Origin of the sequence: Mucilaginibacter litoreus, from assembly GCF_042676805.1 — a bacterium.
Classification (GTDB): Bacteria; Bacteroidota; Bacteroidia; order Sphingobacteriales; family Sphingobacteriaceae; genus Mucilaginibacter; species Mucilaginibacter litoreus.
In genome coordinates, this window is the sequence record NZ_JBHTHZ010000012.1 from 57,672 (window position 1) to 115,342 (window position 57,671).

46 protein-coding genes and 1 pseudogene (2 of these 47 cut by a window edge) are annotated in these 57,671 nt (G+C 43.3%); 15 read left to right on the forward strand and 32 right to left on the reverse strand.

Features of this window, described 5'->3' with window-relative positions; all coding sequences use genetic code 11:
- From ACFQZX_RS13015 to ACFQZX_RS13025, 3 genes are all read right to left on the reverse strand, one after another.
- Positions 1–1,961: the 5' portion of a carboxypeptidase regulatory-like domain-containing protein gene (locus tag ACFQZX_RS13015; RefSeq protein WP_377115990.1), read on the reverse strand. It extends 706 nt beyond the left edge of the window; the window shows 1,961 of its 2,667 coding nt (coding positions 1–1,961); the start codon lies at positions 1,959–1,961; the stop codon falls past the left edge of the window.
- 58 nt (positions 1,962–2,019) lie between these two features.
- Complete coding sequence (dcd, locus tag ACFQZX_RS13020) at positions 2,020–2,556, reverse strand: dCTP deaminase (protein WP_377115992.1); 537 nt, start codon at positions 2,554–2,556, stop codon at positions 2,020–2,022.
- Positions 2,557–2,679: 123 nt separating this feature from the next.
- On the reverse strand, positions 2,680–2,808 hold the full coding sequence (locus ACFQZX_RS13025) for a hypothetical protein (RefSeq protein WP_377115994.1): 129 nt from the start codon (positions 2,806–2,808) through the stop codon (positions 2,680–2,682).
- A 131-nt stretch (positions 2,809–2,939) separates the two neighbouring features.
- On the opposite strand from ACFQZX_RS13025, the gene ACFQZX_RS13030 reads away from it, so the two are divergent.
- The 3 genes from ACFQZX_RS13030 to ACFQZX_RS13040 are packed head-to-tail and all read left to right on the forward strand — an operon-like array spanning position 2,940 to position 5,044.
- Positions 2,940–3,578, forward strand: coding sequence for a 4'-phosphopantetheinyl transferase family protein (locus ACFQZX_RS13030; protein ID WP_377115996.1), 639 nt, complete (start codon positions 2,940–2,942; stop codon positions 3,576–3,578).
- Between the two features lie 6 nt (positions 3,579–3,584).
- Positions 3,585–4,319, forward strand: a complete 735-nt coding sequence (gene lipB, locus ACFQZX_RS13035; protein WP_377115998.1) for a lipoyl(octanoyl) transferase LipB — start codon at positions 3,585–3,587, stop codon at positions 4,317–4,319.
- The gene (locus ACFQZX_RS13040; RefSeq protein WP_377116000.1) at positions 4,316–5,044 is read left to right on the forward strand and encodes an SGNH/GDSL hydrolase family protein; all 729 of its coding nucleotides are present in this window, start codon (positions 4,316–4,318) and stop codon (positions 5,042–5,044) included. Before lipB ends, ACFQZX_RS13040 begins: the two co-directional genes overlap by 4 nt.
- A 20-nt stretch (positions 5,045–5,064) precedes the next feature.
- Here the strand turns inward: ACFQZX_RS13040 and ACFQZX_RS13045 are convergent, their stop codons facing one another.
- A complete protein-coding gene (locus ACFQZX_RS13045; protein WP_377116002.1) occupies positions 5,065–6,495 on the reverse strand; it encodes an L-serine ammonia-lyase in 1,431 nt (476 codons plus the stop codon).
- Positions 6,496–6,594: 99 nt separating this feature from the next.
- On the opposite strand from ACFQZX_RS13045, the gene ACFQZX_RS13050 reads away from it, so the two are divergent.
- Together ACFQZX_RS13050 and ACFQZX_RS13055 are read left to right on the forward strand one after the other, a co-directional pair.
- Entirely contained in the window at positions 6,595–7,059 is a 465-nt protein-coding gene (locus tag ACFQZX_RS13050; RefSeq protein WP_377116004.1) for a DUF5684 domain-containing protein, read from the forward strand.
- Positions 7,059–7,397, forward strand: coding sequence for a DUF2752 domain-containing protein (locus ACFQZX_RS13055; protein WP_377116006.1), 339 nt, complete (start codon positions 7,059–7,061; stop codon positions 7,395–7,397). Before ACFQZX_RS13050 ends, ACFQZX_RS13055 begins: the two co-directional genes overlap by 1 nt.
- Here ACFQZX_RS13055 and ACFQZX_RS13060 read toward each other — a convergent pair.
- Complete coding sequence (locus ACFQZX_RS13060) at positions 7,394–8,125, reverse strand: RDD family protein (protein ID WP_377116008.1); 732 nt, start codon at positions 8,123–8,125, stop codon at positions 7,394–7,396. The two genes, ACFQZX_RS13055 and ACFQZX_RS13060, sit on opposite strands and share 4 nt — an antisense overlap.
- A gap of 93 nt (positions 8,126–8,218) precedes the next feature.
- On the opposite strand from ACFQZX_RS13060, the gene ACFQZX_RS13065 reads away from it, so the two are divergent.
- From ACFQZX_RS13065 to ACFQZX_RS13090, 6 genes are read left to right on the forward strand one after another with little or no spacing between them, the layout of a single operon-like run.
- Positions 8,219–9,178, forward strand: a complete 960-nt coding sequence (locus ACFQZX_RS13065; RefSeq protein ID WP_377116010.1) for a stage II sporulation protein M — start codon at positions 8,219–8,221, stop codon at positions 9,176–9,178.
- On the forward strand, positions 9,162–10,064 hold the full coding sequence (locus ACFQZX_RS13070) for a hypothetical protein (RefSeq protein ID WP_377116012.1): 903 nt from the start codon (positions 9,162–9,164) through the stop codon (positions 10,062–10,064). The genes ACFQZX_RS13065 and ACFQZX_RS13070 overlap by 17 nt, the downstream gene beginning before the upstream one ends.
- Positions 10,064–10,804, forward strand: a complete 741-nt coding sequence (locus ACFQZX_RS13075) for a DUF4129 domain-containing protein (protein ID WP_377116014.1) — start codon at positions 10,064–10,066, stop codon at positions 10,802–10,804. Before ACFQZX_RS13070 ends, ACFQZX_RS13075 begins: the two co-directional genes overlap by 1 nt.
- The gene (locus ACFQZX_RS13080; protein ID WP_377116016.1) at positions 10,801–11,985 is read left to right on the forward strand and encodes a DUF4350 domain-containing protein; all 1,185 of its coding nucleotides are present in this window, start codon (positions 10,801–10,803) and stop codon (positions 11,983–11,985) included. The genes ACFQZX_RS13075 and ACFQZX_RS13080 overlap by 4 nt, the downstream gene beginning before the upstream one ends.
- Complete coding sequence (locus ACFQZX_RS13085) at positions 11,975–12,952, forward strand: AAA family ATPase (protein ID WP_377116018.1); 978 nt, start codon at positions 11,975–11,977, stop codon at positions 12,950–12,952. The genes ACFQZX_RS13080 and ACFQZX_RS13085 overlap by 11 nt, the downstream gene beginning before the upstream one ends.
- A 9-nt stretch (positions 12,953–12,961) precedes the next feature.
- Positions 12,962–14,308, forward strand: a complete 1,347-nt coding sequence (locus ACFQZX_RS13090) for a DUF58 domain-containing protein (protein ID WP_377116020.1) — start codon at positions 12,962–12,964, stop codon at positions 14,306–14,308.
- 2 nt (positions 14,309–14,310) lie between these two features.
- Here ACFQZX_RS13090 and ACFQZX_RS13095 read toward each other — a convergent pair whose 3' ends face one another.
- The 9 genes and pseudogenes from ACFQZX_RS13095 to miaB form a co-directional block, all read right to left on the reverse strand.
- Positions 14,311–14,961, reverse strand: a complete 651-nt coding sequence (locus tag ACFQZX_RS13095) for a mechanosensitive ion channel family protein (protein WP_377116022.1) — start codon at positions 14,959–14,961, stop codon at positions 14,311–14,313.
- Positions 14,962–15,431: 470 nt separating this feature from the next.
- Entirely contained in the window at positions 15,432–17,066 is a 1,635-nt protein-coding gene (groL, locus tag ACFQZX_RS13100) for a chaperonin GroEL (RefSeq protein WP_377116024.1), read from the reverse strand.
- Positions 17,067–17,197: 131 nt separating this feature from the next.
- Positions 17,198–17,494 (reverse strand): co-chaperone GroES, encoded by a 297-nt coding sequence (gene groES, locus ACFQZX_RS13105; protein WP_377116026.1) that lies wholly within the window; start codon positions 17,492–17,494, stop codon positions 17,198–17,200.
- Between the two features lie 248 nt (positions 17,495–17,742).
- Complete coding sequence (secG, locus tag ACFQZX_RS13110) at positions 17,743–18,105, reverse strand: preprotein translocase subunit SecG (protein WP_377116028.1); 363 nt, start codon at positions 18,103–18,105, stop codon at positions 17,743–17,745.
- A gap of 12 nt (positions 18,106–18,117) precedes the next feature.
- On the reverse strand, positions 18,118–19,926 hold the full coding sequence (locus ACFQZX_RS13115; protein ID WP_377116030.1) for a hypothetical protein: 1,809 nt from the start codon (positions 19,924–19,926) through the stop codon (positions 18,118–18,120).
- 18 nt (positions 19,927–19,944) lie between these two features.
- Positions 19,945–20,472 (reverse strand): LptE family protein, encoded by a 528-nt coding sequence (locus tag ACFQZX_RS13120; RefSeq protein ID WP_377116032.1) that lies wholly within the window; start codon positions 20,470–20,472, stop codon positions 19,945–19,947.
- 9 nt (positions 20,473–20,481) lie between these two features.
- Positions 20,482–21,729: a sigma-54 interaction domain-containing protein gene (locus ACFQZX_RS13125; protein WP_377116034.1), complete on the reverse strand. Its 1,248-nt coding sequence runs from the start codon at positions 21,727–21,729 to the stop codon at positions 20,482–20,484.
- A 26-nt stretch (positions 21,730–21,755) separates the two neighbouring features.
- Positions 21,756–22,130, reverse strand: a pseudogene (locus ACFQZX_RS13130) (four helix bundle protein).
- A gap of 35 nt (positions 22,131–22,165) precedes the next feature.
- Entirely contained in the window at positions 22,166–23,575 is a 1,410-nt protein-coding gene (miaB, locus tag ACFQZX_RS13135; RefSeq protein ID WP_449288930.1) for a tRNA (N6-isopentenyl adenosine(37)-C2)-methylthiotransferase MiaB, read from the reverse strand.
- Between the two features lie 132 nt (positions 23,576–23,707).
- Between miaB and ACFQZX_RS13140 the strand changes: the two genes are divergently transcribed.
- On the forward strand, positions 23,708–25,513 hold the full coding sequence (locus tag ACFQZX_RS13140) for a hypothetical protein (RefSeq protein ID WP_377116036.1): 1,806 nt from the start codon (positions 23,708–23,710) through the stop codon (positions 25,511–25,513).
- A 249-nt stretch (positions 25,514–25,762) separates the two neighbouring features.
- Here ACFQZX_RS13140 and sov read toward each other — a convergent pair whose 3' ends face one another.
- From sov to ACFQZX_RS13210, 14 genes are all read right to left on the reverse strand, one after another.
- The gene (sov, locus tag ACFQZX_RS13145) at positions 25,763–32,764 is read right to left on the reverse strand and encodes a T9SS outer membrane translocon Sov/SprA (RefSeq protein WP_449288931.1); all 7,002 of its coding nucleotides are present in this window, start codon (positions 32,762–32,764) and stop codon (positions 25,763–25,765) included.
- Positions 32,765–32,976: 212 nt separating this feature from the next.
- The gene (gene ruvA, locus ACFQZX_RS13150; RefSeq protein ID WP_377116040.1) at positions 32,977–33,561 is read right to left on the reverse strand and encodes a Holliday junction branch migration protein RuvA; all 585 of its coding nucleotides are present in this window, start codon (positions 33,559–33,561) and stop codon (positions 32,977–32,979) included.
- A gap of 20 nt (positions 33,562–33,581) precedes the next feature.
- On the reverse strand, positions 33,582–35,870 hold the full coding sequence (locus tag ACFQZX_RS13155; protein WP_377116042.1) for an NADP-dependent malic enzyme: 2,289 nt from the start codon (positions 35,868–35,870) through the stop codon (positions 33,582–33,584).
- A 108-nt stretch (positions 35,871–35,978) separates the two neighbouring features.
- Positions 35,979–37,226: a lytic transglycosylase domain-containing protein gene (locus ACFQZX_RS13160; protein ID WP_377116044.1), complete on the reverse strand. Its 1,248-nt coding sequence runs from the start codon at positions 37,224–37,226 to the stop codon at positions 35,979–35,981.
- A gap of 43 nt (positions 37,227–37,269) precedes the next feature.
- A complete protein-coding gene (gatA, locus tag ACFQZX_RS13165) occupies positions 37,270–38,697 on the reverse strand; it encodes an Asp-tRNA(Asn)/Glu-tRNA(Gln) amidotransferase subunit GatA (RefSeq protein WP_377116046.1) in 1,428 nt (475 codons plus the stop codon).
- A 96-nt stretch (positions 38,698–38,793) separates the two neighbouring features.
- Positions 38,794–38,988 (reverse strand): twin-arginine translocase TatA/TatE family subunit, encoded by a 195-nt coding sequence (tatA, locus tag ACFQZX_RS13170; RefSeq protein WP_377116048.1) that lies wholly within the window; start codon positions 38,986–38,988, stop codon positions 38,794–38,796.
- 42 nt (positions 38,989–39,030) lie between these two features.
- Complete coding sequence (tatA, locus tag ACFQZX_RS13175) at positions 39,031–39,516, reverse strand: twin-arginine translocase TatA/TatE family subunit (RefSeq protein ID WP_377116050.1); 486 nt, start codon at positions 39,514–39,516, stop codon at positions 39,031–39,033.
- 55 nt (positions 39,517–39,571) lie between these two features.
- On the reverse strand, positions 39,572–40,864 hold the full coding sequence (locus ACFQZX_RS13180) for a murein hydrolase activator EnvC family protein (RefSeq protein WP_377116052.1): 1,293 nt from the start codon (positions 40,862–40,864) through the stop codon (positions 39,572–39,574).
- A 16-nt stretch (positions 40,865–40,880) separates the two neighbouring features.
- Positions 40,881–41,678 (reverse strand): DUF4292 domain-containing protein, encoded by a 798-nt coding sequence (locus ACFQZX_RS13185; RefSeq protein WP_377116054.1) that lies wholly within the window; start codon positions 41,676–41,678, stop codon positions 40,881–40,883.
- A complete protein-coding gene (locus ACFQZX_RS13190; RefSeq protein ID WP_377116056.1) occupies positions 41,656–43,395 on the reverse strand; it encodes a tetratricopeptide repeat protein in 1,740 nt (579 codons plus the stop codon). Before ACFQZX_RS13190 ends, ACFQZX_RS13185 begins: the two co-directional genes overlap by 23 nt.
- A 2-nt stretch (positions 43,396–43,397) precedes the next feature.
- On the reverse strand, positions 43,398–43,832 hold the full coding sequence (gene dut / locus ACFQZX_RS13195) for a dUTP diphosphatase (RefSeq protein WP_377116058.1): 435 nt from the start codon (positions 43,830–43,832) through the stop codon (positions 43,398–43,400).
- Positions 43,829–45,331, reverse strand: a complete 1,503-nt coding sequence (locus ACFQZX_RS13200) for a lipopolysaccharide biosynthesis protein (RefSeq protein WP_377116060.1) — start codon at positions 45,329–45,331, stop codon at positions 43,829–43,831. The genes dut and ACFQZX_RS13200 overlap by 4 nt, the downstream gene beginning before the upstream one ends.
- Positions 45,332–45,359: 28 nt before the next feature.
- Positions 45,360–45,632 carry an acylphosphatase gene (locus ACFQZX_RS13205; protein ID WP_377116062.1) on the reverse strand — a complete coding sequence of 91 codons (273 nt, stop codon included), beginning with the start codon at positions 45,630–45,632 and terminating at the stop codon, positions 45,360–45,362.
- An 85-nt stretch (positions 45,633–45,717) separates the two neighbouring features.
- Complete coding sequence (locus ACFQZX_RS13210; protein ID WP_377116063.1) at positions 45,718–46,890, reverse strand: amidohydrolase family protein; 1,173 nt, start codon at positions 46,888–46,890, stop codon at positions 45,718–45,720.
- A gap of 141 nt (positions 46,891–47,031) precedes the next feature.
- Between ACFQZX_RS13210 and rlmN the strand changes: the two genes are divergently transcribed.
- Positions 47,032–48,102 (forward strand): 23S rRNA (adenine(2503)-C(2))-methyltransferase RlmN, encoded by a 1,071-nt coding sequence (gene rlmN / locus ACFQZX_RS13215; protein WP_377116065.1) that lies wholly within the window; start codon positions 47,032–47,034, stop codon positions 48,100–48,102.
- 51 nt (positions 48,103–48,153) lie between these two features.
- Entirely contained in the window at positions 48,154–48,852 is a 699-nt protein-coding gene (locus ACFQZX_RS13220; RefSeq protein WP_377116067.1) for a ComF family protein, read from the forward strand.
- A gap of 69 nt (positions 48,853–48,921) precedes the next feature.
- Here ACFQZX_RS13220 and ACFQZX_RS13225 read toward each other — a convergent pair whose 3' ends face one another.
- The 3 genes from ACFQZX_RS13225 to ACFQZX_RS13235 form a co-directional block, all read right to left on the reverse strand.
- Positions 48,922–52,050 carry a PAS domain S-box protein gene (locus tag ACFQZX_RS13225; RefSeq protein ID WP_377116069.1) on the reverse strand — a complete coding sequence of 1,043 codons (3,129 nt, stop codon included), beginning with the start codon at positions 52,048–52,050 and terminating at the stop codon, positions 48,922–48,924.
- Positions 52,051–52,058: 8 nt separating this feature from the next.
- Complete coding sequence (gene glyA, locus ACFQZX_RS13230; protein WP_377116071.1) at positions 52,059–53,339, reverse strand: serine hydroxymethyltransferase; 1,281 nt, start codon at positions 53,337–53,339, stop codon at positions 52,059–52,061.
- 108 nt (positions 53,340–53,447) lie between these two features.
- Entirely contained in the window at positions 53,448–54,194 is a 747-nt protein-coding gene (locus ACFQZX_RS13235) for a segregation and condensation protein A (RefSeq protein ID WP_377116073.1), read from the reverse strand.
- Between the two features lie 127 nt (positions 54,195–54,321).
- Here ACFQZX_RS13235 and dxs point away from each other — a divergent pair, with 127 nt between their 5' ends.
- Positions 54,322–56,253, forward strand: coding sequence for a 1-deoxy-D-xylulose-5-phosphate synthase (gene dxs, locus ACFQZX_RS13240; protein WP_377116077.1), 1,932 nt, complete (start codon positions 54,322–54,324; stop codon positions 56,251–56,253).
- Between the two features lie 496 nt (positions 56,254–56,749).
- Here the strand turns inward: dxs and ACFQZX_RS13245 are convergent, their stop codons facing one another.
- Positions 56,750–57,671, reverse strand: the 3' portion of a protein-coding gene (locus ACFQZX_RS13245) for a M28 family metallopeptidase (RefSeq protein ID WP_377116079.1). 650 nt of this gene lie beyond the right edge of the window; the window shows 922 of its 1,572 coding nt (coding positions 651–1,572); its start codon lies off the right edge, out of view — the gene reads right to left on this strand; its stop codon occupies positions 56,750–56,752.

The following is a 57,671-nucleotide window of genomic DNA, read 5'->3' on the forward strand; positions in this document are numbered from 1 at the left end:
AGTTGACGGCTGTTTTGTGCATACGTTGCTATTTCAGCAACAGGATTTACTTTAAAATCAACAATATTTTTAGCGTTTACAGTTAAAGGTGGTGGAATTGAATCCATCCTGATCACCACATTTTTCTTGTTTTTGGCTGTACGTGCCTGTATTAAAAACTTTATGCTATCCGGGTAAATAATGTCATGGAAAGCAAAGCGGCCGTTGGCATCGGTAACAGTATCTAACTTTAAAAGGCCGTCGTCAAAATTAATCAGTTCAACCTTGCCTCCTTTAACGGGCTGCCCGGACGGTGTAGTGACCGTCCCGGATATGGTAAACGTTTTTTCTTCCGGATATTGGTTTGATTGCACGTTTTCGCGGCTAATTGTTTTCCAGTCAAACCGACGGTACCCTTGAGTCATCAATAATATATCCAAATCTTCCCTTTTTTTATCAGTTGGGTTATTAAAGTAATAGGCAGGTTGTTCTATGTAACCTTTTATATCCGATGTTAGCAAAAGGCTTGCAAATATGTTATTTTCATTATTTTCATTTACCGGCACTTTGGTCTCGTCAATAACAGATACAGAAAAATTGCCTCTATTTTCAGTGCTGATACCAAGCTTTACAGCTTCTCTTGGGTTATAAGATTGCTTATCGGGCTTCACTTCTAATTTTAACGCTTTAGACTGCGCAAATGCCAGCCTTTCGTTAAGTGGTTCTCCGGATGCTGAAAATAAAGTAAACTGTATTATCCCATCAAGAAACTTATTTACAGGCACATTAGCAGTAAAGGCTGATTCCCCTCCGGTAACTTTAGTTGAATAATACACTTTGCCATTACTTTGCGCTATTAAGCTCAGCTGCTCTGTGATTACCTTATTTGCAGATATCCTAATCTTAAAGGTAGCCGGGTTCGCAGAAGAAACACTCATTACATAACCGCTTTCTGAAACTGTCGGCAGTGCTATGGTATTTACAGAACCGTCGGCATAAGTTATTTTGGCTTTATAAGCATTACCGCCCTGAGGAGTAAAATTAAAAACACCCATGCCTAAATGAGCGGTGTTAAGTACTGCTACTTCTTTGCCTTTGTTATCAATAACATTGCCCTTAATATCAGTACCAAGCCCATTTGTTCCAATTGCTTTAAAGGCTACCCTTGTGGGTATGCCACTTACCATATTGCCTCCTTCAGGAAAAAACTGCACATCGGCATTTCCGGCCATTACCCGTATGGGAATGCTTTTGTAAACTGTGCCTTGCCCGGTGCCGGAGATACTTGTTGAAATCCTTCCCAGCTTTAGCAGTGCTTCGTTATCTGCCGGGAAACTTACCCGCAGATTGCCTTCCGCATCTGTAAAGCCTGTACCTTTTCCAATCGACTTATTATTAAGTAATACGTTGTAAGTAACCTGTTTATTTGCGTACGCAGCACCATTAACATCTGTATAGTTTATAGTGGCTGTTATTTGCCTGCCCGGAGCGTTATAGTTAAATGTTGTTTTTGTAAATACCTTGTTGGTGATGATATTGCCTATTGTTATCGCTTTATCAAAAAAGTAATCGCTGCCTGTATTACGCATATATTGCGTGTAAGCACGAATACGATAATTACCCTCATGAATGGTATCGGGCAGAGGAAAATCTCCGTAACCAAGCCCGTTGTGCAATTGCACCTTAATGGATTGTTTTATCGAGTCCAGTTCGTCAATAAGTTCAACATTAAGTATACCGCTGTCCGGCTGCAGCTTGTGCTGTGCGCCTTTTATTACATAGGCCTTAAACCATATATCATCACCTGCAGTGTAGTAAGGCTTATCTAAATGCAGGTATGCTTTTTCAACAGGGTTAATTGCTGCCCATCTTTCAAGTTGCCGTGTTATTTTTGTAATGATATCATCGTCGGCATTAAAGCTGTAAACGCTAACCGCACTAATCACAAATAACAAACTCCAAACAATACGTTTATATGCCATAACAAGTTAGATCTTATTATAAGCAACGCTGTTTTAGGGAGTTAAGTTTGCAGTAAACCTAAAACTTATTCTTCCACATCATACTTTCCACCGGCCGTGTTGTAGGATTATTGTATTTAGCGTTGCTTTTAGAGTTATACATTGTTTCTATATCGCCCTCAACCACAAAATATATCAGTTGGCCAATAGGCATACCTGCATAAATTTTAACAGGTTGAGCGCAGGATATTTCTAACGTCCAGGTGTTGCAAAAGCCTACATCCCCTTTACCAGCCGTTGCATGGATATCTATTCCCAAACGCCCTGTACTTGATTTTCCCTCCAGGAAAGGTACATGCTTATGAGTTTCTGTATACTCCATGGTTACCCCCAGGTATAGGGTATTAGGCTGCAGGATAAAACCCTCTTTGGGTATCTCAAATCCAATTATTTCGTTATGCAGTTTGGCATCCAGCACACGGTCTTTATAAGTAGCCAGGTGTTTGCCAAGATGCACGTCGTAAGAGTTTGTACCCAGGTACTCCCGCTTAAAAGGTTCAATAATTATGGTGCCTTTTTCTATTTCCTCAAGTATGCGTTTGTCTGATAAGATCATATAAATAATGCTGCATTAAAAGTACCATAAATGCCCTTATCTGCCAAGTTATTTTAACCCGCGCAAGTAAACAAAAAGCCGGTGCAGGGCACGCGGCTTTGGGCTACCGGTGGTAGCCTTCACTCACAAATATTGATAATTACCCCTGACGATGGTTTGTGGAGCGTTAGTATTGGCAACGCGTAGTTTAACGCAACCCTCTGTAATGGCCACTGCCGCCAGTATAACAGCTGATATGTAGATCTTTTTCATTGATATTAAGTTTAGGTGTTAATCTTCTTATTTGACGTAGGTTAGCTCCGTTTAGTTACACATCAAAAACATTATACTTAATTTTAAATTTAGCTGATACAAATTGTAAAGCTTTTTCGCAATTTTACCCAATGGCAATAGCGTACCGACAACAGATTGATGATGACACAGAGTTTGCACTGTGGCGTATCAAGGAAAGCGCTGAAGAGCTGTATAAACAATTACAGCTAAATGAAGAAGAAAAAGCCTATACCAAAAAACTGATCAAAAGCAAACGCTACCTGCACTGGCTGGGTACCCGTGTTTTATTGCGTAAAATGCTGCGTACCGAAGAATACATTGACTGCAAGGTTGATGCACATGGCAAACCTTACCTGGTTAGCCTGCCTTACCATATATCACTCAGCCATTCTTTTGACTATGCTGCTGTCATGATAAGCAAAACCAGCCCTGTTGGGATAGATATTGAGCTTATCAAAGAAAAAGTAGAACGTATTGCCGGTAAATTTCTGCGGCCGGAGGAGTTGTCATTTATAGCACCTGAGCATAAAATACAGCAGCTTTATGTGTGCTGGTGCGCTAAAGAGGCCGTTTATAAATGCTATGGCCAAAAGGAAGTTTCATTTTCAGATAATATAACGTTACATCCCTTTACCTTTCAGCATCATGATACTTTGATGGCCCTGTTGCATAAAGATGAGGTAAATATTAATTACGAGGTAAGCTATATGCAGTATGAAGATTACATGATTGGATACGTGAAGGGATAACAACTGATGAAAAATAAAAAAGTGATTTTTGAGGACTGGGGTTTAACCGATTACCGCCAGGCCTGGGACAGGCAGGAAGAGATATTCGGTGCCACAGTGCAACTTAAAACCGAGCTGCGTAACCGCTCATTAGCTATTGCAGCCGGTGATGGTACCGCTCAAGAGGATATTTTAACCCCTAACTATCTTATTTTTTGCGAGCACCCACATGTTTACACGCTTGGCAAAAGCGGCAACGCTGAACACTTATTGCTGGATGAGCAGGGCCTGAAAGAAAAAAATGCCGTGTATTATCCAATTAACCGCGGAGGGGACATTACTTACCATGGGCCGGGGCAAATAGTGAGTTACCCGATACTTGATCTTGATAACTTCTTTACAGATATACACCTTTACCTCCGTACGCTGGAAGAAGCTGTTATGCTTACTATGGCCGAATATGGCCTGAAAGGTGAGCGTTACCCCGGTTATACCGGTGTTTGGCTGGATGCAGATAACGAACAGGCACGAAAGATTTGTGCCATGGGTGTAAGGTGCAGCCGCTGGGTAACCATGCATGGCCTGGCGTTCAATGTTAATACCAATCTGGATTATTTTAAAAACATTGTACCCTGCGGCATCGATGATAAGGCCGTAACATCTATGCAACAGGAACTTAGGAATGAAGTTGATATTAATGAAGTAAAGCAAATCCTAAAGCATCATATTTCCGTACTTTTTGGTATGGAGATGATAGGATGAAGAAACTGCTTTTGATTTTAACCATTTTAATAACAAGTGCTTGCAGCAAGCAAGCCACCATACCGGCACAGCCGCCTACAGTTACAACACCGCAACCCGATAACATGCCCGCGTCCCATTCCTTTACTTACCTGGCTCTTGGCGACTCCTACACCATTGGCGAGGCTGTGCCTCAGGCACAGTCATTTCCGTACCAGTTAACGCAGCGATTAAAAAACACTAATAACCCTGATATTATTGCTGTTACGGGCTGGACTACCGGCGAACTTAAACAGGGCATTGCACAAAGGGCGTTAAGCAACCATAATTATGATATTGTAACCCTGCTTATTGGTGTAAACAACCAATACCGCGGCTATAACAAAGAAGCGTACCGCACAGAATTTACAGAATTACTTAACACCGCGATCGCCTATGCAAATGGTAACAAAAAACATGTATTTGTCCTTTCTATCCCCGACTGGGGTGTTACTCCCTTTGGTAAAAACTCCGGCGACCCGGCTAAAATAGCTGCAGATATTGATACATTTAACGCCATTAACAAGCAAGAGACCGATATGCTTGGCGTGGCTTATGTAGACATTACACCAATTTCCCGGCAGGCTGCTTATGACACAGACCTGGTCGCTTCAGACGGCCTGCATCCATCCGGAAAGATGTATAGTTTATGGGTAAATGAGCTGCTGTCTTTAGTTACTGCTCAAGTGAAACACGGCTCTGATTAAATTGCATACATTTTGAAACTTTAACATTCCGGCAAGCTTATCGGTATGTTAATAGCAAGGCCGCCATCAGCGGTTTCTTTGTATTTGGAATTCATGTCCTGCGCGGTTTGCCACATGGTTTTTACCACAGCATCCAGGCTTACCTTGGCTTTATCAGGATTGCTTTGTAAAGCGAGTTGGCTTGCCGTAATAGCTTTTATAGCGCCCATGGTATTACGCTCTATACAAGGCACTTGCACCAAGCCACCAATCGGGTCGCACGTCATTCCCAGGTGGTGCTCCATGGCAATCTCGGCAGCCATTAGTACCTGTCGCTGGCTTCCGCCAAGACATTCTGTTAACGCAGCAGCAGCCATAGCTGATGATACGCCGATCTCTGCCTGGCATCCGCCCATAGCAGCCGATATGGTTGCGCCTTTCTTGAATATGCTACCGATCTCTGATGCTACAAATAAAAACTGAATGATCTTTTGCTCACTATAGCCGTCGCAAAAGGATATGAAGTACTGCAGGACTGCTGGTATAACGCCTGCCGCACCATTGGTAGGTGCAGTCACTACGCGGCCAAACGAGGCATTTTCTTCATTTACCGCGAGTGCAAAACAGCTTACCCAATCTAATATATTCTGAAAGCTGGTACCTGTTTGGCGCATAGCCCGTACCCAGCCATTGTAGTCGTTATAAGGAATGTTTTTGATAAGCCTCTTGTTAAGTACCGAAGCCCTGCGGGCCACATTTAAACCACCCGGTAAATAACCGGAAACATGGCAGCCCCGGTACATACACTCGCGCATTACATCAAATATGTCCAGCACGCCTTTACGGGTTTCCTGCTCGCTGCGCCAAGCCAGTTCGTTCTCCATCACCACCTCAGATATCTTCAAGCCGGTTTTTATGCACCAGTGCAGCAGGTCGCCTGCTGTATCAATAGGAAATGGCAGGTCAACTTCAAGCCTTTGCTGGCCCTGTGCACCCTCTTTTATCACAAAGCCACCACCTATGGAATAATAAGTTGCGGATATTGCTGTTTCATTACTCAAAAATGCCTGAAACGTTACCGCATTAGGGTGAAAGGGCAAACTCTCACTAAATAAAAAAAGGAGATCATCTTCTGCAACAAAGCTTATTTCCTTTTCACCGCCTAAAACTAATTGATGTGAGTTGATGATACCTGCAATTTTGCTATCGATCTTATCAACCTCAAAAGTAACAGGGTCATCACCGCTAAGGCCCAGCAGAATGGCAATATCCGTACCGTGGCCTTTACCGGTTTTTGCCAGCGAACCGTAAAGCAATATCTTAACCTGTACTACCAGTGACATCACCTCCTTTTGCTGCAACAGGCTCACAAACTGTTGTGCAGCCCTCCACGGGCCAAGCGTATGTGAGCTGGACGGACCTATGCCTATCTTAAACATATCAAAAACAGAAATTTGCTCTCGTTGCTGCATGGCCACAAAACTAACAGTATTACAATAACTTTTTTTAACAAGTATTCGTAAATTTTAAAACCTTTATTAACTTAAACAACAATTTAAACCCAATACACAATGGAAAATTATGATCCTCAATCGGCCGGACTTTTTGCGGCATTGTTCACTGTTTTTTTGATCCCGGGCTTGGTTATATGGCTTATCAGCATTATCGGGATGTGGAAAGTTTACGAGAAAGCGGGCAAGCCGGGATGGGCTTCAATTATTCCTATTTATAACGTGATAGTTATGCTTGAAATTATAGGCAAACCGGTTTGGTGGCTGTTGTTGTTGCTGGTTCCATGTGTTAACATCATATTCGGCATTTGGATAATTAACCTGCTTAGTAAAAGCTTTGGCCAAAGCGAAGGATTTACGGTTGGCCTGCTTTTACTACCCATGATATTTTATCCTGTTTTAGGGTTTGGCAATTACAGGTACGTTGGCCCGGCAGGAGCTGGTTTTGCCGGTTACAAGCCTTATGACCCGGGTTTAGATTACAAAGATCCATTTAACCCCACACCACCGCCGCCACAGGTTTAATGTTATTTAATTTAACAATACACTGCAGCCTGCTGGTAAACGGCTGGCTGCAGTATCATTTACTTCCCTGCCCTTTCAAATATCTTACCGGCATAGACTGCCCGGGCTGTGGTTTTCAGCGATCAATACTTTTACTTATAAAAGGAAACCTTAACGATAGCCTTTTAATGTATCCGCCGGCCATACCTATTTTATTAACTGCGCTGTGGTGGCTGGCTGATAGCCTTTTGAGGCTGGACAACCCTAAAGCTTACATTAAAAAGTCTCTGTTTATAATAACCGGCAGCTTTATAACAATCAGCTATGCTATAAAGCTTGTACATTTATATCAGCACTAAAAAGATTCGGTTTGAGAAACCTGGTGTGTATAATCCTTTAACAGTGTTTGTAAAAACTGCATATCGTTCATATTGGCAGGCAATGTTACCTTTAAATGCTCTTTTAGCTTTGCAGCCATATTGTAAACGAGTACGCTGTTTCCCGTTTTTACATAAGCATTTATTACTTCGTTTATCAGCTCAACATCCTGGTCGGTCAATTGTAAAGCCTCGGCAAATACAGGCTGATAGTCACTATCCGCCGGATGAAATGCTACCTTGCTTACATCTGTACGCGGCACCGTGCGAATGAGTACAGTACCGGCAACCAAATCGCCAATGCGCTGTGTGCGCTCGCTTATAGCAGCAACAACCAGGGCAACGGTACCACCGCTTATCCCAAAGTCAATTATCCTGAATATCCACCTCAATAAATACTGGCTTATGCGCGGGCGGTTGCCATCTGCGCTCATTACCCGTATCTTCATTACCTTTTTACCAACCGATTGCCCGTTCATGGCAATCTCGCAAATCAGGTCATAAAAAACATATAAAGCAAAGTATATGATAACAACTATACCGGTTGTTATATCCTCAAGCTTTAAGCTAACGCCAAGAATAATTGAAGCAAGATAGATAAATAGAAAAATACCGTAATCAATCAGGCTGGCAACAATGCGCTCACCCAAACCGGCCAGTTCATAATCAATATCAATGTTTTGTGCAGTAGTTATCCTTATTGTGTTCATAATAAATACAGACTCTTAATTTGCATGTTTTTAATTGAATTATAAAACTTTTGTAGTTATTTTAACGCCACTATTTAAACCCCGTCAATCACAATGCGCGAGCCTCTTTTTGTAAAACAAAATGCCAAAAAATGGGCTCAGTTTGAGCAGGCAACCAAACATACGCCTGATGAGCTTGCCGAAAGCTTTATCCAGATAACTGATGACCTGGCATACGCAAAAACCTTTTATCCTAAATCAAAAACTACCGCTTATTTAAACGGTCTGGCATCTAAGTTTCATCAATCCATTTATAAAAACAAAGGCGAAAGCAGTAACCGCTTTATCACATTCTGGAAATTTGAGCTGCCATTGCTTTTTAAAACTTATCAAAAGCAATTGCTGTATGCCTTTGCTTTCTTCATCGTTTTTTGCCTTATAGGTGCGCTTTCCGCTAAATATGACGACAGCTTTGTACGCCTGATAATGGGTGATGATTATATAGACATGACCAACGAGAATATCGCAAAGGGCGATCCGTTCGGCGTTTACAAGCAGGGATCAGAAACGTTGATGTTTTTGGGCATTGCTGCTAACAATATCTTTGTATCGCTGATAACTTTTGTGAGCGGCATTATATTCTCGGTTGGCACTATTTACTTCCTGTTCAGGAATGGGCTGATGCTGGGTTCATTTCAGTATTACTTTTTTAGTAAGGGGCTGGGCATGCAATCGGTATTAGTGATATGGATACATGGCACACTGGAGATATCGGCCATTGTGATAGCAGGCGCTGCCGGATTGGTTTTAGGTAACAGCTTTTTATTCCCTAAAACTTTCAAGCGGATGGTATCACTAAAAAAAGGTGCTGCCGATGGTATGAAGATCGCCATTGGGCTGATCCCCATATTTATAGTAGCCGCTTTTTTTGAAGGGTTTGTAACCCGCCATACCGAAATGCCTGTTTGGCTAAGCGTGGGTATTCTTGCAGCTTCTTTAATATTCCTTATCTGGTACGTTATACTTTACCCTAATAAAATTTATAAGCAAACCCAATATGCAACCCAAAGTTGAATTAGCAAAATCCCGCGATTTTGGTGAAATAATTAACGATACATTTAACTTCATCAAACAGAACATGAAGCAACTGGTCAAAAATCAGTTTATATTTTGTGGTTTGTTTTTTCTGGCAGGCTCTCTGCTTTTTGTGCTGCAGCAATACAGGGCTAAAAACCTGATCACCAGTATGGGTGAAATGGGTCCGCAAACCTATGAATCTATCAATACCTTCCGTTTACTTGGTGTAAGCTATTTTATAGGTATTGCTTTGGTGTTTATCGGGGGTTGCATTTCTGTTATTACCGTATTGAGCTACATGGCTATATACAAGCAAAAAGGAAATATTGTGCCAGAAACAAGCGAAGTTTGGGGATACATCAAGTATTACTTTTTGCGCAGCCTTTTGGTTGTTTTTGTGGTGGCTATACTATTTGGGTTAGGCCTTGTATTATGTTTAATTCCGGGCATTTACCTCTTCCCGATAATGGGCTTGATTTGCCCTGTGATGATTTTTGAAAACGGCAGTTTCGAATATTCCTTCAGCCGTGCTTTCCAATTGATCAAAGATAACTGGTGGGTAACCGCTGCGACAGTATTGGTATCGTGGATCATTTATTATTTTATGGCCATGATCGTAACCATACCTATATCCATTGTAGGTATAGGCAGCAGTTTGTTAAGCCCGGTAAAGTCATTTACGGTAATGCCGTTATGGGCATCAGTTGTTTCTGTATTTATTCAGCAGATCACTATGTTGTTTAGTATCATTCCAGTTATTACCATCGCCTTATGCTATTTTAACCTGTCCGAAAGTAAAGAAGGCACCAGTTTGCTCGATCGTATAAACAAGCTGGGCAACAATAACACCCCCCAAACCGATTTGCCAACCGAAGAATATTGATGTCGCGCCTACTATTTATAGTTGTTTTTTTGTTTACATGCTGCATCTGCTTTGCCGCGCCCGATACTTTGGTTAAAAAGAAACCTGCTATTTTACGCCAGGACAGCAGCCTTGTAAATGTAAGGCATTTTGACACTACGGCCCTTGCCCAATATAAAAAGCTGCCTGAGTTTACTTACAACGACAGCTATGAGGGGCCTTCGTTATGGACACGTTTCTGGCGCTGGTTCTGGAGCCTGTTTGATTTTAAAAAGCTTAACGCATCGCGTCATCCAACCTTCTGGACGTGGTTCTTCATTATTTTAAAATATGCTATAATTACAGGCGGAGCAGCAGCGCTTGTATTTCTCATACTGAAACTTGCCGGTTTAGATGTAAATGTTTTCAGGCGCAAGCCTAAAGCATCGCTTGAGTACAGCGAACAGGCAGAAAACATTCATGAAATTGATTTTGAAAACGATATCAGCAATGCGGTATCAACCGGCAATTACCGCTTAGCGGTGAGGCTGCTTTATTTAAAAAGCCTGAAGCAACTAAGCGATAACGGGCTTATTAACTGGCAGATCAATAAGACAAATACTCACTACGTAAATGAACTAACCGACCCCGCTTTACGCGATACATTTAAAACACTTACTTACCAGTTTGAGTACATTTGGTACGGCGATTTTAATATCAATAAAGATATTTATAACCGGATCAGTAACTTATTTAATAGTTTTAAGGGGGGCCGGGCATGAAGGACTTTAAACTTTACTTTGCCGGCCTTTTTGCCTTATTGCTTATTTATCTGGTAGCGGAGTATAATAAGCCTGCTCCCATAAACTGGACGGTAAGCCTGCGGTATGATGATAAGATACCGTTTGGGAGTTTTATACTGTATAACCGGCTTAATGATATTTATCCCGGTGCTGCTGTTATACGCACCAACCAGTCGGCGTATGAAGCCTTTACAGATAGTACACGGTCTCCCGGTAGTTATATGATGATAGCCAAAACCGTTGATCTGAACAAGAATGACGTAAAAGCGCTGATCAAATACATTTCATCCGGCAACTCGGTGTTTATAGCCGCGCTTAACTGGAAAGGTTACCTACCCGACTCCCTTAAACTTGAAACCGGTTTAGAGTTTGACAAAAAAAACACCGCCCTTAACTTTGTCAATCCCGCCCTTAAAAACAGTCCGGATTTCAATACTGATAAATACACGGGCATGCAGTATTTTAAAGAATTTGATACTGTAAGGGCAACCGTTATCAGCAAAAACCAATATGGGCATGCCAACTATATCAGTTTCAATTTTGGTAAAGGCAAATTACTGCTGATGGCCAACCCACAGTTGCTAAGCAATTATAGCCTTTTAAAACAAGGCGGAGCAGGTTATGCAGAAAGAGTTTTATCGTACCTGCCTGTATCAAAAACATTATTTTGGGACCAGTATCAAAATGGCGATATAGCCGTAGATATATCCCCCATGCGGGTATTTTTCAGTCATGAACCTTTGCAATGGGCTTATTACATCAGCCTGGCGTCGCTGGTATTATTTGTATTATATGAAATTAAACGCCGGCAAAGGGTGATCCCGATTATTGAGCCGTTAAAAAACACAACTGTTAATTTTGCAAGTGTTGTTAGCCGTGTTTACTACGAACAGCGCGACAACAAGGATCTGGCTGCAAAAAAAATCCTTTACTTTTCAGAACACCTGCGCCGCTATTTCAACCTAAAAGTAACCAGTTTTGACAACGAGTTTACCCTAAGCTTCATCCGTAAAACAGGCATTGAAGATGCTTTTGGTCACGAGCTTATTAATCATATTAATTACCTGTCCCGGCAATCGCGGGTTAACGACCATGAGCTTATTGTTTTAAATAAACTGATAGAAAAATTTTATATCCAAACCGGATCGTATGGAAAATGACAACTTTGAACAAAGAACAGATCTGAGCCAGCTTAGCGCTGCTGTTGAACAAATAAAGGCCACGCTTTCAACTATTATAGTGGGCCAGCATGAGGTAATAGAACTGGTTATAGCCGGCATACTGGCCGATGGGCATATCCTTATTGAAGGGGTGCCGGGCGTGGCTAAAACACTTACTGCCAAACTGGTTGCAAAATCTGTAGATGCCAAGTATTCGCGTATACAATTTACACCGGATTTGATGCCGTCTGATGTGTTAGGCACTTCTGTATTTAATCCTAAAACCGGCGAATTTGAGTTTAAAAAAGGACCTGTTTTCGGCAACATCATTCTTATTGACGAGATAAACCGCGCACCGGCCAAAACCCAGTCGGCACTGTTTGAGGTAATGGAAGAAAGGCAGATAACTGTTGACGGCCAACAATACAAGATGGAGGAACCTTTTATAGTGCTGGCTACCCAGAATCCGGTTGAGCAGGAAGGTACATACAGGTTACCAGAGGCACAGTTAGACCGCTTTTTGCTCAAGATAGAGATCAAATACCCATCGCTTGAAGAAGAGGTTGCCATTGTTACCCGACAGCATCAGCAAAAAACTACAGAACAGATCAATCATATCACCTCAGTGCTTTCGTCTGCAGATATTATCATTATACGCAATCAGGTAAGGCAGCTACATGTTGATGATAAGATACTGGCCTTTGCCGCCCGCATTATACATGAAACCCGTAATAATAAATCCATTTACCTGGGTGGTTCGCCACGAGCCTCGCTGGCCGTTGTAAACGCGGCCAAAGCCATAGCAGCCATTAATGGCCGCGACTTTGTAACGCCTGATGATGTGATTAAAGTTGCTGCGCCGGTATTAAGGCATCGTATTATGCTGACACCCGATAAGGAAATGGAAGGTGTAATTCCGGAAGAAGTAATAGCTCAGATCATCCAAAAGATAGAGATACCAAGATAATAAACGCAGGTGAAGAAACTTATTCAATTATTCTACACCAATTTATTTTTAACGGGCAGGTTGTTTACAGCCTTGTCGGTATGTGTCTTGCTTTTTCTGCTCGCGTTCTTTTTTCCCTGGTTTGCTCTTATTCCTAAGCTGGTATTCTGGCTGCTGATGCTGCTTATTATAATTGATATTATAATGCTTTACCGTACACCCAATGCTGTTTTCGCTAAAAGGCATGCACCGGAACGGTTAAGCAACAGTGACGATAATGAACTGGGCATATACATAGAAAACAGGTATCCTTTAAATATTAAAGCAGGCATTATTGACGAAATACCGCATCAGTTTCAGCGGCGTGATGTATTGTTTGAAACCACCCTTAAAACCGGGGAACACAAACTGATTAACTACAACCTGCGCCCTGTAAAACGGGGTGAGTATGAATTTGGAAGTATACGGGTATTTATCCAATCGGCTTTAGGGTTGGTAAGCAGGCGGTTTAACTTTGAGCAGGCGGAAACACTGCCTGTTTATCCCTCGTTTTTGCAAATGCGTAAATATGAGTTAATGGCCATATCTAACCGCTTAAATGAGATAGGGGTAAAAAAAGTAAGGCGCCTTGGCCAAAGCCTGGAGTTTGAGCAGATAAAGCCTTATGTTCCCGGCGACGATGTACGCACCGTTAACTGGAAGGCCACCGCCAGGCATGGCAGCCTGATGACCAATTTTTATACCGACGAAAAATCGCAGCCAGTTTATTGCGTGATTGATAAATCGAGGGCGATGAAAATGCCTTTTGAAGGCCTTAGCCTTTTGGATTATGCCATTAATGCCAGTTTGGTACTCTCCAACATCGCTTTATTAAAGCAGGATAAGGCAGGCTTGATAACGCTTTCAGAAAAAATCGGAGCTGTTATTCCTGCCGATAGAAAGCATTCGCAGATACAAAAGATATTGGAGGTTTTGTACAAGGAAAAAACACGTTACCTGGAAAGTAACATGGAGGCTTTGTATACAACCATTCGCAAAGTGTTGACCCAGCGCAGCCTGATAGTATTTTTTACCAATTTCGAGAGCATGAACGCCTTACAGCGTCAGCTTCCTTTTTTAAAGCGAATTGCCCGCTATCATTTATTACTGGTTGTTTTTTTTGAGAATACGGAGCTTAAACAACTTACTGAAGCACCCGCAACAGATGTTGAAGGCATCTACACTAAAACCATTGCCGAAAAATTCGTATACGAAAAAAAACTTATCGTGCGTGAACTGGCGCAACATGGCATACAATCTATATTAAGTACACCGCAGGAGCTCAATGTTAATACCATTAACAAGTACCTTGAGCTAAAAGCAAGGCAGAGGATATAGCATCACGTTCCCGGCAGCTTTACGCCTGCCGTTGCAAGGTCCTTTATGATTTTTTCCTGTAAAGCTATTTTGGCTGTAAGGTAATTGGCAGGCTGTACCCATACATTCACGGTAAAGCGCATGCCATCCAATTCAAGCGAAGTTACGCCTACTCTTGTTACAGGTTCATTTAACACTTCCGGAATTGCCAGTATAGCGTTATTAATTACTTGTTTAACCTGATCAATATCTACCACATAACCGAGCTTCAGTTCAAAATCCAGCCGGCGTTTCCCTTCACGGGTAACGTTTACAATCACCTCGTTAAACAGCTTACCATTCGGTATAATAACCGTCTTATTATCAACGGTAATCAGCACGGTATAAAATATCTGGATGGAGGTTACTTTTCCATCCTGTCCTTGTGCGCGTATGCTATCTTCAATTTCAAATGGTTTTAAGAGTAATATCAATACACCACCTGCAAAATTTTGCAACGTGCCGGATAACGCTAAACCGGCAGCTACGCCTACAGCTCCTATTACAGTACTAATAAAAGTAAGCTGAAACCCAACAAAGTTAAGTACCGATAATATGAGCAACACATATAGGGCGGTAATAGACAGGCTTAAAAAGAAAGGTTGCAAAGCGGAGTGTATGTTCCGTTTGCTCATTCTTGCTAATAAGCGGCTACGAGTAAAGGAGATCGCCCAAAGCCCTATTAAAAAAAATAAAATTCCTAAAAAATATTTTGGCCCCTGATTAATAAGCCAAACGTGGAAGGTATTATAAAACTCTTTAAGCTCCATTACGGGAGCCAAAAATAAGATTATTTATCAACTGTAAAGTGTTACAAATAGCTCAGGGCCTTTAAACAGCACCCACTCTACTATCCTGCTGTGTATATGCTTCTTCTTATTTACTATTTGTTTCATACACATCATTATTCAAATGCTGTGCCTTTTCGTTGAAACATAAATAATGTAACAAAAAATTAATATTCGTGCCTAAAACATGCCTTTTTCTAATCTTCAAAAAGTAAAAAAGCACACTAATACCCCATTATCAACTTTTAAAACAAAAGCCCCTGTCTAAAAAAATAGACAGGGGCTTTTTTATTTGATCGCTCTTAGTAAAGCAGCTATTACATCATGCCGCCCATGCCGCCACCCATTGGAGGGGCACCAGCACCTTTTTCGTCTTCAGGTTCGTCTGCTAACACACACTCTGTAGTTAACAGCATTGAAGCGATAGAAGCAGCGTTTTCTAATGCTACACGGCTTACTTTAGTTGGGTCGATAACACCTGCACCAATAAGGTTTTCAAAGTTATCGGTACGTGCGTTGTAACCATAGTCTGCAGAGCCTTCTTTAACTTTTTGTACGATGATAGAACCTTCAATACCAGCGTTTTCGCAAATCTGGCGAAGAGGCTCTTCAATAGCACGACGGATGATCTGGATACCAGTGTTCTCATCCTCGTTAGCGCCTTTAAGCTCGGCCAAAGATGCAACCGCACGGATAAAGGCAACACCACCACCTGCTACTATACCTTCTTCAACAGCAGCGCGGGTAGCATGTAAAGCATCGTCAACGCGGTCTTTCTTCTCTTTCATTTCTACTTCAGATGCAGCACCAATGTAAAGTACGGCAACACCGCCTGAAAGTTTAGCTAAGCGCTCTTGTAATTTTTCTTTATCGTAATCAGATGTTGTAGTTTCTATCTGAGCACGGATCTCGCCTACACGGCCTTTGATCAGGTCAGCATCACCGGCACCGTTTACAATGATGGTATTGTCTTTATCAACAGAGATTTTTTCTGCCTGGCCTAACATAGAAAGGTCAGCGCTTTCTAGTTTGTAGCCTCTTTCTTCAGAAATAACAGTACCGCCAGTTAATACAGCGATATCTTCCAACATTGCTTTACGACGATCGCCAAAGCCTGGGGCCTTAACAGCTGCTACTTTCAGCGAACCGCGGATTTTGTTAACTACCAGGGTAGCTAATGCTTCGCCATCCAAATCTTCAGCAATAATTAATAGCGGTTTACCTGTTTGTACTTGTTTTTCAAGGATAGGAAGCAACTCTTTCATTGAAGAGATCTTCTTATCGTAGATCAAAATGTAAGGGCTATCTAATTCCACCTCCATTTTGTCTGAATTGGTTACAAAGTACGGAGAAAGATAACCACGGTCAAACTGCATACCTTCTACAGTTTTAACTTCAGTTTCAGTACCTTTTGCTTCCTCAACAGTAATAACGCCAGATGTACCTACTTTTTCCATAGCCTCGGCAATCAGCGCACCAATCACTTCGTCGTTATTTGCAGAGATAGAACCAACCTGTTTGATCTTGTTATTATCTTCACCTACAGTTTGAGACTGCTCTTTAAGGTTCTTAACTACCTGTGCAACTGCTTTGTCGATACCGCGTTTCAAATCCATTGGGTTAGCACCGGCAGCAACGTTTTTAATACCAGCAGTAACAATAGCCTGAGCCAATACAGTAGCGGTAGTAGTACCATCACCTGCAACATCAGCGGTTTTAGAAGCAACTTCTTTAACCATCTGTGCACCCATGTTTTCAATAGGGTCTTTCAGCTCAATTTCTTTCGCTACGGTAACACCGTCTTTGGTAACAGCCGGTGAACCAAATTTTTTATCGATAATTACGTGACGACCTTTAGGGCCTAAAGTAACTTTTACTGCATTAGCTAAAGTATCAACACCGCGTTTTAGGGCATCACGGGCTTCAACGTTATATTTAACTTGTTTTGCCATTTTATTTTTTGATTTATTGAATTATTGATTTAAAAGATTAATCAAATCGCAATTCGGGTAATTTTTAAGTTTTGGTTTTAATTGATGACTCCATTAGGAAATCACTAAACAATTATTTACTAATTCAATAATTAGTTAAATACTGCATAAATGTCAGATTCGCGCATGATCAAATACTCTTTACCATCAATGTTGATCTCGGTACCTGCGTATTTGCCATACAATACTTGGTCACCAACTTTAACTGACATTGGGATAAGTGTGCCAGTGTTATCAGCGTATTTGCCAGGGCCAACAGCTACTATAGTTCCTTTTTGCGGTTTCTCCTGAGCTGTTTCCGGAATGTAGATACCAGATGCGGTTTTGGTTTCTGCAGCAGCAGCCTCAACAACCACTCTGTCTGCACTTGGTTTAATGTTTAATGACATAGTAATGTTATTTTGAAATTATATAATTTAAGTTTTGTGTTATCGTTTTCACATCAATTATGCCAAGGTATCAAATACTATTGTTTTGGCATGTTTTACTGTTTTATTGTCACTTTTCTGGCAATGATGTTACAGCAGGTTAAAGTTAATTTAAACACGGGTGTCATCGTGTCAGTTATTACACATATCAGCAAAAAAGGCTTTGGGAGTATTCCAAAGCCTTTCTGTATAAATTAATTATTCTTTTCTTATTTGGATGGCGTTTTTTGAGCTGGTGCAGTAGCAGGTGCTGCCGGTACACTTATAGGGGCGCTTGCAGGCGCTGCAGATGGTTTAGATGCTTTATTAACCTGATCAATTAGCTGAGAGTTATCATTTTTTTGAGCTCCGCCTTTAACAGATACGTTAATTACAAGCGCCAGTACCATAATGCTGATAGCCAAAACCCAGGTGCCTTTTTCTAAAAAGTCGCCGGTTTTTTGCACGCCCATTAACTGAGACGAGCCTGAAAAATTTGAGGCCAAACCGCCGCCTTTAGGGTTTTGAATTAATACGATAAGCCCTAACAGGACACATAAAATTATCGTGATGACGATTAATACTAAATACATTTCTTTTTTATATCAATTGGTTTTCTTTTCTAACTCTTCAATCCGGCCTGCAAAGTACGTCTTTTTATCCGGTATTTTCAACATTAATTTTTTATAAGTAGCTATCGCTTTATGATATAGCATTTGATCTGTATAAATGCGGGCAAGCGTTTCTGTAACCAATTCGTGCTGGTCTTCGGCACTTTTTCTTGCTTTGTTCTCATTATCCAGCTTATCTGCCGAAAGCGGTTTGATCTGCGGGTCGGTTTGTATAAAACGCTCGATGATCACATCCTCTTTCTTGGTGTGGTCAAACTCTACCGGCGCTACTGCATCGATGTGCTCAATTGCATTAACAGAAGTAAGTGTAAAGATATTTTCAAAATACTGTTGCTGCAATTCATCCGGGCGTTTTGATACACCCGCTTGTGCAGCGGCTTTAGCATACGGTTGAGTATTGCCTGCATACTCACGGCGGGTTTTATTTAGCCACCATAAAAAGGTATAAGGCAGGGTATCATCATCATACCGGGATACATGGTTGGCATCGGTAGCAAGGCTTGTGCTGGTTGCTGCTTCATGAGCCGGTTTTTCGTTTGGCAATGCATCCTCATTTGCCTGGAGCGGTTCTTTCGCTTTTTCTGCTTCCTGCTGTCCAGACGGATTTGTTGATCGTAATTCATCCAGTTTTTTATCAAACGCCCGATAATCACCTCCTGCTATGCCGCCTAAAATGAGTTTTTCCTCTTCCTCTTGTACTTCTGAGATATGTTGATCAATAGGTGTTTCCGGTTGATGAAATTGCATTTCAGATGGCTCACTCTCCTCCTCTTCATGCGCGGGCTCGCTAAATCTGTGCTCGGTTTCCGTCTGTTGATGAGTATCCTTGCTTTCGCTTATGGCACTAAACCCAATGTCTTCGATGCCAACAATTTCGTCATAAATTTCATCCTCAATCGCATTAGCATGTTGTTCGGGCTCCTCTGTAGCTCTTTGCTCAGGCTTAGGGAATCTCGATCCGAAGGAACGGTAGCCGGTATCCTGTGTGGGCTGCCAGGCTTCTGCAGATTTTATGGTATCTTCCTGAACCTGATCTTCGTTGTTAGTTGTATGCTTTGGGGCGGCCTGCGTTATTGTACCATCTGCATTTCTGTTTACTTTTGCTGAAGCATCAGGTAAATCTGAATCGCTTACAGGTAGTTCAGCTTCTTCAAACTGCAGCTCTTTGGTATCGTCAATTACCTGAATCTCTAAATTACCGTTGTAAATCAGCGGGGCCTCTGTAATTTCTTCAATAGGCTCTTCATCAATCAGGTGAGTTGCAGGCTGCGGAATTTCCGGCAGATTTTCAACCGGCAATGAAGTAGCTGTTTCTGTATCTTCTTTAGAAATTGACCTTTCTGCCACATCCTCAACATCTGTATTGCTGTCAAAATCAGCAGATACCTCCCCGGTGGTTTGTAATACGGGCGATGAATTATTGAAACCAACAGCTTCTTCAGTTAAAGGTTCTGCCACAAGGCTTTCTGTACTGGATGTACCGGAGGCGATAATGCCTCCATCTTCCTGGCCTCCGGGAATAATATCATCTTTGTTTACTGTAGCAAAGCTACCCGGGTCATTCACCAGCTTATGCAGTACATAAGGGTTAAAATAAGTTGCCGCCCTGCTTAAATTATTGTATCCGTTTGCACGGGCAAGCATTACCTGCAATATGTTGCTTTGCGGATTATCATTTACCAAACGCTCAAGGGTTTGCACATACGATGCTCCGTTATCGGCCGGTTCGGCCAATAAATTCCAAAAAATCTCTTTATGCCTGCTATCTATGTACTGATCCACTTTGGTTTATACTGTTGCCTACCAGTTGGCAAAGGCCCGGTTAAAAATATCTTCAGTTAACTGCTTATTTATATCCGCTATCAATGCTTGCTCCTGCGCCGCAATATCGCCGGTATAATCTTTATATCTTGTAAACGACTCATCAAAGCTAAGCTTTTTATCGGCTTCATAGTCATACTTTACTCTTACAGTTATAGTCAGCCGGCTGGCTCCTGCAATGGGCGCTGTATTACCCGATGTTGCCTGTATAGATACCGGCGCAATTGTATAACCTGTAATAGCGCCACTTATGGTAGCGCCTGCCTCACCGCGTACAATACTTAACCTTGTAGTAGTACGTACCCGGTTTTTTAAAGCCTCGGTAAACTGCTGGCTTAAAGTTGGAACAACCAACTGTGCGTTATTTTCAAAAAACTCTATATCAATGGTTTTAAGATCTGCCGGAATTGATGAACCGTTTAATGATAGCCGGTATGAGCATGAGGTAAAAAGCGCCACCACCATACATACACCTGTCACTAAAGCCGCCAATAACTTTTTACTCATTTTGCCTGGTTATAAATTTAGCTCTTTTATTTTACGATACAAGGTACGCTCTGATATACCAAGTTCATTGGCTGCCAGCTTACGTTTGCCTTTGTGCTTTTTAAGGGCCTTCCGTATTAAATCCGACTCTTTTTCAATCAGCGAAAGCGATTCTTCAACTTCTTCGGCATCATGCGTTATATTGTAATCATTGCTGTTATTGCCAATGTTACTTTTAACGGGTTGTTGCAACGTAAATTGTGGCTCGGCATCATTAGCCTGAGGTAATTCTATATCCCGATATAGCTGAGTTATAGCCTGTGCATTGTGCTGATAATTTTGGCTTACCCCTCCATGTTCAATAATATCGGCAACCAGCTTTTTCAGTTCTATCATATCGCGCTTCATATCAAACAGCACTTTGTATAGTATGTCGCGCTCAGAAAAATCTTCTTTCGGTTGATTTCCCAATCGCATCGGCAGGTTGCTTCTGCCTGCTTCCGCCGGGATATAATTAAGCAGGGTTTGGGCTGATATCACCCTGTCGCGCTCTAAAACCGCAAGTTGCTCGGCCATATTTCTAAGTTGGCGCACGTTGCCTGGCCACGAGTAATTTACCAATATTTGCTGCGCTTCTTCATCAAGCTGTATGGGCGGGGTACGGTATTTATCTGTAAAGTCGGCAGTAAATTTCCGGAAAAGCAAAACAATATCTTCCTTCCTGTCGCGCAACGGGGGTATACGCAAAGGCACCGTGTTAAGGCGATAATAAAGGTCTTCCCTGAAACGGCCCGCCTTTACAGCCTCATACACATCAACATTGGTTGCTGCAATAACGCGTACGTTTGTTTTCTCCACTTTAGATGAACCCACCCTTATGTACTGGCCCGACTCTAACACACGCAGCAAACGGGCCTGTGTCCCTAATGGCATTTCGCCAATCTCATCCAGGAATATGGTACCGCCGTTAACGGTTTCAAAATACCCTTTACGCTCACCTACAGCCCCGGTATAGGCACCTTTCTCATGACCGAAAAGCTCAGAATCAATTGTACCTTCAGGTATTGCGCCGCAGTTGACCGCAATGAACGGACCATGCTTACGCGCGCTCATTTGGTGTATAATGTGCGAAAACACCTCTTTACCGCTACCGCTTTCGCCAGTGATTAAAACCGAAATATCTGTTGGCGCAACCTGGTTGGCAATATCTATAGCCCGGTTTAGCAACGGCGAATTGCCGATGATACCGAAACGTTGTTTAATTTCTTGTACTTCCATAAGATGTTAGAACCAAGATTTAAGAGTCAAGATTCATGATAAACTTCATTGTTCACTATGCGTTCCCGGAAAACAAAAATCATTTTCTGGATTTCTGTTGTTGATGCTAAACAAGACTGTAATTTATCTATATCACCGTAGCCCCTGCGTTCACAAATCAATAATTGCATTTCTAATTCAAATGAAGATGTTAGCGCAGTTGACAAGAACTCACTGAAATGTAAGTTTGTTCATTTACCTGAGCCTTCTGCGATATTTGAGGGTATTGAACAGCAGCATCTGTTAATTTGATTAGTTAAATTATATCGCTCGTTAACCGGCAAATCTTTTATAAAATCAAAAACCGAATCTGTAAGATCCATCGATCTTTTCCAAATCTTTAAACTTTTAAAGTTATGCATTGATCATCTTGGTTCTTGATTCTTGAATCCTGTTTCTATGCTACTATTTTTCCTATCAAAGTAGCTGTTGTGCAGCGTTCTACAAGCACGTTAGCGTATTGGCCCGGCTTATAACCCTCCTGTACCGGGAACACCACCATGGCATTTTTATCGTTACGGCCGCAGTAATCCTGATCAGATTTTTTTGAAAAGCCTTCGATAAGTACCTTTTCAATCCTCCCTACGTGCTGTTGTAAACGCACATAAGAATTCTGCTGTTGCTTGGCTACTACCTGTTTCAAACGGATCGCCTTGATGGGTTCCGGTATGTCATCTGCATAACGTTTAGCAGCCAGTGTACCCGGGCGCTCGCTATACATAAACATGTAGGCATAATCGTACTGTACATAATCCATCATAGTCAGCGTGTCGTTATGCTCTTCCTCCGTTTCTGTACAAAAACCGGTAATAATATCGGTAGATATAGCACAATCCGGAATGATACGACGTATGGCATCCACACGCTCCATGTACCAATCACGGTCGTAGGTACGATTCATCAGATCAAGTATGCGGCTGTTACCGCTTTGTACCGGCAAGTGTATATAATTGCAAATGTTATCGTATTTGGCTATGGTATACAACACCTCATCAGTAATATCCTTTGGGTGCGATGTAGAGAAACGCACACGCAACTCAGGGCTTATTAGTGCTACCATTTCCAGCAGGTTGGCAAAATTTACGTGCTCAACCTCGTTGCTCCATTTGTAAGAGTCGACATTTTGACCTAACAATGTTACTTCACGATAACCTCTGTCGAATAAACCCTGGCACTCGGCTACTATCGAGTAGGCATCACGGCTGCGTTCGCGTCCGCGGGTAAACGGAACTACGCAGAAAGAGCACATGTTATCGCAGCCACGCATAATGGATACAAAGGCATTGATGCCATTGCTATTCAGGCGTACCGGATTAATATCGGCATAAGTTTCTTCGCGACTAAGCAATACGTTTACGGCACGCTGTCCTTCATCAACCCGCTCTATCAGGTTTGGCAGATCGCGGTAGGCATCCGGGCCAACTACAACATCAACCAGCTTTTCTTCTTCTAAAAATTTGGATTTTAAACGCTCGGCCATGCAGCCTAAAACGCCAACCACCATACCCGGGTTTTTACCCTTGGCACCGGCAAATTCTTTCAGCCGGTTGCGTACACGCGTCTCCGCATTTTCGCGTATAGAACAGGTATTGATGAATATCACATCGGCATTATTATAATCAGATGTGGTTTCAAAACCCTTATCCGCCAGTATTGAGGCAACAATTTCACTGTCAGAAAAATTCATGGCGCAGCCATAACTTTCTATATAAAGTTTGCGGCCATTGTTTTTCCCGTTTGGTTCCAATACCAAAGCTTCTCCCTGCCTGCTCTCGTCGTGCGTTTTATCCGGTATAAGCAAATCCATTATAAAAAAATTGAACCGCAAAAATACATAAATTTTATATAATGGAGTGACAGAATGTCAGCGCTTAACAATTTTATCATTTTGTTGTTATATAAACAGGTTATCTATACAGCCACCACAAAATATAAATAAATGACATTAAACGTATTTAAACACAGGTGGCTGAAAGTGCTGCTTATAGTTTTGGCCGTTCTGGTAATTCTGGTACTGATACCGGCGTTATTTTTAAACAGTTACCTGGAACCAAAGCTTTCTGCCAAGCTAAAAACAACTGTTGAAAACAGTTCAGACAGCCTTTATCATATCAATTTCAGCGACATCAAATTAAATATACTTCAGGGTAGGGCCACATTATACAATGTTACACTTAAACCCGACCAGAATATTTACCGGCAAAAAAAAAAGCAGGGTATAGCACCGGATAATTTATACCAACTTCAACTTAATCGACTGGTTATATCTGGGGCAAAGGCCTTTGATCTGTATTTTAACAAAAAGCTTGTTATCGGTAAAATTGCACTTAATAACCCTAAAATTGTTGTAAGCAAGTATGCACAAAAAGCGGATACAGGTAAGAAAGATGACCGCACGCTATATCAAAAAATATCAGCCAGCTTAAAATCAGTAAGAATAGGCGAGATAAATTTGACTGGCATCAATTATCAAAAAATTGACTACACCGGCGCTAAACCGACCAAATCAGAATTAAACCAGATGGATGTAAAGGCCACTAACCTGTTAATTGATTCGGCATCGCAAACCGATACTTCACGGTTCTTATTCTGCAAGGATATCACTACAAAACTGAATGATTATACGAGCAAATCGGCGGATGGCTTGTATACATTTAAAGTAAAATCGGCACAACTATCTACGCAAACCAAAAGGCTTACCGTTTCCGGCCTTTCCCTTATTCCCGCTGAACGGACAACTTTTTTTAAAAAAAGCAAAAGCGACCGATTTATCGTGCATCTTGAAAATATTGTGCTGAATGATTTTGATTATTTAAACTATCAGAAAACACAAAGTATCGATATAAAAAAAATGGTTATAGATAAAGGTGATTTTGAAGTTTTCGGTAACTACAACGGGGCTTTAAAAACAACGGACAGGCTGGTCACCTTTCCGCACTGGGCCATCAGGCATAAGTTAAAAATGCAGCTGAATATCGACACGCTCGATTTAAAACACATGAACTTCACTTACTCTCAACTAAATAAAACATCGAATAAATTCGGGCATGTAAAATTTACAAAGATCAATGGCCGGTTCCTGAATATGACCAACCGAAAACAAGACCTTGCAAAAAACAATATATGTACAGCCAACATTACCAGCTACTTTATGGGCAAGGGAAAGCTTAGCCTGCAATTTACCTTTAACCTTAACGATGCTACCTACAATTATGCCTATAAAGGGCATATGGGGCCAATGGACATGCAGATTGTTAACCCGGTGCTTATGCCCCTGGCGATGGTTAAAATAAACTCTGGCAAAGTAAACAGCTTTGATTTTAACGTACATAGCACCCAAAAAACTTCAAAGGGCACGGTATCTTTTTTATACACAAACCTAAATGTTGACATACTTCGGGCAGATTATACTAAAAAAACGCTGATAAGCACATTAGCTAATACCGTAATTATAAAACATGATAACCCCGACGATGGCGAAACAAAACCTCGTATGGCCAACGTGGTTTATATACGCCCGGCCAACTTCCCGTTTTTTAAAACCATATGGCACGTACTGCTCAACGGAATTAAAAATTGTGCAGGCATTGGCCCGGCCCAGGAAAAGAAGCTGAATAGCCAGCAAGATACCGAAGACAAAAAAGAGCAGGAAAAGATCATTAAAAAAGCGGTTGAAGAAAAGAAGAAGGAAGATAAAAAATTTAAAGAGCAGGTAAAGGAGAAAAAGGAAGGAAAAAAAACGTAATGTTCACGAACACACAAGTGAACACCATGAACACGTCTAAATATTTATTAATCAGAGCTATGACAATTCTGGTGGCAAAACAATGTCAGTATTGAAGGAAAACATAAATCAATGTCATTCTGAGCGATAGCGAAGAATCTTGTTAGAGCTTAGTAAACTTTTAATCGAACAGAATGACATGGTTTTCATTACCCCCTCTTTGCGCAGCAGAGAGGGTCGGCCAGCGAAGCGCAGCCGGGGTGAGTCAAGCTATTGCAGCAGCAACTTTAAATTTATACCAAAGTTAGTAAATGATGTGGTAAATGCCTGCGATGTATATGGCTTGGTAATGTTACTATCGTAAAACAGGTTAAGGTTAAAGCGCTGATTGATTACCCAATCAATAGCCGGGCGCAAGGTAATGTTCTGCGCACCCGATGATACTTCGGCACCCGCTACATCCGCCCGGTAGATCAAGGTCTTATTATCGCGTATGGCAACATCAAGCTTAAAGTTAACATCATTATTAGTTCTTGCGCCTGTACCGAATAACCCCCACGGCATCCTGAAGTTTTTAGGGCGATACCCAAAACCTAAAACTACAATGTTCTCATCCTGTTGTGCCAGCTGGCTGTTCAGCAGGCTAAGGCTTAACGACCGTGTTTTGCGATACTCAAAATTGGCGGTCATGCTGTTCTTAAAGCGCACATCAGCCCCTATCAATGGCACAAACTGCTCAAATATAGACACCTGCTGAAACTGGTAGAACGGCAAAAAGTCGTTATTGGCATCTCTTGAATTGACCATCCCATTGGTTTCCTGGTACTGTAGCAGCGTAGTATAGCCTGCAATGTTGTAGGATGAACGGTAGCCGTGCTTCAGGTCGAAAGAGTCAAACAGGTCTGAAAAGAAAGGCAGGCGGCTTAAGCCGTTGTACGAAATCTGCCAGTTGGGTATAGGTATATCAGGGAATTGGTTAGTAGTTGATTTGCCGGCATTCTTTCCGGAATAGGCCGCCAAAAACGCCGGCACTAAAACGTTTTGCGCATTGGGCCCGTAACCATCGGCAAAGCCCCCTGCTGCCCCGGCCGAATTAGGATTGGTACGGCCAAGCCTTTGTGATATTACCGAACGGTTATCTAAAAACTGTTGAAACACAGCCGATGTACGCGTGGCATCACCCGATTTGGAGAATGCGGTTGCCAGCGACATATAGGATATACTGTAAGTACCGGTAGTTACCGGGCTTAGGTTTTCTATCCTCTGGGTCGATTCCAGGTATTTAAAGTTGGTTTGATAGTTACGGTCCTGCGTTTTAAAAGCTAACAGCTCGATACGCAGATCAGGTATGGGCTCAATAATGCTGCGCAGATGGATGTCCTCATTATACGTTTTTACAAAAAGCTGGTTTTGCAGGGTATCTGTGCTTATCCATCCGTTTGCGATGGCCTTATCACGTATATCGGCCTGGCTGCCTAACAAAAAGCCCAGCCCAGGCGCGTCATAGCTTAGGTCCTGCCCAAACAGGTTTGATTTTGGCATATAGCCCGGTAGAAAAGTACCCTCGGTACGGGTATAAGTACCGCTCACGTTTTTAATACCGGTCAGCACGCCTAAAAAGAATTTACCTATCCCCCCACTGCCATCGGACTTTTTACGCAATGCCGAAAATTTATTATAAAAGCTGGTAAAGTTAAGGTTAGGGTTAAGCTGTATGGTACGCGCGTTCTGGATGGTGTTGCCTACATCGTACGTTGGGTTGTTAATGGCAAACTCCGGCTGGCTTTGCCAGTTAAAGTTGGTGCTGTACCTAACGGTAAGGGCTGTCCAGTCCAGGCCGGGTATTTTATTCACCGGCGCTGTGTAATTAAGGTTAATGGTATGGTTGTAGTTTACCGTACGGCCAAGTCGCCACAGGTTTTCCCAAAGGGTATCGCGCTTAAGCCCGTTCAAACGGCCGGCCGGTTCATCAACTACCGATAGGTTGGTCGCGTCGATATCTAACTGTAACGACTTGGACAGGTTCCAGCCTATACCATAAACACGTGTTATGTTAAAGTTTTTATTAAACGAGGTGGGTATCGGGATGTAGTTGTTCGGGTCGTTATTTCTTAGGGTGTTTTCCGAGTAAAACCTGTCGAAGTTAATACTAAAGTTTAACCTTGATGGCAATATACTGAAGTTAAAATCGCGGGCCAGTGCAAGCAGATTGTTCTTTATAATTTTTTTAAACGGCTCGTAATATTTAGGCTCTTTATTGTAGTTATAATTTAATGCCACCCGGTATGTTTTGGCTAAATCATTCTCCACAATAAAATCGTGGTGCTGATACTCGGTATAAGCGTAGGTAGCGGCAAAATTTTCAACATCCCATACATGTACAGGGGCATCCGGGTTGGTGCGCTCTTTATGCACATTTGTAAAGTTAATGCTTTTGCGGACGGTATAATCCACCGACACATTCCTTATCGAGTCTCGCACCTGCTTGTTAGGCGCGGCGGCAAGTGATTTTTTCAGCTCCACGTCCGGCATGCTTGGGTCATACTGCGGTGTGCTAACCTGGGTAGTTATGTTAACGTATGCCGGTATCCGTATTCCGCTTTTTTCGGGGAAGAACTTGCCTAATTCAACACTGGCCGATGCATCAATGATCTGGTTATCGCTTCGGTTACGTTCGCTCACCCGCGAGTCGAGCGTACCAAAACCGATGGTGCTTTTACTGCCTGAAACGGTAATATTGGCAAAATCGGCCAATGCAGCGTCCACGCGCGCGGTGGCTGCCCAACCGCCCCGCTGGTCAAAATCAGTAAGCCTTAACTCATCAAACCAAACTGTACCCGTTTTTGATAGTCCATCGTCGTTAGCAAGCGTTGTTGCCTTATAAGGATTGCGCACTCCAAGCATAATTGTACGCAGACGGCTCAGATCAGGCTGCCCTTTAATGGTAACTGTGTTCCGTCCATCGGTATAAGTAAACGGCACGGTATAAGGCCATGGTTGCCCGTTTAATTTGGCGTTGTTACGGGCAAGCTTTGCATCGGTCAATACAGCCAATTGCAGGTCCAGTTCGTTATTGGCCGGCCAGATGGAACCCGGGTCGCGGGTACCGGGCTGGGTAATGGCAAGCGGCACTTCGTACTCGTAATAATTGTCCTGGTAATCTACACCCAGGCGTACAAAAGCATGCAGGTCGTTATCACTTAACTGCTCGCCCTCGGCATGTATAAACATCTGTATGCGTTTATACGAGCGCAGATCGTTAAAGAATGTACGGAAGGCAGCACGCGAATAGCCATCGCGCAGATTAGTTACATTAAGCGACAGGGATTGCTCGTTAAGCTTGGTATCTGTTTGCAGGTTGTTATAATTACGCTGGCGATTGATGCCCGGGGGCACCACATAAGGTATAGGTGTGCGGTTACCGTTCTCCTCAATATTTACGGCCTGCACATCAAGCGTTGAGCCATCTATCACCGGGTTTTGTATGGCAGGGTCTGCAATTACGTTCAGCGGATTATTTTCCGCATTAAATGTGCGCCACTCGCTGCGTGCCAGCTGCAACGTGGCAAAACGCAAGATGGCCGTATCGGCAAAGTTGGTCATGAACATGCGCATAAAGCGTATGGCCTTAAAATCCTGAATGTTGCCTACTTTACTGCTATAATCAGTTATCGGTATCCTGAACTGGTACCAGGTTACTGCCTGGGTAGATCCGTTGGGTAGCTTTACATTAGCAGTAATTTTATCATTGACATAATTTTGCCCAACCACCATATCCTGCGGGCGTATAGAAACATGATACTGGAAATATTCATCAGTCTGGCTCATGTTGTTATCGCGGTTAATGTCCTCACCATCCGGCAACGAGGTTGAAGCCGATGTTTGTATGCCCAGTTCAGCCTGAGATTGCTCGGCTGTCTTAGAATTACCGTCGGTACCATTATAACGGCTGTAACGGTCTAATATCCCAGCGCCGGCCTGGTCAAGCGCTGCACCCTGGTAATACTGGTAATCGTCAGAAGATGGGTCATTGTTCAGCGCCGCCGCTGCCTGGGGGCTTAACAGGCCCTGCACCTGCTGCAGCACCGGGGCAAATTTCACCTTCTCTCCGTCATTGTTCAGTCCGTCTAAACCCACATCCTGTAAACTGCGGTTATTCGGGTCGTTATCAAAAGCGTTTACTACCGGCTGCAGCTTTGATACCCTGCCCCAAACGGTTTCGTCTACCTTATCGGCTGTCGCGCCATCAACCGGCAAGCTGTTCTCCAAACTTTTACGGCCATCCTTTAAAATATCCTCAGATACGCTACCAAGATTAAAATACAGATCGCCACCTGTCGAATTAGGTTTGTAAATAAATGGATCCAATACCCAAAATTCAATATACCCTACGTTGAGCGATTCAAAATCGTTTGTTTCCAGTTTCCTGAACATACCGCCCCAACGGCTGCGCGGGTTTTGCAGTGTGCCATCGCTGTTGATACCGGTTGTTGCAAAGTTGTATGGCCCGCGCACTGTTGGGTAAAAGGCCATATTTAATGTAGCCAGGCTTAATGGCTGGCCGGTTGTAGACTGCTTGTACGGAAAAACTTCCTGCTCCAGCACCTGCCTTACGTAATGGTTGGAAAGGTCGGAGCGCGATACCGGGATAGTACCGCCATTGGTGTAAAATATAGGGTCGATATTGTAAAATGCCAGGCGGGCGCGATTGAAACCGTAGCTGAGATCATTAAAAGTTTGCGACTCGCTGAACATTTGCGGCGTACCCGATATCTGCCAGTTGATAGCACTTTTTACATCAATAACAGAGCGGCTGTTCTCAAAATCATCCAGGTACGAGGTGCCGTTTTTAGAGCCCGCAAAATTAAGCGCGTTAGGGCTGCCGGGCATCAGCTGAGCAAACTCACCGCTAAAATTAATGGTTGATGGTGCCTTGGTATTAATAAGTGGTATTTTATCAACCAGGCGCGTAAGAAAGCGCGATTCGGAACTGTAATTGGCATCAAAACCCCAGATGGTGTTTGAAATAGATTCCTCGCCGATGATCTCGTTCTGCGTTATTGGCTGCTCGCTAAGGTGCATAATGGTAGCACCCAAAGCCAGTTTCGGGTTTACATGATAATCTAACCTCGAACCAAACAACGATTTTTGCTGCACCCCGAAAAGCTCATTGTTCTCCAGCTTTACATTGATAGGCTGACCCGATTGCAGCAGCGCCTGGTTAAGTATACGTATGCGGCCAGCACCGTAATCAACGGTATAGTCGGTACCTTCCTGTAATTTAAGGTTTCCCGCCGTTACCACTACCGAGCCCTGCGGAACGTTAACGGCATTTAACTGGTATTCAGACCCGTTCTGCCCTGTATAGGTACCCTTTATCAGATAGCGGTTAAGCCTGGGGAATAATTGCTGCGCGATGGTTTTGGTAGAATCGTATAGTGGCTGGTATACATATCTCGAGGCAATATCCGTTTCGCCCGTAGTAAACTGCCTTGCAAGGTCGCTGCCGAATGGCTCCAGCACCGGGAACATGATCCGGCCGTTTTGCGAGTCGATGGTGATACCTTCGAGGAAGTCGAAATACCCATCGGGATGTTTATCGTTCTGCTGGTCGAGGTTATCCACACCGGTAATTTGCAGCCAGCGTTTACTCCTGGTGTTAGTGCCCTCATCCATTATCGATTTCTCGATACCCGATTTATCATCCAGGCGGGAAACATTCAGCTTAAAATTTACCGGGCTGATCTGATAGGCGCCTAATGAGTAGATGTTTTTCATCATCAGGTCCCAGGTTGGCAGGTTGGTTTTCAGTAACTCGTTTTTAAGCAATTTGGTATACAGCACCTTAGGGGTGGCCGCGTCTACCGGCACATCGCTGGAGAATTCACCTACCTGGTATTGCTGGCCGTTTAGTGTATATTGATAAGCTACAGCAAGTACTTCATCATTATTTAAAGGGTAATTTAATGAGATATACCCTAACTGCGGGTGCAGGGTAAACTCTTTATCGGTAAGCTTGCGTGCATAGGTAAGCTTGGCGTAGTTATCTGTAGCGCCCGTGCCCCTGAAGTAATTGGCAACATCATTAGAGTTGGTGTTACGCGCGCCGGCCGGCAGATTGTTTAATAACGAGTTTGACTGTTGGGGGAAACCAGGGCCTTTGTAACCTGCAGGATAAGGGCTGTAAGCGCCGCCACCCTGTATCAAAGCGGAGTTATATGGCCGGTTCTCCCCTAAATCTAAAAAGGCCAGTATGTCGCGCGAGTCGGTAGTTACATTGGTGCGGTTGGTTGTCCATACCTCTATCCTGGTGATGGTGATGTTAGAGCTGATGATGGGAATGTTCGCCAGCGCCCTGTTATAATTGTTGCGGAAATACTGCGAAAGAAAGTAGTGCTTATTGGCTTCGTAATCGGCAGCGGTGATAGATATGTTGCCCTGCTGCGAACCATTAGTAATGGTGATATTGCGGGACTGAGAGCGCTGCTGCGAGAAGATGCTGGTTACATCCAGCCTGCCAAACTTAAGCTTGGTTTTTACCCCAAACAGCGCCTGGCTGCCGGTGATCAAAGTGGTGTTAAGCGGCATGCTCACTGTACCGGCCTCAATTTTCTGGATGATCTCGTCTGGGCTGCCGGTGTAATCCAGCTTTATCTGGTTCTCAAACTGAAACTGGGCTTCCGTATTGTAATTGGTTGATATTTTTAACTTGTCGCCAATATCACCGGTCACGTTCAATTGAATCCGCTGATCAAAATTGAAATTGAACTGGTTACGCTGCCGGGCGCTGAAAAGCGGGTTCTGATTTTTGTTGACCTGCCCCGCCAAAATCACCTCGGCAGATCCCTGCGGGCGGATGTTGATGTTTGAGCTGCCAAAGATCTGTTCAAAAGTTTTGCTGCGTACCTTTATCTGGGGTATAAACCCAGGTTGCTGCGACTCATAAGCATAGTTATCTGCCAGTTGCTGAAAATAATCGCGTTTTGTGCTGCGTTGCTGCAGTAACAGGTATTCGCTAAAGGTAAGGTATTGCGGGGCACGATAATTTAAGTTACCTAACCGCTCATATAAAATGTAACGGTTAGTGGCAGGGTCATACTCAATGGTGCGCACCAGGCCCGGCGGATCGGTAAAAAATAAGCCCGAACGCTCACGTTTGCTTTGTGCTTCGCGCAGGTTAACGGGGCCGGGTTTATAGCCGGTATCAGGCCGTGTTGTTTGTTGTGTTGCTATATTGGTTTGCCCTGCCTGGCTGGTTTGCCGCCCGGGTATTTGCCTGCCAGGCGCTTGGTGCAGCTGCTGGTTTAAGGGTTGTTGGGGTACTTGCTGCTGGTTAGTACTGGGTTGCCCCGGTTGGTTAGATGGCTGTGCCGAACCTTGTTGCGCAAACACTCGATCCACCCCGCTTAAAGCAGATACAAAAAGTATAACTACAAAAAGCTTAGTAAAAAATTTAACCAACTGTATATATTAATATCGAGTAATTATAGGTTCTTTAACGCGTATTTAATCAGCTGTTCTACAGTTAAAACACCCGTATTTTTGCTAATTTCCTGATCCAGAACTTTTTCGGCGGCGTTGCGTGCAAACCCCAGCATTACCAGCGCGGCAAGGGCTTCTTCCTTAGCGGTTTTGGCAGCCGGAACGGCAGTTAAAGTATCCGGCCCATCCTTTTTCAGCTTATCCTGAAGCTCCAGTATTATCCGCTGCGCCGATTTGGGGCCTATTCCTTTTATGCGTTGTATTAATGCCACATTACCTTGTATAATGGCCGCCTGAATTTCATCCGGCGTGATGGATGAGAGCATCATCCGGGCGGTATTGGGGCCAATTCCGGATATGGATATCAGGTGCAAAAACAGCCGCCGCTCACCCGCGCCGGCAAAGCCATACAGGGTGTGCGCATCTTCTTTTACATGCAGCCAAGTATGCAGCTTACAACGTTCACTGTCGCTAATCTGCGAGTAGGTATTTAAAGATATATTGATCTGGTACCCCACCCCTCCGGCATCAATTACAACATAGGCAGCACTTTTAAAGGCCAACTTACCATCAATATAATCGTACATGTTTAATCAAATTACTTTTTTTAGGCCTTGGGGTTATTTTTGGCACATTTTATCTGCGCATCTACAACCGCAATGGTAACCATGTTTACAATCTCGCGTACCGAGCTACCCAGCTGCAGTACATGCACCGGCTTTTTTAAGCCTAATAATATTGGGCCTACAGCCTCGGCGCCGCCAATTTCCTGCATCAGCTTATAGGCAATGTTACCTGCTTCAAGCGTTGGGAATATCAGCGTGTTGGCCGGCTTGCCGTTTAATGTCGAAAACGGAAAATTATCAGCCAGTAGGGATGGATTAAGTGCAAAGTTTGCCTGCATTTCGCCATCAACTATCATTTCGGGATATTTTTCATGCAGTATTTTAACCGCCTCGCGCGTTTTCTCCGGCAATTCGCCATCATTAGAGCCAAAGTTTGAGTAGGATAAGATAGCCACTCTTGGCTGTATATTTAACTGCGCTACCGATTTTTCTATCAACACGGTTATGTCTACGAGTTCTTGGGCCGTAGGGTTTATATTAACTGTAGTATCACCAAAAAAGAACGGGCCTTTTTGGGTAATCATCAGGTACATACCGGCAACACGGCTGATGCCTTCTTCTATCCCGATTATCTGTAGGGCGGGTTTAATGGTTGAAACATAGTTTTTTGTTAAACCGGATATCAGCGCATCCGCTTCGCCAAACTGTACCATGCAGGCGCCGTAGTAGCTACGGTCTGTCAGGAGCTTCTTGGCCTCAAACAAGGTTATTCCCCTGCGCTGGCGTTTCTCAAATAAAAACTGCGCAAATTTTTCCGACCTGTCTGTTTCTGCTTTAGGATCAATGATCTGCACATCGCCAAGGTCAAGTTCGTTGTCGCGCATAATGCGTTTGATGGTATCAACATTTCCAAGCAATATCGGGGTAGCGATCTTTTCATCTTTTACAATTTGCGCAGCCCTTAGTATCTTGTAGTTGTCGGCCTCGGCAAATACCACCCTTTTAGGGCTTTGTTTGGCTTTATTGGTAATATCCCGTAAAAGCTTGTTATTGTTACCCAGGCGCGAGATCAACTCTTCATTATAGGCATCCCAGTCGGTAATGACTTTACGCGCCACGCCCGAATCAATTGCCGCTTTAGCCACTGCCGCGGAAACTTCGGTTATTAACCGCTGATCCATTGGCTTGGGGATAATATAATCTCGGCCAAATTTTAAATTGGTCATGTCATAAGCCAGGTTCACCGCCTCGGGCACTGGTTTCTTGGCCATTTCTGCAATAGCATAAACTGCCGCGATCTTCATCTCCTCATTAATGGCGGTGGCCCTTACATCAAGCGCGCCACGGAAAATATACGGAAAACCCAATACGTTATTTACCTGGTTAGGAAAATCAGAACGGCCGGTAGCCATAATAATATCATCGCGGGAAGCAATAGCCAGATCATAATTAATTTCAGGCTCGGGATTGGCCATTGCAAACACAATTGGGTTTTTAGCCATGCTTATCAGCATATCCGGCGTTACCACATTACCTGCAGACAGCCCTACAAAAACATCCGCCCCTTTCATCGCATCAGCCAGATTGCTGATATCCTTGCGCTGGGTGGCAAAATCCAGCCGTATCTCATCCAGATCGGTACGCTCAGGTGTCAGCAGCCCGTTAATATCAAACATCACCAGGTTTTCTTTTTTAACACCCAGCGACAGGTACATTTTAGTGCATGATACGGCCGCAGCGCCCGCACCGTTTACAACCAATTTAATTTCATCCAGCTTTTTACCCTGTATCTCGCAGGCGTTTATTAACGCAGCGCCGGATATAATGGCTGTCCCGTGCTGATCATCATGCATTACGGGGATATTCATTTCGGCTTTTAGCCTGCGTTCTATCTCAAAACAGGTTGGGGCCGATATATCTTCAAGGTTTACGCCACCAAAAGTGGGTTCAAGCGCCTTTACAATATTTACAAAATCGTCTACCGATTGGGCGTTAACTTCCAGGTCGAAAACATCTATATCGGCATATATCTTAAATAATAAACCTTTGCCCTCCATAACCGGCTTGCTTGCCTCGGGGCCAATATTGCCTAAGCCCAACACAGCGGTACCATTGCTTATCACGGCAACCAGGTTACTTTTCGCAGTATATTTATAAACATCTTCAACATTTTCGGCAATGCGCAGGCATGGTTCTGCAACGCCGGGCGAGTAAGCTAATGTAAGATCGCGCTGTGAGTTGGTAGGCTTGGTAGGCACCACCTGTATTTTACCAGGCCGACCCTTGGCATGGTAATTAAGGGCATCCTGCTTACGATTTGGTTTATTCATGGTTTTCAATAATTGAAGCCCCCAAAAGTACGATACTTTTTTTGAACGGCTAATAAAAAAGCCCGGTCCTGAAGCATATCAAAACCAGGCTTATAAAAAAAGTTAAATTTATCCCCTGCCTATGTTTACGGTCAGCCCGGGTACCAGGGGCAGGGTTGTGTTAGAGCCTAATGATTTATTCCACTGCAGCAGATCTTCAACCTTTACACCGTGCTGGCTGGCAATGCCCGACAAGGTATCGCCCTTACGGGTAATGTAAGTTACCGGGGATGGCAGCGGCCCTGTTGCTGCTACCTGCTGTGTTACTGCAGGTATAGCCCTTACCGGCACAAGCGGGGCGAGCGGTACAATTGCCACATACTGCATAGGCCTTACAGCCCTTACAGCGGCATTTAGATCATTCACCGCGGTATGTAACACAGCCTGCTGCTGTGCATCAGCTTTAGGAATAACTATGCGGCAAGGCATTGCAGCAGTACCATTTGCCACCTGCTGCCTGTAAGATGGGTTAAGCGTGCAAACATCTTTAAGGGGCATACCTAAGGCTTGTGCCACCCGGCCCAGCGATACAAATTTGTTTACCATGATGGTATCGGTAACAATGGCCAAGCCGGCAGTTTGTGGTTGTATGTAATGATTTTTATGGTAATTCATCACATAGTTTACCGCGATAAAAGCCGGCACATAACCCCGGGTTTCTGGCGGCAGCAGCTCGCGGATAGACCAGTAATCATGCGCGCCGGATATCTCCAACGCGTGCTGAACGTTACTTTTCCCGCAGTTATAAGAGGCTATAGCCAGTAACCAATCTCCAAATTGCTGATAGGCATCTTTTAAATAGGCGGCAGCGGCATTACTTGCTTTTACAGGATCGCGGCGTTCGTCCACATAATCAGTCATGGCCAGGCCATATAACTTGGCCGTTTCTGACATGAACTGCCACGGGCCGGCAGCGCCAACCCTTGATACGGCATTAGGGTTCAATGCCGATTCAACTATGGAAAGATATTTGATTTCATCAGGGATGCCGGCTTCTGCAAACGCTTTTTCATAAATAGGGAAATAGTACCTGGAAAGGCCAATGATGCGCCCCATTTCATCTTTGCGGCGTGTATAATTATCTATATAAGCCTGCACATAGCCGTTATAATCCAAGGGCACATCCTGCTGAATAGAATCGAGGCGGCGCTTAAATATTACATTGTCATAAACAGATACAGGTTTTTCTATATCGGGCACAAGGATATTGGTATCCTGCTGCATTGCACCGGCTATGGGCATAGCCAGCCTTGCATCTGCCTTAACTAATTGAAATAGTACCGTACAGATAACAATAGTAAATAGTTTCTTCATCATTCAGGGTAAACTCAGCTCAATTATTTACTAATATATTAAGTTTTTATAGCTGCAGGAAATATTCAGAGAAATTTAACAGTTCCGTTTCGCCAAAACTTTTAGTTAATAATTGTAACCCTAACGGTAAACCTTTAGCATTATTGCCTGCTGGTAAGGAAATTGCGGGTACCCCTGCCAGGGATGCCTGGACAGTAAAAATATCGTACAAATAGGTTACTACAGGGTCATGCTCTTTTAACCCTAAAGCAAAAGCAGGTTCGGGCGCGGCAGGCGTAAGCAGAAAATCGTACTCGTTCAATATCTCGTTGGTTTTTTGTTGAATAAGCCTGCGCACTTTTTGCGCTTTAGCGTAATAGGCATCGTAATAACCGGCGCTTAAAACAAATGTGCCCAGCATGATACGGCGCTTTACCTCTTTCCCGAATCCTTCGGAGCGGGACAGCTTATAGGTAGATGTCAAATCAGTGGCATTGGGGCTGCGGTAACCATAGTGCACACCGTCATAACGCGCCAGATTTGACGACGCCTCGGCCATGGCCAGTATATAGTAAGTAGGCACCAGGTAATCCAGCAGATCAAAAGATATAGATTCAACCGTATGCCCGTCGGCACGGAGTTTATCTATGTAAGTTGTAAGAGAGGCCTTTATTTCCAGGTCAACTCCCGGGCTTGATAACGACTCCTGCAGATAAGCTATACGTTTTTTACCGCTCTCTTTTTTTACTGATGAAGCCTGAGGTACAGGTTTGCCGGAGAGTGTGCTGTCAAATTCATCAGGGCCGGCCAGTACTTCAAGCAGTAAAGCAGCATCTTCAACAGATTGAGTTAACGGGCCAACCTGATCAAAAGACGATGCATAGCTGATAATACCATGCCTTGATATACGGCCATAGGTTGGTTTAAAGCCAACAACACCACAAAAAGCCGCTGGTTGCCTCACCGAGCCACCAGTATCTGTACCTATAGCGGCATGGCACATCCCTGCCTGTACTGCTACGGCAGAACCGCCGGATGAACCACCTGATACGCGGGTTTCATCGGCGTAATTTTTTACCGGCCCATAGTATGAGTTTTCATTTGCGGCGCCCATGGCAAACTCATCGCAGTTACAGCGGCCTATGATTATGGCATCTTCTGCCAGCAGGCGCTCAACAACTGTTGAGGAATAAATGGACGTGAAATTTTCAAGAATTTTTGATGAAGCGGAAACTTTATGATCCTTGTAGCAAATATTATCTTTAATAGCGATGACCATACCAGCCAGCTTACCCATGTGTTCGCCTGCCTGTATGCGCACATCAACAGCTTTTGCAGAAGCTATGGCCTCATCTTCAAAAACCTCGTTGAATACGTTTAAATGAATATTGGCTTTGATCTGTTCAAGATATGTTTTTACCAGGCCTTCAGCCGTTGTTTCCCTACTTTGCAAGCCGCTCTTAAGTTCACTATAAGAGGTATAGTTTTTAGCCATGGGCCTAAAATAAAAAACTTATCTGTTGAAGCCTAAATATTTTCAACAGATAAGTTTTTATAAGCAGCGTATAACTGCCCTGTAATGTACCCGAGATTAAACCTTTGGCTTATCTTCGGTAGTAGTTGTTGTGGTATTTGCGGTAGTAGAGTTTTCGCCGTTTTGCGCGTCTTTAAACTCTTTAACGCCTTTACCTAAACCTCGCATTAATTCAGGAATTTTCTTCCCGCCGAATAAGATCAATATTGCAATAATGATCAGAATAATTTCTGGTGCGCCTAATCCACCCATGATTTTTAGTTTTTAATGAAATATTTTGTTACCTAACTTAGTTTATTCAATAGTTTTATTAACAGGTTCCTGCTCTGTCTCTACCGGGGCAGATGTTAACTTGTTTGCACTACCTGTTACCGGATGCTTAAGCTCGGTTTCATTTTCATAAGTAGCATCTTCGGCAGCGGCAGCTTGTGTTTCCATGTTCTCTGCAATGGCTTCGCCGGCAATTTCGTCTTCTTCAATAGCATCGGTTGCAGCGTGGCCTTCATAAGCCGCAATGGTACCGGCAACAGGCTCATGAGCCGGCAATTCCGGAGTAGTTTCAACTGGCTTTTCCGGCTTTTTATCCTCGTAGTTATTAATCTGGTTATTGATCTCGCGCTTCACATCCTCTGATGCTTCTTTAAAATCACGAATACCTTTTCCTAACCCGCGGGCAAGCTCAGGCAGCTTATTACCGCCAAACAGCATAAGGGCCACAAATAATATCAAAATCATTTCCGGCGTGCCGATATTCAAAAATAATAAAACCGAACTTAACATCTTTTTTAATTTAAGATTACAAATATATACAATTAGTATTGCATCAAGTTAAAAATCAATCGGGTGCAAGCCATAACCTGGGGTTAACAAACTCCCTGCCTTTATTTAAAGTAAATGTCATGGTCGCATCGCCTGTAGCAGGGTCTATTGCTACCGTACCTATAGTTTGTTTGGTACTCACCTTTTGCCCCACACTTACCGAAACCGATTTTAAGTTTGAGTATGATGTAAAGTATTCACCATGCTTAACTACCACTAAATAAGCGCCCGCAACATCTACAACACTCCTCACCTCGCCCTCAAACACCACACGTACCGCCGAATTAGGGTTAGTACGTATCTCGTAGCCGTTATTTTCGTTACGTATTCCGTCGGCATCCGCATAAGTACCAAAGCCATGCACTAACTGTCCGTTTGCAACCGGCCATGGTAAACGGCCACGATTGCCCAGAAAGTCGTTAGACAGCCTTGCTGCCTCTGGCGTAGCATTCAGTATCTCGCTATTTGTAGAGTTTTTGGTAATGGTTGGCTTTGTTGCAACCGCTTCCCTGTTCTCCGCCTTTGCCCTTGCGGCTTCGGCACGGGCACGCGCCCTTTCTTTTTCTTCTGCCTCCCTTTTGGCTATTTCAATTTCCCGCCTGATGGCTGCAGTGATTGCTTTGTTAGTTTGCGCCAACCTTCTGCGTACATCACTTTGCTGCTTTCTTAACGAGCCTTGTTGTTTAGAGATATCTGATATAACCTTTACCTGGTTATTTTTGGCCTTGCCTAACTCCTCTTTTTCCTTTTCCTGGCTTTGCAGCAATGTCCTTTTTTCCCGCTTGTCTTTATCTAACTCGTTGATCTTTACATGCAGGTCGCGCTGGGTATTTTGTATGTACCCGGCCTGCCGCTCGCGGTAGGTGCCAAACTGCTGTAAATATTTTAAACGCCGATAGGCCTGGTTAAAGTCTTTGGCAGCGAAAATAAACATGAGTTTATTGTACGCGCTTTGGTTACGGTAAGCAAAAAGCACCATGCCGGCGTACTCTTTCTTTAACTGATCTAACTGCCCCTGTAAACTACGTACGGTATTATTGCTCTCAGAGATCTGATTATCTAAATTTCTTACCTCAGAGTTGATGTTTGTGATTTTTTCTTCGCGAAGATTGATCTGAGCTTTTAAAATATTAAGCTGTTTTAACGAAACCTTCTTACTGTTCTTAGTTTCTTCGTATTCACGGTTAAGCTGTTCAAGCTCGTCTGACAATTTATCGCGCCGACGTTTCAATTCGGCACTGCTTTGGGCAAAAACACCCGTTGCTGCAAATACACAAACAAGAAAAAAAACGGCTCTAAAAAATTTCATTCACCAAAAATATAATTTAATTAGCAGGTTCGTAACTTTTAGGGATACTAAAAGGATAATCAAGCGGCTGATCAAACTCGGCCCTGGTATAGCGTAGGTTTGCCTGTATCTTTTTATCTCCTGCTGTAGATGAAATATCTATTTGTGAAGGTATAATGCGGTTATCAGCCTGTATGAACACATTGTTGGTTACCTGTAACGCCTGCCTTGCCGCCGTATTTGAAAGGCTGGTTTGTGTAACTTTAAGATCGGCCCCCAGCAGCAGCTTGAAAACCACTGCCTGTAAATTGCCGTTTATAACGGTATTGTTACCTTCGGTCGTTAAATCTACATCCTCATTCAGTAGCTCGGGAATGGCATTGCCCACCAGCAGCGACTGTATGGTTTTAAAATTAACCTGTTTGCCGGTAAAGCTATGTATATAGCTAAAAGGTTTGTTCAGATACAGGCTTTGCAGGCGGTTTAAAACCTGCAAGCTATCCGGCGTTATCTGCGCGCGCGCTACCTCGATGCCAGCTATCGCTGTGATGGATATCCATATTTTTTGATCGCGGTTAATGCGGATGTTCAAGGTAACATCATTGCTTTTGCCATTGATATCCAGCTTGGCCTTGGCCTTGCCCGAAAAGGTATTGAAAGTTACCTGCTGCGATTTGATAGCGGCAAGCTTGCTGCGCAACGTGTTTGCTTTATTGATAGCGGCCGAATCGGCAACGGCGGGGCGATTTACAACAACCAGTTTTTTTGATTTACATGCCATCAAACCAAAAAGGCAAATGATGACGGCAACCTTATTCAAAATATTTTTTCTCATTAATCTTGCGTTCTAATAGCGGCGAATTACCGCCTTGCTGTTTTGCTTTTAACCAATTTTGAAGCGCAGCACCGGTATCGCCTAAAAAGTATAAAATATCGCCGTAATGCTCTGTTTTCACGGCGCTGCTACCTTTGGTATGTAAGAGCGCCTTTTCCATCCAAAGTTTAGCCTCGGTGTATTTTTTTTGCCTGAACAATATCCAGGCATAAGTATCTTCAAATGACGCGGTATTAGGCTGAAGCGCATTGCTCTTTGCCGACATTTGCGACGCTTTATCTAACTGCTCATTTCTTAACGACAAATAGTAGGCATAATTGTTCAGCGTGAAAGCATTATCAGGGTCATGCGCAATTGCCTTTTCATATGCCATGTCTGATGCAGTATTATCCCCTGCAGAATGGTACGCATCGCCTAACAACGCATAGCTTTGTGTAAGCAGGTTTTTATCGCCTGCGCCTAAATCCGAAGCGTTTTTTAGGTAACTGATAGACTTTTTATAATCTTTTTTCTCTAACCAGGCGGCGCCAACCATATAATTCATCCATGCCTGGTTCGGAAAAAGCGCTAAGGATTGCTCGCCATCAGCAATAGCAGCATCAATATCATTCTCGCCCAGCTCTATCCTTACCAACTGCTCCTGTATATTGTAGGCCTGCTTATCTAAGCTTACCGCTTTTTTGTAAACTTCTTTGGCTTCTTTTATCCTATCATTCTGCAGCAGCATGTCGCCGTAAATAGCTTGTGCCTTGCTTTCGTCCGGGTGGGCGGTCGCGATAATGCGGCTCAGCTCCAAGGCGCTTGCCTTAGCGTTAGGCTCCGGGAATTTGGGCACATAGCCTAATATAATCCTCAGTTTCTGGTCGATGTCAATATCGGGATTTGCAAAAGCAATTTCCAGTTCATCATAGCTGGCCTCGGGTTTGTTTTGCTCACGATAAATATCTGCCAAAGCCAGGTGGAGCATTCCGTTTTGCGGGTCAACAGCTTTGGCCTTTTGCAGTGTGGCCAATGCTTTATCATTTTGCCCGTTAGAGTTATAAACCTCTGCCTGCCCCAGGTAATATCGTATTTGTGTGGGGTTGGCAGTTATCAGGTCATCAAATAATGACGCTGCTTTTTTTACATCGCCCTGTCTTAAATATATCTTCTGGCGGTTAAAAAGCAACTCTTCGCTCGGCCCGGCCAACTGTTCAACTTTATCGTAAAGCTTTAGGGCTTCGTTATATCTTTTTTGCAGATAAAAAGCATTGGCCTTATCAAAGTAATAATCCGGCTTTTCGGGGTTAAGGCGGATAAGCTCATTGAACACATTCTCCAGCTTGCTAAGGTCATTGTTTTTTTCATACACCCCGGCAAGTGCAACCCAATACCATTCGTTATCAGGGTTTACGGTTACCGCACGTTCCAGTAAAGGCTGCGCTTCCTGGTAATTGTTTTTTATAAGCTCGAGGTTGGCCAGCTCAAACATGCTGGCATCATTGGCGGGGTCTATCTGCAGCACATGGTTAAAAAGCTCGGCAGCCTGCTTGTTGTTTTCCATGGTTTTTTCGCGCAGGGCCGAAAAAAACAACTGTTTAACGGCGCTGCTGTCTGTTGCCGACATAGGACGGCCGGCAATAATAATGGCACTATTAGCGCTGCCGATTTTGTTGTTTTGTGCAAAACCAGCCAACGGTATCAACGTAAATAAAGTTAATGCTGCCGTTAATCTCATGCTTATCCTAACCCGGTGTGCCCATAACCGCCATGCCCGCGTGTTGTTTCGCCTAACTCATCTGCCTGTACCCAGGTAACCTGCTCGTGTTTAGCTACGATCATCTGGGCTATACGGTCGCCGGTATTAATTTCAAAATCTTCGTTTGAAAGGTTTACCAGCAGTACTTTTATTTCGCCCCTGTAATCGGCATCTATAGTACCCGGAGAGTTTACAATGCCAATACCATGTTTAAACGCCAGGCCGCTGCGGGGGCGTATTTGCGCCTCGTAGCCTTCAGGCAGTTCGATATGCAGGCCGGTTGGTATCAGTTTACGCTCAAGCGGTTTTAAAGTAACGGTTTCTTCGAGGTTTGCCCGTAGATCCATACCTGCCGCATGCAGCGTTTCATATGCCGGAAGGGCATTTTTTGAATTGTTGATTATCCTGATGTTCATTTGCTAAATATAGCTTTTAGTTCTTTGCGTTCGGCATATAAAGCGCCTAAGCCAAATAAAACGAAAAGACCGTTACCTATAAATATATTACGATGAAAAACACTGAATGATAAATAAACGAGCGCCACCGATATAATGATATAGGCAAGGTTCTTTTTTATATTATAAGGTATGGGATAGTTTTTTTGCCCCCACAGGTATGATAAGATCATCATGCTGGCATAGGCAGCAAGTGATATCCAGGCCGATGCGATATAACCAAAGTAGGGAATAAAAATCAGGTTAAGTATTATGGTAAGTATTGCACCTACCCCAGAAATGTATAAGCCATATTTAGTTTGATCCGTCAGCTTATACCAAACAGATAAGTTCATGTAAATACCCAGGCTTACATACCCGAACAACAATACAGGGATTACCTGTATGCCCGACCAGTACAGCGTAGTTTGCTCCGCATTTTTCCCTTTAATAAAGTATTTAAGCAGCTCGATATTAGCTACCAGCGCAACAAATATGATGCATACCGCTATCACAAAATAATTCATGATCCGCGCATAGGTAAGCGTGGCATTCTTGTTTTTGGCATGGCTAAAAAAGAACGGCTCGGCACCCAGCCTGAAGGCATTGACAAATATGCTTAGGAAGATGGATATTTTTGCACAGGCTGTATAAATACCCACCTGCATGGCGCTTACGCTTTCGGGCAATAGTTTGCCTAATAATATCTTATCCAGGTTTTCATTAACAAGGTAAGAAAAGTTGGCTATCAATACAGGCCAGCTATATACTAACATTTCGGAGAATAACACCCTGTTGAAAGAAGGCCTTAATTTGAGCAACTCTGGTAAAAGCATTAAAAAAGTAACAATGCTTGATATCAGGTTAGATAAGAACACATATCCTAACCATCCTTGCTTAAACCAGGGTTTAATAAAAGCCGCTCCCGGTAAATTATGCTTTATGATAAACGGTACCGCGTAAATAAAAAACAGGTTGAAACCTACAAATATCACAACGTTTGCCAGCTTGATTATGCCATAGCGGCCAGGATGGCCATCTGCACGTACTTTAGCAAAGGGGATGACACATAATGCATCAAAAATTAAAATACCAATGAAATATTTGGTATATAAAACATACTGATCTTTGGGAGTAGTATTATCTACCCGTATCCAATCTGTGATATTACCTGCAAAAGGGAAGGTCAGCAAAAAAAACAGCAGTGATATAGCCAGAATAGCGGCAAATGAGTTGTTATAAACAGCCTGCTTATTGTTTGGATGTTTATTGAGGTACCTGAAATAAGTTGTCTCCATGCCAAAAGCCAGCAATGCGTTCAACATAGATGCATAACTGAACATGTTGCCGAAAATACCGTATGTTTTAGCGGCATAAGTTCGGGTATATATGGGCGTAAGGAAAAATCCAAGTACCCTGCCGGCTATAGTGCTTAAACCGTACACAGCCGTTTGCCCGGCAAATTTTTTAGCGGTTGACAATTATAATGGAGCTATTAATGGTTATGAATTATTTTTTTACTACCTCAAAATTACGATAGTTTTTTAATTCGCCTTCATGGCTCTCTATAGATGTTACGGTGGCATCTTCAGGCCCTTCCTTACACCAGTCTAAAAACATGTCCATAGTAGTGGTATCTGCTTCGGCGGCAATAAAAACATCACCATTGCCCTCATTTTTAACAAAGCCCTTTACGCCTAACTGGTCAGCTACAGCCTTGGTAGATTTACGAAAAAAAACGCCTTGCACTTTCCCTTTAACAATTATATCCAGATGCTTCATGTTTGCGGTTGATAGTTATGATAACGTACAACTGTCATTATCATTACAAATAAACTTAATCCTGTTCAATCAACCTAATTAGCTCTTAAACCAATTTTTTCACTTTGGTATCGTCGGTTATTTTAAACCCGCTAAGCCCGGTAAGTAAGTTAAGCCCCGGTGTTTTACCTGTTTCGATAGTTCCTTTTTCATTATCGATCCCTAAAAAGCGGGCGCCGTTGATAGTAGCCCATTCCAGTAGGGTTTCTATAGATAATGCCGGGAAGTTTTGCTGCAATGTGCGCATCTCATTTAAGATACACAGCTTTGTGTTTGAAGCAAGGCTGTCTGTCCCTAAAGTGATATTAAGGCCCTGATTAATGAAAAGGTCTACTTTTGGCAAACGCTTTTCTATATAAAGGTTAGCATTGGGGCAAAAACACCAGTTTATTTTACGGTCGAACCGTTTGATGAAATAAATATCCTTTAAGTTGGTACAAGTATTATGCACCATCAATATTTTTTGGCGGTTGGTTAAAAGCGGGATAATGCTTTGCAGCGAGTTGCGTGCCTGTGGCCTGAAAAAATCTATATTGATCCCCAGATGCTGATACAGGTCATTAAATCCTCCAAGTTTATAACGATAAAACTTGTTCTCATCTTCGCATTCCTGGTTATGGATACTCAGCAGATTTTCGCCACTGTCGCTATATTTTTTTATTAGCTTAAAAAGCTCTTTTGATACCGTGTAGGGTGCATGTGCCGTTATGGAAACTGATTGCGGCTTAAACTGCTCCGCTGTTTTCAAAGCGTTGTCAAACATCTCTTCGGCACGTTCTGGCACAAAGCCAAGTACCTCAACAAAAGTATGATAGTATAATTTGCTTTTGGCTTTTATATCTACGGTGACACTGTTGTTGGAAATATCTCCAACTGCAACAATGCCATTCTCATACATCTGCTGGTCGGCAGCTTCGGCCGCAGCGAGTATGTCGGTTTTATCTGACGAGCGCAGGGTAAGGATATCCTTAATAAAATTGATAAGCCCGCCGCCTTGTGCAATTTTATCCTGCAAATGCGAAAGCTCGGTATGGCAATGTGTATTGATAAAGCCCGGTACAATTACACCACTTAAAGTTTCAACAGGGACATCAATGGGAGGAGGAGTACTTTCGTCGGTGATTGAAATGATTTTTCCATAATCATCTACAGTAACAATTCCATTCTTGACGGGATCGGCACAAACAGGGAAAACGTAATCAGCTTTAAAACTTTTCATTAATATAACTTGGCATCAGCAATGTCTTGTTAAACCCACATTTCTCAAAAATACAATTAACTTTTAGTTATTGTTTTTAATCTGAAAAAAGAATGACTTTAAATTAAGAACAGATTTTTTAAATTTAAGTACTTTTGTAACGTGAACAATAAAAAAGATAAAATAGACATCCGCAGTCTTACGCTTGAAGCTCTTCAACAGCAGTTTATAAGCATGGGCGAAAAGCCTTTCCGGGCCAGGCAGGTTTATGAGTGGCTTTGGCAAAAGTCATGTTTATCTTTTGATGACATGAGCAATATTTCAAAAGAACTAAGGTCTAAACTGAACGAGACATTCGTTATCAACAATGTCAGGATAAATTCGTCGCAGGTTAGTGCTGATAAAACTATAAAAAATTCTTTTATATTGCATGATACCCATTTAATTGAGGGTGTTTTAATCCCAACAACCGACAGAATGACGGCATGCGTTTCTTCGCAGGTTGGGTGCAGCCTCACCTGTAAATTTTGCGCTACGGGATATATGGAGCGCAAACGCAACCTTAACCCCGATGAGATTTATGACCAGGTTGTGCTGATTGATAAACAGGCCCGTGAAAATTATGGCATACCGCTTTCAAACATCGTATATATGGGCATGGGCGAACCATTGCTTAATTACGCTAACGTTTTAAAATCTATAGAACGTATCACAGCCGAAGACGGGCTGAATATGGCCGCCAAGCGTATAACCGTATCAACTGCAGGCATTGCAAAAATGATACGCAAACTGGGTGATGATAAGGTAAAGTTTAACCTGGCTTTATCGCTACATGCCGCTAACGACGAAAAGCGTAATGCTATAATGCCTATAAATGAGCAAAACTCGCTTAAAGCCTTGGCAGAAGCTTTGAAATATTATTATGCTAAAACTAAAAACGCGGTTACATACGAGTATATTGTTTTTGATGGCGTCAATGATACCCTGAAAGATGCTGAAGAGCTGGCCCGTTTTTGTAAGCACCTGCCTTGTAAGGTTAATATTATTGAATACAACCCCATATCGTTTGCTAACTTTATTAATGCCGGCGAAGACCGCATTGAAGTATTTGCTGATTACCTGCGCAAACAAGGCGTTACCACTAATATCCGCCGCAGCCGCGGTAAGGATATCGACGCAGCCTGCGGGCAACTGGCCATCAACGAAAAAGAAAAGGAAGCCAGCCTTTCCTGAGTATTTAATTCTCAACCGCCTTACTTATCAGATATTTTGCTACTTTAAGGCATGCAATTACTGCGCAGTTATGTGGCCGATTTTGTTTCGCTGATCTTTCCGCGACTATGTGTGGCATGTAATAATACGCTTATAGCAGGGGAAGAACTGATGTGTACCGACTGCCGGTATAACCTGCCTTTAACTAACTTTCATTTACAGCCTGATAATATTGTTGCCCGCCAGTTTTGGGGAAAGCTTGATTTACAACAAGCCTACGCACTTTATTATTTTAACAAAGGCGGTAAAGTGCAAAATATGGTGCACCAGTTAAAATACAACGATAGGCCGCAGGTAGGAAATATGCTTGGAAATTTAGCCGGTAAACAGCTGCTCCAAAATAAAGGATATGCTTCTGTAGACTTGATTATACCGGTGCCGCTGCATACAAAAAGATTAAAGCAGCGCGGTTACAATCAAAGCGCGCACTTTGCTGAAGGTATTGCTGAAGTGCTTGATGCACGTGTTGAAAATTACAACCTGGTAAGATCTGTTGCGACAACCACCCAAACCCATAAATCGAGGTTCGCAAGGTTTGAAAACATGAAGGAAGTGTTTAAATTATCTCATCCCCAGAGCCTTGCCAATAAACACGTATTATTGGTGGATGATATTGTAACTACCGGCTCTACACTTGAGGCCTGCGGTAATGAACTACTGAAAGTGCCTGGTTTAAAGTTAAGTATCGCAGCCATAGCCTACGCCGAGTAAGCCCTTCACTATACAGGCCTCACCACTCACTATTTCCACTCACCTACTCACCATTTACCTCTCACTGTACTACTGTTTCTGATACCTGCTTAGTTTTTCGAAAAGTGTTGCCGGGTCAAACGGTTTAAGTATATAATCATTCATGCCGGCAGTTTCTATCTCGCCCATCTGGTTGCTCAGCATAGATGCGGTTAATGCAATAATAGGCAATTGCTGATAATACGATTCATTTTTTGACCGGATAACGCCTGCAGCTTCAAGCCCGCCCATAATAGGCATGTGTATATCCATTAATACCACATCAAAGCTCTGCTGTTGCTCAAGCTTATCAATCGCTTCCTGTCCATTTTCAGCAAAATCGGCGCTTGCACCCCATTTTTTTAGTACCTTATTTATAAGCAATCTGTTTATCTGGTTATCATCAACCACTAACACATTGATATTTAAGCCTGTTTCCACTTTATAACTTTTATTTATTTGATGGTCTTCCAATTTGTTAAATGTAATTGTAAACCAAAACGTCGAGCCTTCCCCAAGTACGCTATCTACATTGATACGCGAATCATGAAGCTCTATTAAACGCTTACTGATGGCCAAACCTAACCCGGTTCCTCCATAATTACGGGTAGTATCAGCTTCAGCTTGTTTAAATGATTCAAAAATAGTTCCTAATTTCTCTTTGGCAATGCCAATGCCGGTATCAGAAACCCCAAACCTTATGCGTACGGTATCTTTAGTTTGCTCAATTACCTTCAGATCGATATTGACACCGCCACGGCTGGTAAATTTAACAGAATTACTTACCAAATTCAACAAAATCTGTACAAGGCGCGCCCTGTCGCCAATTATTTTGACCGGCACCGCCTCATCTATGCTTTGTTTAAGATAAATATTCTTTTCATCCGCCTTAAATTTCATTGAACCGATGATACTCTGCACCATTTCGCGCAAATCAACTCCTGCTTTTTCCAGCTCGATATTTCCGGTCTCGATTTTAGTGAAATCAAGCACATCGTTTATAAGCGTCATCAGGTTCTCTGCCGAAAACTTAAGTATGCTTAAATTTTCTTTCTGCGACTCATGAGGGTTATCCTCAAGCAATAAGTGCGACATGCCTATAACCGCATTCAGCGGCGTACGTATCTCGTGGCTCATTACCCCTATAAACATATCCTTGGCACGGCTAAGCTGCAAGGCCTCTTCTTTAGCGGCAATCAGCTCCAACTCGGCCTTTTTCTTGGCTGTAATATCAATAATGGTTTCTATATACTTATCTACTTTGCCTTTATCACCAATAATAACCGAGTTAATGACGGATATCCAAAGCGGTTGCCCATCCTTGCGATAGATCAGCAGGTCTACCTCAAAAGATTGCTTTTTTTCTGAAAGCTCACGTGCTTTTTGTATGATCGATATATCGGTAAGTTCCCCTTTAAGCGAATCGCCAAGGTGCTTGTCCCGTACATCATCAATAGTATAACCTGTTATCTGCTCAAAAGCATTGTTAACCCACTCTACCTTGCCTTGGCTGTTGTTGATAACTACCCCGCTGTTGGTTTTGCTGGCTACCAATGATAGCATGGTAAGCTGTTCTTCTATTTTCTTGCGCTCGCTGATATCAACCATCACGCCTATCTGGCGTTCCAGGTTACCGGTATCGTTAAACAGCGGGCTGTTGGATATAAAAACCCAGGCGGTTGAACCGTCTTTTTTGTAAATTTTTATTTCAACCTCATAAGGCCGGTTTTCTTTTACGGCCTGCAAAGCGCTCTGAAATACCTCCAGGTTAGTATCCTCGCCTATAAGCAAAGTGCCAACAGTTTGCCCCTTCAGCTCGTTAAGTTTATAACCAATAATATGCTCCATGGCCTCATTCATCCATATGATATGACCTTTAGCATCGCGTATCATTATACCGCTTGGCGATTTACGCGCCGCAAAAGATAATACCTCTACCTCCTGTTCGGCCTTTTTACGTTTGGTTATATCTATCACTATGCGGATATATTTTTCAACCGATCCATCCGCATTGTATATTGGCGAATTGGTAATAGATACCCAAAGCTGCTGCCCGTAACGGCTTACCATAGCCAGTTCAACCTCGTACGACCGATTGTTTTTCCGTGCCTCAATCAGCGCTTTTTCAGCTTCTGCATCTACCGGTCTTCCCTTTAGTACCTCACCTAAAAATTTACCTTTTACATCTTTTAGGTTGTACCCGGTGATATTCTCAAAGGCCTCGTTTATCCATATTACCTCATCGTGGGCATTACTAATAACAACGCCATTTTTTATCTTACTGGCAACCAACGATAATTGCTGCGTTTCTTTTATCAGCTGCTGCTGATAGGTAGTATCCCTCCCGCTTGCATACCATTTACCATCACGGTTAATGGCAGTCCAGCTCAGATGCTTCACTTCGCCGGCAAGTGTAACAGTTTCTGTTTCCAGCTCAAATGGCTTGTGCGATTGCAGGGCTTCTTCTATTAACGGTATATACTTGTCCCGGTTACGGCCTACTACAAAATCCCATAATGATTTACCTATGGCCTGCTGCTTTGTGTAGCCTAAAATTGCAGTAACCGTATTATTTATGAATTCAATATCCCCTTGCCCGTTGGCGATAAAATGAATCTCTGACGAGCTGTTGAACAGTTCAGAATAACGCTTATGCGTTTCCAGGTTTTTTTCGAGTTCTTTTTTCTGTTTGCGCAATATCAGGTGCGACATTACCTCATTGGCCAGTGTGAGCATCGCATCACGCTGTTCATCCGAAAGATGTTTTGGTTTTTGGTCAAATACACATAAGGTGCCTATGCGGTATCCGTCCGGGTCAATCAGGGGGGCGCTGGCATAAAACCGTATGGCAAAATCACCTTTTACCAGGTCACTTTCACAATAAAGGTTATTTTGAGTAGCGTCAGGCACCTCTATAAGGTGGTCATTCAGGATGGTGTGCCTGCAAAAGGAATCTTCAAGCGGGATAAAATCTATATCAAAGCCAACCTTTGATTTAAACCACTGCCTTTTATCATCAATAAAGGTGATAAAAGCCAATGGTGCCTGGCATATATAGGATGCCAGGCGTGCTATGGCATCAAACTCCTTTTCGGGTAGGGTATCTAAAACATCATAAGAATTTAAGGCCGCTAAGCGCTGGTCTTCGTTTCCTTCCTGATGCTCTCCCGTTTTTATCATTTAGTAAATTAGTCCTTATCCCGGTACAATGGAAAGTCTTCCATCAATTTATGTACCTTTTTACGAATTTTCTTTATAGAAGTTTCGTTCTCAGGCTCTAAAATCACGGCATCTATCAGTTCAACAATAGTCTCCATGTGCTTTTCTTTTAAGCCCCTGGTAGTTATGGCAGCAGTACCAAGACGTATGCCCGACGTTACAAATGGCGACTTATCATCAAACGGAACCATATTTTTATTAGCGGTGATATCAGCGCTGACAAGGGCAGCCTCTGCAGCTTTACCGGTAATGTTTTTATTACGCAGATCGATTAGCATCAGGTGATTATCTGTACCGCCAGATATAATATCATAACCGCGGTCTACAAAAGCTTTGGCCATGGCTGCAGCATTAAGTTTAACCTGTGCAATATATTTCATGTAGCTGTCTGATAAGGCCTCGCCAAAGGCAACCGCTTTAGCTGCAATGATATGTTCCAGCGGGCCACCCTGCGTACCGGGGAAAACCGCCATATCTAATAATGACGACATCATTCTTACTTCGCCTTTAGGTGTTTTTAATCCCCATGGGTTTTCAAAATCCTTACCTAACAGGATTAGCCCACCACGCGGGCCGCGAAGTGTTTTATGTGTTGTAGTAGTAACTATATGGCAATGCGGTAGCGGGTCTGTCAGTAAACCGCGGGCAATTAACCCTGCAGGATGCGAAATATCAGCCAATACCAAAGCGCCAACCTTATCTGCCACACTGCGAATGAACGCATAATCCCAATCGCGCGAGTAGGCAGAGGCGCCGCAGATAATCAGTTTTGGTTTTTGCTCTAAAGCAACCCTTTCTAATTGCGCATAATCAATTAAACCGGTTTCTTTTACTACGCCGTAAAAATGCGGCTCATATAATTTACCGGAAAAGTTAACCGGCGAACCATGTGTTAAGTGGCCGCCATGCGAAAGATCAAATCCTAATATTTTGTCGCCGGGCTGCAGGCAGGCTAACATTACAGCTGCATTAGCTTGTGCGCCAGAGTGCGGTTGTACGTTTGCCCACGCGGCATTGAAAAGTTGCTTTGCCCGTTCAATTGCAATGGTTTCAATTTCATCAACCACCTCGCAGCCGCCGTAGTAGCGTTTACCGGGCAAGCCTTCGGCATATTTGTTTGTAGCAACAGAGCCTGCTGCCTCCATTACCTGCCGGCTTACAAAGTTTTCTGATGCGATAAGCTCAATGCCTTCTTCCTGGCGTTGCTGCTCCTCATCTAACAGCTTGAATATTAATTTGTCTCTTTTCATTATGTTGTTATAAAACGCGGCAAAGTTAGATATTAGATGTGAGATATGAGATGTGAGATTTAAAACTCTGTCATGTAATGTGCTTTCTTACATTTAATATCTAAAATATCACATCTCTTTAGGTTCTATCCAGAAGTTATTAAAACCCAGGCCTATGGTGATCTCTATCATTTCCTGCTGAAGCATCTCCAGCACTGCTAAAAAATTATAAACAAAATGCACCTTGTTTTCTGAGTTGCCTGCTATGTTTTTAAAGTCCATCTTTTTGTTGACCTGTAACAGATGGGCAATGGCCTCTTTCTGCTTCTCAATGGTATAGGGATACTGCACAACCGTGTGGTGCACTTCCTGGCTGCGGGTAAGGTATTGCCGCATCATGCGGTTGTATACCATCATTAACCGGTACAAAGTAAGCTCAGAAAGCTCCTCGCCAGGCACAGCAACCTTTTCCACCTGCTCAAGATCGGCTTTAATGTTACCCCGTTTTTCCTGCTTAAAGCGCTCATCCTCAAACGGCCGTAATTCATCACATAAAACCTTGAATTTCTTGTATTCGATCAGTTTACGGATCAGCCCCTCTTTTGTGTCCAGTTCGTTCTCCTCTTCGCCCGTATTGTGCCTTGGCAACAACATTTTTGCCTTTATGCGCATTAATGTAGCGGCAACAAAAATAAATTCGCTGGCCAGCTCCATGTTCAATACGGTCATTTGATGGATGTAATTCAGAAAATCGTCGGTAATGCGGGCAATGGGTATATCGTGGATGTCAAGCTCATCCCGTTCAATAAAAAACAGCAGCAAATCAAAAGGGCCTTCAAATTGCGGGAGTTTTATAGCAAACCCATCTTCGGTCATATGTCAAAAATACAGCTATTTAACGGTAAACAAATATTAATTTAAATTTCAAAACAATATTTAACTTTAACATATTCCAATTAAAATGGCTTACTTTGTAAGTTAAATCACAGTGATTAAATAACACATGCAGGTACCCGCCGGTGATCTTTTAAACAGAATTAAATATCCTTCTGATCTAAAGCAACTTAAGGAAGACGAACTTGAACAGGTTTGCAACGAGCTGCGGCAATATATTATTGATGTAGTATCGGTTAACGGCGGTCACTTTGCCGCAAGCCTGGGTACTGTGGAGCTTACTGTAGCTTTGCAATATGTATTAAACACCCCTTATGACCAATTGGTATGGGATGTAGGCCACCAGGCTTACGGGCACAAGATATTGACCGGCCGGCGCGAGATTTTTCATACCAACCGCGTTTACAAAGGCATAAGCGGTTTCCCCAAACGCAGCGAAAGTATTTATGATACATTTGGTGTAGGGCATTCATCCACATCTATTTCGGCGGCTTTGGGCATGGCTGTAGCATCGCAGTATAAAGGCGAAACAGACCGGCAGCATGTTGCTGTTATTGGCGATGGTGCCATGACCGCGGGCATGGCTTTTGAAGCCCTTAACCATGCCGGTATAGAAAACTCTAACATCCTGGTGATACTGAACGACAACAACATGTCTATCGATCCGAATGTTGGCGCACTTAAAGAGTATCTTACTGATATCACCACATCAAAACCTTATAACCGTTTAAGGGATGATATCGCCACTGTACTGGCCAAAATATCATCTATGGGGCCCGATGCTTTCAAAATCGCTAAAAAGATAGAGAAAAGCGTTAAGGGCACACTTTTAAAGCGCAGTAACTTTTTTGAAGCGCTTAAATTCAGGTACTTTGGCCCCGTTGACGGGCATGATGTAAAACACCTGATAAAATTACTGCGCGACCTGCGCGACATCCCCGGACCAAAGCTGCTGCACTGTGTTACCGTAAAAGGTAAGGGGTATGCTTTAGCAGAAAAGGACCAGACCAAGTGGCATGCGCCCGGTTTGTTCGATAAAATTACCGGCGAAATAAAAAAGACAAAATATGATAAGCCGCAACCGCCAAAATACCAGGACGTGTTTGGGCATACTATCATAGAGTTGGCTGAAGCTAACCCTAAGATAATGGGTATTACACCTGCCATGCCATCGGGCTGCTCATTAAACCTGATGATGAAAGCTATGCCTAACCGCGCGTTTGACGTAGGTATTGCTGAACAGCATGCCGTTACCTTCAGCGCCGGGCTGGCTACACAGGGCCTGATACCGTTTTGTAACATTTACTCCAGCTTTATGCAGCGGGCTTATGATCAGGTGATCCATGACGTGGCTATACAAAAGCTTAACGTAGTAATGTGCCTTGACCGTGCAGGCTTTGCAGGAGCGGATGGTGCTACCCACCATGGCGCTTATGACCTGGCTTATATGCGTTGCATCCCTAACATGACCATCTCTGCCCCCATGAACGAGGAAGAGCTGCGAAACCTGATGTACACCGCACAGCAGGATAACATGGGCCCTTTTGTTATACGTTACCCGCGTGGCAATGGCGTTATGGTTGACTGGCAACGCCCAATGAAAGCCATACCTGTGGGCAAAGGCCGAAAAATATGCGATGGCGAAGAAGTTGCCATTTTATCTATCGGTGCTATTGGCAACGAAGTGGTTAAAGCGACTGAACAGCTGCACACGGATGGTTACTTCCCGGCACATTATGATTTACGCTTTGTAAAACCTTTAGATGAGGCTTTGCTTCATGAGGTTTTTACAAAATATAACCATATCATTACTGTAGAAGACGGTTGCCTTGAAGGTGGTATGGGCAGCGCCATACTGGAGTTTATGGCTGATAATAACTATAATGCGCATGTTGTGCGCTTAGGCATACCGGATGCTGTTATAGAACACGGCGAACAGCCAGAACTATGGGCAGAGTGCGGATATGATGCGGCCTCTATTGCCGCCCAGGTAAAACAGCTCGGCATTAAAAGGGAAACACATCATACAATAGCCTCCTGAAGATATTTAATTAAAAACAAAGAGCGATGATTTCTCGCCCCTCTTTGTTTTTAATTAGTCCCTTCGCTGTCGCGAGATTAGCACAGCGTATCTTGTGACCTTTCATGGATAAAGCTTCCGGCTTTTGTCAGCTGAAAGCTGACATGTATTTAGACACGAGCTAAAAGCTCGCGCCAGCAAACGCTTACTTTTCGCTGTCGCGAAATTAGCACAGCGTATCTCGTGACCTTACTTGAATAAAGCTTCCAGCTTTTGTCAACTGAAAGCTGACATGTATTTAGACACGAGCTAAAAGCTCGCGCCAGCAAACGCTTACTTTTCGCTGTCGCGAGATTAGCGTAGCGTATCTCGTGACCTTACATGAATAAAGCTTCCAGCTTTTGTCAGCTGGAAGCTGACATGTATTTAGACACAAGCTGAAAGCTTGCGCCAGCAAACGCTCCATCGGTTGAAGCTGACAAAAATAGCGATGATTTCTCATCGCTATTTTTGTTTATTAGTTGGTACCGCGCGGGGGCTGTGCTTTCGGCAGTTCTTTACGTGGTATCATATCCTTACGCTCGGATGTATTGTAAACAAACGATGCTACAATGGTAGCTGCCTGTTTAAGGTCATCTTCGCTTAAACGGTCGTAGGTGTCCTGGTTGCTGTGGTGGGTACGGGTACCATAATCCATCGCATCCTGTATAAACTGGAAGCCCGGTATACCTACCGCATCAAACGAGAGGTGGTCGGTACCGCCCGTGTTGCCAATTGTAACGGTTGTTGCACCCAGATCTTTAAACGGCGCTAACCAGGCTTTAAATATCGGGCCTGCTGCGCTGTCGCCCTGCAGGTAAATACCGCGGATCTTACCGGTACCATTGTCAAGGTTGTAATAGGCATCCAGCTTAGCTTGCTCCGGTTTAAGTTCCATTGTTTTAGGGTCACCAAAATGGGCTGCCACATAACCGCGCGAGCCAAATAAACCCTGCTCTTCCGAACTCCATAATGCAATGCGGATGGTGCGTTTTGGTTTAAAGCCCGTGGCTTTTAAAATGCGCATGGCTTCCATCATCACAGCGCTGCCTGCGGCGTTATCGGTTGCACCGGTTGCAGCGTGCCACGAATCAAGGTGACCGCCTATCATAACTACCTGGTCTTTCAATTTTTTATCAGTACCGGGTATTTCGGCAATCACATTATAACCCTGCAGGTCATCAGTAATAAACCGGGTTTTAATATCGGCTTCCATTTCAACTTTCTGTCCGGCTTTAACCAGGCGCAGTATGCGCAGGTAATCTTCGCCGCTGGTTTCCAACTCTGGCGCAACGGCTTTTGCTGTATCAGCGTATGATGCACCGTTTGTGGTGAATGTAGTGCCATCTGTACCACGGCCCTGGCTCAGTATCAAACCAACATTCTCATCAACCAAAAAC

Bases quoted from the DNA above. Each gene is read 5' to 3' on its own strand.
- dcd (WP_377115992.1), bottom strand. From the start codon at position 2,556: ATGATCTTATCAGACAAACGCATACTTGAGGAAATAGAAAAAGGCACC.
- ACFQZX_RS13025 (WP_377115994.1), bottom strand. From the start codon at position 2,808: ATGAAAAAGATCTACATATCAGCTGTTATACTGGCGGCAGTGGCCATT.
- ACFQZX_RS13030 (WP_377115996.1), top strand. From the start codon at position 2,940: ATGGCAATAGCGTACCGACAACAGATTGATGATGACACAGAGTTTGCA.
- lipB (WP_377115998.1), top strand. From the start codon at position 3,585: ATGAAAAATAAAAAAGTGATTTTTGAGGACTGGGGTTTAACCGATTAC.
- ACFQZX_RS13040 (WP_377116000.1), top strand. From the start codon at position 4,316: ATGAAGAAACTGCTTTTGATTTTAACCATTTTAATAACAAGTGCTTGC.
- ACFQZX_RS13045 (WP_377116002.1), bottom strand. From the start codon at position 6,495: ATGCAGCAACGAGAGCAAATTTCTGTTTTTGATATGTTTAAGATAGGC.
- ACFQZX_RS13050 (WP_377116004.1), top strand. From the start codon at position 6,595: ATGGAAAATTATGATCCTCAATCGGCCGGACTTTTTGCGGCATTGTTC.
- ACFQZX_RS13055 (WP_377116006.1), top strand. From the start codon at position 7,059: ATGTTATTTAATTTAACAATACACTGCAGCCTGCTGGTAAACGGCTGG.
- ACFQZX_RS13060 (WP_377116008.1), bottom strand. From the start codon at position 8,125: ATGAACACAATAAGGATAACTACTGCACAAAACATTGATATTGATTAT.
- ACFQZX_RS13065 (WP_377116010.1), top strand. From the start codon at position 8,219: ATGCGCGAGCCTCTTTTTGTAAAACAAAATGCCAAAAAATGGGCTCAG.
- ACFQZX_RS13070 (WP_377116012.1), top strand. From the start codon at position 9,162: ATGCAACCCAAAGTTGAATTAGCAAAATCCCGCGATTTTGGTGAAATA.
- ACFQZX_RS13075 (WP_377116014.1), top strand. From the start codon at position 10,064: ATGTCGCGCCTACTATTTATAGTTGTTTTTTTGTTTACATGCTGCATC.
- ACFQZX_RS13080 (WP_377116016.1), top strand. From the start codon at position 10,801: ATGAAGGACTTTAAACTTTACTTTGCCGGCCTTTTTGCCTTATTGCTT.
- ACFQZX_RS13085 (WP_377116018.1), top strand. From the start codon at position 11,975: ATGGAAAATGACAACTTTGAACAAAGAACAGATCTGAGCCAGCTTAGC.
- ACFQZX_RS13095 (WP_377116022.1), bottom strand. From the start codon at position 14,961: ATGAGCAAACGGAACATACACTCCGCTTTGCAACCTTTCTTTTTAAGC.
- groL (WP_377116024.1), bottom strand. From the start codon at position 17,066: ATGGCAAAACAAGTTAAATATAACGTTGAAGCCCGTGATGCCCTAAAA.
- groES (WP_377116026.1), bottom strand. From the start codon at position 17,494: ATGTCATTAAACATTAAACCAAGTGCAGACAGAGTGGTTGTTGAGGCT.
- secG (WP_377116028.1), bottom strand. From the start codon at position 18,105: ATGTATTTAGTATTAATCGTCATCACGATAATTTTATGTGTCCTGTTA.
- ACFQZX_RS13120 (WP_377116032.1), bottom strand. From the start codon at position 20,472: ATGAGTAAAAAGTTATTGGCGGCTTTAGTGACAGGTGTATGTATGGTG.
- ACFQZX_RS13125 (WP_377116034.1), bottom strand. From the start codon at position 21,729: ATGGAAGTACAAGAAATTAAACAACGTTTCGGTATCATCGGCAATTCG.
- miaB (WP_449288930.1), bottom strand. From the start codon at position 23,575: ATGGATTTGCTTATACCGGATAAAACGCACGACGAGAGCAGGCAGGGA.
- ACFQZX_RS13140 (WP_377116036.1), top strand. From the start codon at position 23,708: ATGACATTAAACGTATTTAAACACAGGTGGCTGAAAGTGCTGCTTATA.
- ruvA (WP_377116040.1), bottom strand. From the start codon at position 33,561: ATGTACGATTATATTGATGGTAAGTTGGCCTTTAAAAGTGCTGCCTAT.
- ACFQZX_RS13155 (WP_377116042.1), bottom strand. From the start codon at position 35,870: ATGAATAAACCAAATCGTAAGCAGGATGCCCTTAATTACCATGCCAAG.
- ACFQZX_RS13160 (WP_377116044.1), bottom strand. From the start codon at position 37,226: ATGATGAAGAAACTATTTACTATTGTTATCTGTACGGTACTATTTCAA.
- gatA (WP_377116046.1), bottom strand. From the start codon at position 38,697: ATGGCTAAAAACTATACCTCTTATAGTGAACTTAAGAGCGGCTTGCAA.
- tatA (WP_377116048.1), bottom strand. From the start codon at position 38,988: ATGGGTGGATTAGGCGCACCAGAAATTATTCTGATCATTATTGCAATA.
- tatA (WP_377116050.1), bottom strand. From the start codon at position 39,516: ATGTTAAGTTCGGTTTTATTATTTTTGAATATCGGCACGCCGGAAATG.
- ACFQZX_RS13180 (WP_377116052.1), bottom strand. From the start codon at position 40,864: ATGAAATTTTTTAGAGCCGTTTTTTTTCTTGTTTGTGTATTTGCAGCA.
- ACFQZX_RS13185 (WP_377116054.1), bottom strand. From the start codon at position 41,678: ATGAGAAAAAATATTTTGAATAAGGTTGCCGTCATCATTTGCCTTTTT.
- ACFQZX_RS13190 (WP_377116056.1), bottom strand. From the start codon at position 43,395: ATGAGATTAACGGCAGCATTAACTTTATTTACGTTGATACCGTTGGCT.
- dut (WP_377116058.1), bottom strand. From the start codon at position 43,832: ATGAACATCAGGATAATCAACAATTCAAAAAATGCCCTTCCGGCATAT.
- ACFQZX_RS13205 (WP_377116062.1), bottom strand. From the start codon at position 45,632: ATGAAGCATCTGGATATAATTGTTAAAGGGAAAGTGCAAGGCGTTTTT.
- ACFQZX_RS13210 (WP_377116063.1), bottom strand. From the start codon at position 46,890: ATGAAAAGTTTTAAAGCTGATTACGTTTTCCCTGTTTGTGCCGATCCC.
- ACFQZX_RS13220 (WP_377116067.1), top strand. From the start codon at position 48,154: ATGCAATTACTGCGCAGTTATGTGGCCGATTTTGTTTCGCTGATCTTT.
- ACFQZX_RS13225 (WP_377116069.1), bottom strand. From the start codon at position 52,050: ATGATAAAAACGGGAGAGCATCAGGAAGGAAACGAAGACCAGCGCTTA.
- glyA (WP_377116071.1), bottom strand. From the start codon at position 53,339: ATGAAAAGAGACAAATTAATATTCAAGCTGTTAGATGAGGAGCAGCAA.
- ACFQZX_RS13235 (WP_377116073.1), bottom strand. From the start codon at position 54,194: ATGACCGAAGATGGGTTTGCTATAAAACTCCCGCAATTTGAAGGCCCT.
- dxs (WP_377116077.1), top strand. From the start codon at position 54,322: ATGCAGGTACCCGCCGGTGATCTTTTAAACAGAATTAAATATCCTTCT.